Annotated in this window: 51 protein-coding genes (2 of these 51 cut by a window edge); 30 read left to right on the top strand and 21 right to left on the bottom strand. The window is 62.7% G+C overall.

What is annotated here, in order from left to right; translation table 11 throughout:
* Nucleotides 1-184 carry the start of an SDR family oxidoreductase gene (locus QMK33_RS10455; protein ID WP_283564533.1) on the bottom strand. It extends 560 nt beyond the left edge of the window, so the window shows 184 of its 744 coding nt (coding positions 1-184); its start codon is at nt 182-184; the stop codon falls past the left edge of the window.
* Between the two features lie 74 nt (nt 185-258).
* On the opposite strand from QMK33_RS10455, the gene QMK33_RS10450 reads away from it, so the two are divergent.
* On the top strand, nt 259-795 hold the full coding sequence (locus QMK33_RS10450) for a GNAT family N-acetyltransferase (protein WP_283564532.1): 537 nt from the start codon (nt 259-261) through the stop codon (nt 793-795).
* A 52-nt stretch (nt 796-847) separates the two neighbouring features.
* Here QMK33_RS10450 and QMK33_RS10445 read toward each other — a convergent pair whose 3' ends face one another.
* Nucleotides 848-1468, bottom strand: coding sequence for a thioredoxin family protein (locus tag QMK33_RS10445; protein ID WP_283564531.1), 621 nt, complete (start codon nt 1466-1468; stop codon nt 848-850).
* A gap of 80 nt (nt 1469-1548) precedes the next feature.
* Here QMK33_RS10445 and QMK33_RS10440 point away from each other — a divergent pair, with 80 nt between their 5' ends.
* From QMK33_RS10440 to QMK33_RS10400, 9 genes are all read left to right on the top strand, one after another.
* Entirely contained in the window at nt 1549-1911 is a 363-nt protein-coding gene (locus QMK33_RS10440) for a hypothetical protein (RefSeq protein WP_283564530.1), read from the top strand.
* A 63-nt stretch (nt 1912-1974) separates the two neighbouring features.
* Nucleotides 1975-2928, top strand: coding sequence for an MBL fold metallo-hydrolase (locus QMK33_RS10435; RefSeq protein ID WP_283564529.1), 954 nt, complete (start codon nt 1975-1977; stop codon nt 2926-2928).
* Between the two features lie 87 nt (nt 2929-3015).
* On the top strand, nt 3016-3468 hold the full coding sequence (locus QMK33_RS10430; RefSeq protein ID WP_283564528.1) for a hypothetical protein: 453 nt from the start codon (nt 3016-3018) through the stop codon (nt 3466-3468).
* Nucleotides 3469-3585: 117 nt separating this feature from the next.
* A complete protein-coding gene (locus tag QMK33_RS10425) occupies nt 3586-4320 on the top strand; it encodes a YebC/PmpR family DNA-binding transcriptional regulator (RefSeq protein ID WP_283564527.1) in 735 nt (244 codons plus the stop codon).
* Nucleotides 4321-4443: 123 nt separating this feature from the next.
* On the top strand, nt 4444-5805 hold the full coding sequence (locus QMK33_RS10420) for a M28 family metallopeptidase (RefSeq protein WP_283564526.1): 1362 nt from the start codon (nt 4444-4446) through the stop codon (nt 5803-5805).
* Nucleotides 5806-6371: 566 nt separating this feature from the next.
* Nucleotides 6372-6803, top strand: a complete 432-nt coding sequence (locus QMK33_RS10415) for a DUF1810 domain-containing protein (protein ID WP_283564525.1) — start codon at nt 6372-6374, stop codon at nt 6801-6803.
* 81 nt (nt 6804-6884) lie between these two features.
* Nucleotides 6885-7655, top strand: coding sequence for a slipin family protein (locus QMK33_RS10410; RefSeq protein ID WP_283564524.1), 771 nt, complete (start codon nt 6885-6887; stop codon nt 7653-7655).
* Nucleotides 7656-7759: 104 nt separating this feature from the next.
* A complete protein-coding gene (locus tag QMK33_RS10405; protein WP_283564523.1) occupies nt 7760-9232 on the top strand; it encodes an SDR family oxidoreductase in 1473 nt (490 codons plus the stop codon).
* 260 nt (nt 9233-9492) lie between these two features.
* Nucleotides 9493-9711 (top strand): hypothetical protein, encoded by a 219-nt coding sequence (locus tag QMK33_RS10400; protein WP_283564522.1) that lies wholly within the window; start codon nt 9493-9495, stop codon nt 9709-9711.
* Here QMK33_RS10400 and QMK33_RS10395 read toward each other — a convergent pair.
* Nucleotides 9688-9915, bottom strand: coding sequence for a hypothetical protein (locus QMK33_RS10395; protein WP_283564521.1), 228 nt, complete (start codon nt 9913-9915; stop codon nt 9688-9690). The genes QMK33_RS10400 and QMK33_RS10395 overlap by 24 nt on opposite strands.
* Nucleotides 9916-10102: 187 nt before the next feature.
* Nucleotides 10103-10741, bottom strand: a complete 639-nt coding sequence (locus QMK33_RS10390) for a hypothetical protein (RefSeq protein ID WP_283564520.1) — start codon at nt 10739-10741, stop codon at nt 10103-10105.
* Between the two features lie 725 nt (nt 10742-11466).
* On the opposite strand from QMK33_RS10390, the gene QMK33_RS10385 reads away from it, so the two are divergent.
* The 3 genes from QMK33_RS10385 (at nt 11467) to QMK33_RS10375 (ending at nt 16526) form a co-directional block, all read left to right on the top strand.
* On the top strand, nt 11467-13974 hold the full coding sequence (locus tag QMK33_RS10385; protein WP_283564519.1) for an outer membrane beta-barrel protein: 2508 nt from the start codon (nt 11467-11469) through the stop codon (nt 13972-13974).
* A gap of 89 nt (nt 13975-14063) precedes the next feature.
* A complete protein-coding gene (locus tag QMK33_RS10380; protein WP_283564518.1) occupies nt 14064-14900 on the top strand; it encodes a hypothetical protein in 837 nt (278 codons plus the stop codon).
* A 285-nt stretch (nt 14901-15185) separates the two neighbouring features.
* Complete coding sequence (locus tag QMK33_RS10375) at nt 15186-16526, top strand: serine hydrolase domain-containing protein (protein ID WP_283564517.1); 1341 nt, start codon at nt 15186-15188, stop codon at nt 16524-16526.
* Nucleotides 16527-16597: 71 nt separating this feature from the next.
* Here QMK33_RS10375 and QMK33_RS10370 read toward each other — a convergent pair whose 3' ends face one another.
* The gene (locus QMK33_RS10370; RefSeq protein WP_283564516.1) at nt 16598-17464 is read right to left on the bottom strand and encodes a transporter; all 867 of its coding nucleotides are present in this window, start codon (nt 17462-17464) and stop codon (nt 16598-16600) included.
* A gap of 250 nt (nt 17465-17714) precedes the next feature.
* On the opposite strand from QMK33_RS10370, the gene QMK33_RS10365 reads away from it, so the two are divergent.
* Nucleotides 17715-17879 carry a hypothetical protein gene (locus tag QMK33_RS10365; protein WP_283564515.1) on the top strand — a complete coding sequence of 55 codons (165 nt, stop codon included), beginning with the start codon at nt 17715-17717 and terminating at the stop codon, nt 17877-17879.
* Nucleotides 17880-17924: 45 nt separating this feature from the next.
* The gene (hisS, locus tag QMK33_RS10360) at nt 17925-19376 is read left to right on the top strand and encodes a histidine--tRNA ligase (RefSeq protein WP_283564514.1); all 1452 of its coding nucleotides are present in this window, start codon (nt 17925-17927) and stop codon (nt 19374-19376) included.
* 289 nt (nt 19377-19665) lie between these two features.
* Here hisS and QMK33_RS10355 read toward each other — a convergent pair whose 3' ends face one another.
* The gene (locus QMK33_RS10355) at nt 19666-19884 is read right to left on the bottom strand and encodes a hypothetical protein (RefSeq protein WP_283564513.1); all 219 of its coding nucleotides are present in this window, start codon (nt 19882-19884) and stop codon (nt 19666-19668) included.
* A 100-nt stretch (nt 19885-19984) separates the two neighbouring features.
* Between QMK33_RS10355 and QMK33_RS10350 the strand changes: the two genes are divergently transcribed.
* The 6 genes from QMK33_RS10350 to QMK33_RS10325 all read left to right on the top strand — a co-directional run bounded on the left by QMK33_RS10350 (nt 19985) and on the right by QMK33_RS10325 (nt 28640).
* A complete protein-coding gene (locus tag QMK33_RS10350) occupies nt 19985-21238 on the top strand; it encodes a M1 family aminopeptidase (protein WP_283564512.1) in 1254 nt (417 codons plus the stop codon).
* Nucleotides 21239-21374: 136 nt separating this feature from the next.
* On the top strand, nt 21375-22865 hold the full coding sequence (locus QMK33_RS10345) for an HAL/PAL/TAL family ammonia-lyase (RefSeq protein ID WP_283564511.1): 1491 nt from the start codon (nt 21375-21377) through the stop codon (nt 22863-22865).
* Between the two features lie 117 nt (nt 22866-22982).
* Nucleotides 22983-24989, top strand: a complete 2007-nt coding sequence (locus tag QMK33_RS10340) for a T9SS type B sorting domain-containing protein (protein WP_283564510.1) — start codon at nt 22983-22985, stop codon at nt 24987-24989.
* Between the two features lie 178 nt (nt 24990-25167).
* On the top strand, nt 25168-26889 hold the full coding sequence (locus tag QMK33_RS10335) for a phosphoglucose isomerase-related protein (RefSeq protein WP_283564509.1): 1722 nt from the start codon (nt 25168-25170) through the stop codon (nt 26887-26889).
* Between the two features lie 289 nt (nt 26890-27178).
* Complete coding sequence (locus tag QMK33_RS10330; RefSeq protein ID WP_283564508.1) at nt 27179-27517, top strand: YbaB/EbfC family nucleoid-associated protein; 339 nt, start codon at nt 27179-27181, stop codon at nt 27515-27517.
* Between the two features lie 109 nt (nt 27518-27626).
* Nucleotides 27627-28640 (top strand): glycosyltransferase family 2 protein, encoded by a 1014-nt coding sequence (locus QMK33_RS10325; protein ID WP_349361726.1) that lies wholly within the window; start codon nt 27627-27629, stop codon nt 28638-28640.
* A 92-nt stretch (nt 28641-28732) separates the two neighbouring features.
* Here QMK33_RS10325 and QMK33_RS10320 read toward each other — a convergent pair whose 3' ends face one another.
* Nucleotides 28733-28951, bottom strand: a complete 219-nt coding sequence (locus tag QMK33_RS10320; protein ID WP_283564507.1) for a PspC domain-containing protein — start codon at nt 28949-28951, stop codon at nt 28733-28735.
* Nucleotides 28952-29094: 143 nt separating this feature from the next.
* Here QMK33_RS10320 and QMK33_RS10315 point away from each other — a divergent pair, with 143 nt between their 5' ends.
* The 3 genes from QMK33_RS10315 (at nt 29095) to QMK33_RS10305 (ending at nt 33054) form a co-directional block, all read left to right on the top strand.
* A complete protein-coding gene (locus QMK33_RS10315) occupies nt 29095-30909 on the top strand; it encodes a tetratricopeptide repeat protein (RefSeq protein ID WP_283564506.1) in 1815 nt (604 codons plus the stop codon).
* Between the two features lie 69 nt (nt 30910-30978).
* Nucleotides 30979-31827 (top strand): metallophosphoesterase, encoded by an 849-nt coding sequence (locus QMK33_RS10310; protein WP_283564505.1) that lies wholly within the window; start codon nt 30979-30981, stop codon nt 31825-31827.
* Between the two features lie 243 nt (nt 31828-32070).
* A complete protein-coding gene (locus QMK33_RS10305) occupies nt 32071-33054 on the top strand; it encodes a pyruvate dehydrogenase complex E1 component subunit beta (protein ID WP_283564504.1) in 984 nt (327 codons plus the stop codon).
* A 136-nt stretch (nt 33055-33190) separates the two neighbouring features.
* Here the strand turns inward: QMK33_RS10305 and QMK33_RS10300 are convergent, their stop codons facing one another.
* The 5 genes from QMK33_RS10300 to QMK33_RS10280 all read right to left on the bottom strand — a co-directional run bounded on the left by QMK33_RS10300 (nt 33191) and on the right by QMK33_RS10280 (nt 37924).
* Nucleotides 33191-33688, bottom strand: a complete 498-nt coding sequence (locus QMK33_RS10300) for a phasin family protein (RefSeq protein WP_283564503.1) — start codon at nt 33686-33688, stop codon at nt 33191-33193.
* Nucleotides 33689-33844: 156 nt separating this feature from the next.
* Nucleotides 33845-35020, bottom strand: coding sequence for a lysophospholipid acyltransferase family protein (locus tag QMK33_RS10295; protein WP_283564502.1), 1176 nt, complete (start codon nt 35018-35020; stop codon nt 33845-33847).
* Nucleotides 35021-35121: 101 nt separating this feature from the next.
* Nucleotides 35122-36429 (bottom strand): aspartyl protease family protein, encoded by a 1308-nt coding sequence (locus QMK33_RS10290; protein WP_283564501.1) that lies wholly within the window; start codon nt 36427-36429, stop codon nt 35122-35124.
* A gap of 124 nt (nt 36430-36553) precedes the next feature.
* Nucleotides 36554-37621 (bottom strand): o-succinylbenzoate synthase, encoded by a 1068-nt coding sequence (gene menC, locus QMK33_RS10285; RefSeq protein WP_283564500.1) that lies wholly within the window; start codon nt 37619-37621, stop codon nt 36554-36556.
* A 27-nt stretch (nt 37622-37648) separates the two neighbouring features.
* Complete coding sequence (locus QMK33_RS10280) at nt 37649-37924, bottom strand: KGG domain-containing protein (protein WP_283564499.1); 276 nt, start codon at nt 37922-37924, stop codon at nt 37649-37651.
* 230 nt (nt 37925-38154) lie between these two features.
* On the opposite strand from QMK33_RS10280, the gene egtB reads away from it, so the two are divergent.
* Nucleotides 38155-39501, top strand: a complete 1347-nt coding sequence (egtB, locus tag QMK33_RS10275) for an ergothioneine biosynthesis protein EgtB (RefSeq protein WP_283564498.1) — start codon at nt 38155-38157, stop codon at nt 39499-39501.
* Nucleotides 39502-39645: 144 nt separating this feature from the next.
* Here egtB and QMK33_RS10270 read toward each other — a convergent pair whose 3' ends face one another.
* Together QMK33_RS10270 and argS are read right to left on the bottom strand one after the other, a co-directional pair.
* The gene (locus QMK33_RS10270) at nt 39646-40227 is read right to left on the bottom strand and encodes an LOG family protein (RefSeq protein ID WP_283564497.1); all 582 of its coding nucleotides are present in this window, start codon (nt 40225-40227) and stop codon (nt 39646-39648) included.
* Nucleotides 40228-40376: 149 nt separating this feature from the next.
* A complete protein-coding gene (gene argS, locus QMK33_RS10265) occupies nt 40377-42170 on the bottom strand; it encodes an arginine--tRNA ligase (protein WP_283564496.1) in 1794 nt (597 codons plus the stop codon).
* Between the two features lie 425 nt (nt 42171-42595).
* On the opposite strand from argS, the gene QMK33_RS10260 reads away from it, so the two are divergent.
* Complete coding sequence (locus tag QMK33_RS10260; RefSeq protein ID WP_283564495.1) at nt 42596-46615, top strand: T9SS type A sorting domain-containing protein; 4020 nt, start codon at nt 42596-42598, stop codon at nt 46613-46615.
* A gap of 140 nt (nt 46616-46755) precedes the next feature.
* Here QMK33_RS10260 and rocF read toward each other — a convergent pair whose 3' ends face one another.
* Complete coding sequence (gene rocF, locus QMK33_RS10255) at nt 46756-47727, bottom strand: arginase (protein WP_283564494.1); 972 nt, start codon at nt 47725-47727, stop codon at nt 46756-46758.
* Nucleotides 47728-48100: 373 nt separating this feature from the next.
* Between rocF and QMK33_RS10250 the strand changes: the two genes are divergently transcribed.
* From QMK33_RS10250 to QMK33_RS10235, 4 genes are all read left to right on the top strand, one after another.
* A complete protein-coding gene (locus QMK33_RS10250) occupies nt 48101-49522 on the top strand; it encodes a type III PLP-dependent enzyme domain-containing protein (RefSeq protein WP_283564493.1) in 1422 nt (473 codons plus the stop codon).
* A gap of 133 nt (nt 49523-49655) precedes the next feature.
* On the top strand, nt 49656-49802 hold the full coding sequence (locus QMK33_RS10245; protein WP_283564492.1) for a hypothetical protein: 147 nt from the start codon (nt 49656-49658) through the stop codon (nt 49800-49802).
* Between the two features lie 235 nt (nt 49803-50037).
* The gene (locus QMK33_RS10240) at nt 50038-51360 is read left to right on the top strand and encodes an OmpA family protein (protein ID WP_283564491.1); all 1323 of its coding nucleotides are present in this window, start codon (nt 50038-50040) and stop codon (nt 51358-51360) included.
* Between the two features lie 125 nt (nt 51361-51485).
* On the top strand, nt 51486-52094 hold the full coding sequence (locus tag QMK33_RS10235; protein WP_283564490.1) for a DUF4304 domain-containing protein: 609 nt from the start codon (nt 51486-51488) through the stop codon (nt 52092-52094).
* Nucleotides 52095-52097: 3 nt separating this feature from the next.
* On the opposite strand, the gene QMK33_RS10230 is transcribed toward QMK33_RS10235, so the two are convergent.
* The 6 genes from QMK33_RS10230 to QMK33_RS10205 form a co-directional block, all read right to left on the bottom strand.
* Nucleotides 52098-54500 carry a transglycosylase domain-containing protein gene (locus tag QMK33_RS10230; RefSeq protein ID WP_283564489.1) on the bottom strand — a complete coding sequence of 801 codons (2403 nt, stop codon included), beginning with the start codon at nt 54498-54500 and terminating at the stop codon, nt 52098-52100.
* Between the two features lie 52 nt (nt 54501-54552).
* Nucleotides 54553-54990, bottom strand: coding sequence for a hypothetical protein (locus tag QMK33_RS10225; RefSeq protein WP_283564488.1), 438 nt, complete (start codon nt 54988-54990; stop codon nt 54553-54555).
* Between the two features lie 33 nt (nt 54991-55023).
* Nucleotides 55024-55413 (bottom strand): hypothetical protein, encoded by a 390-nt coding sequence (locus QMK33_RS10220; RefSeq protein ID WP_283564487.1) that lies wholly within the window; start codon nt 55411-55413, stop codon nt 55024-55026.
* Between the two features lie 423 nt (nt 55414-55836).
* On the bottom strand, nt 55837-56637 hold the full coding sequence (locus QMK33_RS10215) for a ferritin family protein (protein ID WP_283564486.1): 801 nt from the start codon (nt 56635-56637) through the stop codon (nt 55837-55839).
* 12 nt (nt 56638-56649) lie between these two features.
* Nucleotides 56650-57150: a hypothetical protein gene (locus tag QMK33_RS10210; RefSeq protein ID WP_283564485.1), complete on the bottom strand. Its 501-nt coding sequence runs from the start codon at nt 57148-57150 to the stop codon at nt 56650-56652.
* 101 nt (nt 57151-57251) lie between these two features.
* Nucleotides 57252-57305, bottom strand: the end of a protein-coding gene (locus tag QMK33_RS10205; protein WP_283564484.1) for a hypothetical protein. The gene runs 351 nt beyond the window's last position; only the last 54 of its 405 coding nucleotides appear in the window; its start codon lies off the right edge, out of view; it ends in the stop codon at nt 57252-57254.

Here is a 57305-nt window from a genome sequence, read left to right as displayed (position 1 = left end):
CCAGGGCCAGGTCGCAGGCGTAGTAGTGTAGGCCAGGCACTTGCTGCTGAGCTGCTTGCAGCTTATCGACCCGCCGCCCGCAAATGACAACCTGGCTGCCCGCCGCCGCAAAGCGCTTGGCCAGCGCCAGGCCAATGCCAGTGGCCCCACCCGTGAGCAAAATGGTGTTTTGGGAAAGATTCATGGGGAAAAGAAAGGAGAAAGGACTGCGCAAACCCGGCCGCAAGTGGGCCACCGCGAGCCGGTTATCTTTGCCAGGTGGAGAATAAACTAACCTACCGCATCGGGCCAGCCACCCCGGCCGACGTGCCTACCCTGGCCGATGTCATCAACCGGGCCTACCGCAGCGAGGCCGCCCACGCTGGCTGGACCACCGAGGGCCACCTGCTCGAAGGCCCCCGCATCGACGAAGCCACGCTGCACGAACTGCTGACCGCCCCCCACGCCACCCTGCTCAAGGCCGAAACGGCCGCTGGCTACCTAGCCGGCTGCGTGTACGTTGAGCAACAGAACAAGTCTTTGTACTTCAGCATGTTGGCAGTAGCCCCCCAGGCGCAGGCGCACGGCCTGGGCCGGCAGCTACTCGGGGCCGTAGAGGCGTACGCCCAGCGCGAACGATGCAACCACATCAAAATGAGCGTATTGGCGGGGCGCGCTGAGCTACTGGCCTGGTACGAGCGCCGGGGCTACCAGCGCACCGGCGTAAGCGAGCCGTTTCCGGATACTACGCGCTTTGGCCGCCCCCGCCAGCTCTTGACGTTGCTGACGCTGGAAAAGGCATTGAGCAGCAAATAGTTATTGCCCTCCATGGGGCACCCCACCCCCTCCAGAAGGTAACAACTATTTGCTAATCAAGCTGTTGTAATAACGCCAACAGCTCGTGCTGAGTGGCCTGGGTGCGGTCGTGCGCGTACCAGGCGTGCAGCTCGCGAATGAAGTCGTCGTGGGCCATGCCTTCGGCTTTCAGCTTGATTATGAGGGCCTGAGCTTCGGCGGGGCGGGGCCCCCAGTGGGTAACTTCGGTGAGGGTGTCGGCGCGCAATACTACCAGCTTGGGGATGCTGCGGCTGCCGTTGGTGTGGTAGCGGTCGGCGAGGTCGAGGTTATCGTCGCGCAGCAGGTAGGCGGTGCGCAGGTGGCCGGCGCTGGCCTGGGCCAGGGCCTCGAACACGGGCACTTGCTGGGCGGCGTCGCCGCACCAGCCTTCGGTGATAATCAGCCAGATGTAGTTTTGGCGCAGGCCCGTGGCGGCGGCTACCAGCTCGGGCAGGAGCTTCACGGTTTTGTCGAGGCGGCTCATGCGCTGCACGTTGAGCACGGTGTAGTCGGTGAGCTCCGCCGACTGCTCGGGGCCGGTGGTGCGGCCCTGGGCCAGCGCCTCGTCGATGAGCTGGCGATAACTAGCGTAGGAGTAGGCGGTGGCCAAGCGCTCGGGGCTGATGACCGGCGCAGAAGAAGTAGGGGACATGAGAAATTGGCTAGCGGAAACGTAGGTAGTAACAACAAAGCAGGGCAGTTGGCGGCGGGCATAGGGTCTAGCTTTGCGGCATGTCCAAACTCCTGCTGCCTGCTGTACTGCTACTGGCCCTAGCCGGTTGCCAGTCGGCCACCGCCCCTGCCACTGCCACCGATGCCACGCTGGCTGAGGCCACCGCCCCCGCGGCCGCTACCGACCCGGCTGCCACCCCAGGCGCGGCCACCGCCGAGGCGGCCCGCGCCGCCGTGGGCCGCTTCGTGCAAGCGCTGCCCAACGCCGCCCGCTACGTGCCCGACTCGGCCAGCGTGGCGGACGTGGGCACGCATTGGCAGGTGCTGGTGCCCCGCACCGACTGGGCCCAGCGAATGCCCAGCAAGGCGGCTTTTGAGGTAGATAAGGCTACCGGCGCGGTCACGACCCGGCCCGTGAAATAGGGGCCGCCGCACCCCGGGGCGCCGCGCAGCCGTATGCTACCGGTAAACTTCCTCCCCTATTCGATGAACCAAGTAGCGGCCGGCGTATTTCAGTTGCGCATCAAGCGTTTTGTAAACGTGTATTTTATCGAAACCGGCACCCCCGACGAGTGGGTGCTGCTCGACACGGGCCTGCCGGGCTCAGAGCAAGAAATTCGGGCGGCGGCCGAACAATTGTTTGGGCCAGGGGCCAAGCCGCAGTGCATCCTCCTCACCCACGGCCACCTCGACCACATGGGCGCGGCCCTGGCGCTGGCCACTGCCTGGGGCGTGCCCGTGGTGGTGCACCCGCTCGAAATGCCGTACGTGACGCAGCAGGCGCTGTACCCGCCCAGCGACCCCACCGTGGGCGGCTCGCTGGCGTTCATGAGCCGGTTTTTTCCTACCCAACTACCTAATCTAAAGGATGTTGTGGAGGCACTGCCGCTCGGCGATGAGCACCCACCCTACCTGGCGCAGTGGCGCTGGCTGCACGTGCCGGGCCACGCGCCGGGCCAGATTGCCCTGTTTCGGGAGGCCGACCACACGCTGCTCGCCGGTGATGCCTTTGCCACTACCAACCACGAGTCGCTGCCGGCCGTGCTGCTGGGGATTCCGAAAATCAGCGTGGCCGGCCCGCCCTTCAACTATGACTGGGCGCAGTGCCGGGCCTCGGTGCAGGCACTGGCGGCCCTGGAGCCCCGCCACATTGGCTGCGGCCACGGCCCGGTAATGACCGGCCTGCAAGCCATGCTTGACCTGCAACACCTCGCCAACGACTACCCGCTGCCCGCCCAGGGCCGCTACCTGCACGAGCCCGCCCGCACCGACGCCAGCGGCGTAGAACACCTGCCGCCACCCGTGGAGGACAAATTGCCCAAGCAAGCCGCCGCCATTGGCGTGGGCCTGCTACTGGCCGGCGCGGGCTGGCTGCTGGTGGGTGGCCGCCGCAAAAAACGCAAAAAAGCCAAGCCCCAGCGCCCCGGACACTACGCCTAGCGCTCGGCGCTATTTTTGCCGGTGGGGCGGGTGGGCGAGGCTGCTACGGCGCTTACCCACCCGCCCCACCGCTTTTTTGGCTTGCCCATGACGACTCGCTACTTACTGGCCACCTTGCTGTTAGCCGCGCCGGCTGCGCCCCTGCCGGCGGCGTTTTACGCCACCTATACCTACACGGCCTACACCGTGCACGACCTCACCACCGGCGAGCCGCCCACCCGCGTGCCCGGCGTGGGCGGCACCCTGGCCCTGCACGCCGACGGCACCTACGACAAGCGCCTGCGCCTGCTGCTGGGCGACAGCGGCCCACGCTTTTTTACGCAGCACGGCCAGTTTACGACCGTGGGCGACAGCATTATTTTCCGCTTCACCGACCCCAAGGGCAGCGACGTGCAGCGCGGCACGTTTCGCTACGCGCCCAAAACGCGCCGGCTCGTTATCACCCTTGCTGGCTACCCGCCCGGCAACAAGGGCGTGTATGAGCTGGTGGCCACCGCGCCGCCCACCGCGCCGCCCACCGCGCCGCCCACTGGGCGCTAGCGCCGGCCGGGTTGCCACCCCCCGGTCGGGCGTAGTAACTTGCGCCCGCATTCAACTCCTCTTCCCCACCCGGCCCCCGAGTTGATAATTGATAACTGTTAACTGATAATTGAAAAGATGGGACGCGCATTTGAATTCCGGAAAGGCCGCAAAATGAAGCGCTGGGACCGGATGTCGAAAGACTTTACCCGCATCGGCAAGGAAATCGTGATGGCCGTGAAAGAAGGCGGCCCCAACCCCGACTCCAATGCCCGCCTGCGCACCGCCATCCAAAACGGCAAGGGCGTAAACATGCCTAAGGACCGCGTGGAAGCCGCAATCAAGCGCGCCAGCAGCCGCGAGGAAAAAGACTACCAAGAGGTTGTGTATGAGGGCTATGGCCCCCACGGCGTGGCCATTGTGGTCGAAACCGCCACCGACAACCCCACCCGCACCGTGAGCAACGTGCGCCTGTATTTCAACCGCAACAGCGGCGCGCTGGGCACGGCCGGCAGCAGCGACTACACCTTCACCCGCAAGGGCGTGTTCAAGCTGGCCGCCGAAGGGCTGGACCGCGACGAGCTGGAGCTGGAGCTGATTGACGTGGGCGCCGAGGACGTGTACGAAACCACCGAGGAGGACGAGCACAGCCACGAGCACAAGTACATGGTTATCGAGACGGCTTTTACCGATTTTGGCCAGATGCAGAAAGCACTGGATACCAAGGGCGTAAACATCGTGAGCGCCACCCTGCAACGCGTGCCCAACACCACGGTTTCGCTCAACGACGAGCAGGCTGAGGAAGTAGAAAAGCTGATTGACAAGCTCGAGGAGGACGAGGACGTGCAGGCCGTGTACCACACGATGGGGTAAAGTAGCGCGGACTTTTAGTCCGCGAGCCAATACGTTTTGCACGCGCGGACTAAAAGTCCGCGCTACCGCAAACGCCGCTCGTCTTGCCGACGGGCGGCGTTTTGTCGTTTCTTGCGATTCCTTATGAAAATTCTCCGTCTCCTTCCCTGCCTGCTGCCCTTCGCGGCGCTGGCCCAGCCCTCCAACCCGCAGCCCACGCCCGACCCCGCCATTCAGCGCCTCGTGAGCCAGGTATCGGCCAAAATGCTGGAGGCCGACGTGCGCAAGCTCGTCAGCTACGGCACCCGCCACACCCTGAGCGACACCCAAAGCAAGAAGCGCGGCATCGGCGCGGCGCGGCAGTACGTGTTCGACGAGTTTAAGAAGTACAGCAAGGCCGGCGGCGGCCGCATGACCGTGGAGATGGATACGTTCACGCTCAAGGCTGATGGCAAGCGCGTTGACAAAACCACCCTCATGGCCAACGTGCTGGCCACCATCCCCGGCACCGACCCCACCGACACGCGCATTTACCTGATGAGCGGCCACATCGACTCGCGGGTGACCGACGTGATGAACCGCACCGCCGACGCGCCCGGCGCCAACGACGACGCCAGCGGCGTGGCCGCCGTGATGGAAGTGGCCCGCGTGCTGGCCGGCCAGAAGTTTCCGTGCACCATCAAGCTGGTGGCCGTGCAGGGCGAAGAGCAGGGCCTGCTGGGCGCGACCCACCTGGCCGAGCGCGCCAAAAAAGAGGGCTGGAACTTGGTGGCCATGCTCAACAACGACATCGTGGGCAACTCCAAAGGCCACGACCCCGAAATCACCGATTCGCTGCACCTGCGCGTGTTCAGCGAGGGCGTGCCGGCCAACGAAACGCCCGAGCAGGCGCGCACCCGCCGCCAGCTCAGCAGTGAGAACGACGCGCCCAGCCGCCAGCTGGCCCGCTACGCCCAAAACGCTGCCCGCCAGTACGTGAGTGCCGGCGGCTACGCGGTGCTACTGGAGTACCGGCCCGACCGCTTCCTGCGCGGCGGCGACCACACGCCCTTCAACCAGCAGGGCTACGCGGCCGTGCGCTTCACCGAAACCAACGAAAATTTCAACCACCAGCACCAGGACCTGCGCACCGAAAACGGCACTGTTTTCGGCGACCTGCCCGAGTTTATGGACTACCGCTACCTGCGCCGCACCACCCAGGTAAACCTGGCTACCCTCGCCAGCCTGGCCCTGGCCCCCGCCGCCCCGCTCAAGGTGGAGGTGCTCACCGCCCAGCTCACCAACCGCACCGAGCTGCGCTGGCAGGCCCCGCAGGGCGGCCCAGCCCCGGCCGGCTACGTGGTGCTGGTGCGCGAAACCAGCGCCCCGCAGTGGCAGCAGCGCTTCCCCATCAACGGCCTCACCGCCAACCTCAACCTCAGCAAGGACAACTACATTTTCGGCGTGGTGAGCGTGGATGCGCAAGGGCACGAGAGCGTGGCCGTGCTGCCAGTGGTGGGGCGATAGGTTAAAAAAGATTAAATATTTTCTACTGAAATGCTTTAATACTGATAGTCAAACGGCTGGGACACTGAAAACAAAGTGCTGCTTTATTTTCAGTGTCCCAGCCGTTTGACTAAGTGGAAAGTTGTGTTAGAGGTAGACTACTTTTGAGTCAACGCACGGGAAACACCTCGCCAACGCGGTTGCCTATAAACGGCGAACCCCCGGCTGCTGGTAGCAACCGAGGGTTCAAGAAGTGGGTGTGCTAACACCTTACTTCTCATTCAAATAGATAAGGTTCGTGCGAAAACGGAAGTCAAAATCAAGCTTGACATCCGCATACCGCCTGAGATAGCTAAATGGCTGTTTTGGTTTCTGATGAGCGGTGGTGCTGTAACGGCAGCCGCCCATTGGGTTAGGTAGGGGAAGGGGGTAGACCGTAAGGCTTACCCCCCTTGTTTTTTGTTGACCTGAAATTTCTACAAATCCAGAACATTCAACGCAAATGCGGCACCGTAAGTTTGACAGTACCGCCCAACTTGTACTCACATCGGCCTGCACAACTTAATAGAACAGTCAGACAGTATATTATGGCTCAGGATACCAGCCTCCAACGCTTCCTCGACGCCCAGGCCACGGCCTACCCGCAAGCGCTGACCGAAATGGAGGCCGGCCGCAAGCGCAGCCACTGGATGTGGTTTATTTTTCCCCAAATTCAGGGTCTGGGGTTTAGCTCAACTTCCCAGTATTACGCCATCCGCGACCGGGCCGAGGCGGTGGCCTACGCGGAGCACCCGGTGCTGGGCGGGCGGCTGATGGAGATAAGTACGGCGCTACTAGGGTTGGCCGGCAGCGACGCCAACCGCATTTTTGGCGACCCCGACGACTTGAAGCTAAAATCATCCATGACGCTGTTTGCGGCCTTGCCCAGCGCTAGTCCTGTTTTTGAGGCGGTGCTGGCGAAGTTTTTCCAGGGCGGGCGCGATGCCAAAACGCTGCGGCTACTGGGGCCGCAGCCCTGAGCCAGCACGGGCGGCGCGGCAAACTGTAATATTCTCACGCCGGGCGCGATACATTCGCCAAACCTTTAACCCCCTGCCTCCATGCTGTACCTCCCGTTTATTGTCGTTGTTGTGGTGCTGCTGGCCCTGAGCCTGCGCATTGCCCAGGAATACGAGCGCGCCATTGTGTTTCGGCTGGGGCGCTACACGGGCACGCGGGGGCCGGGGCTGTACTGGCTGGTACCGTTTATCGAGCGCCAGCAAACCATTGATATGCGCACCAAAACGGTGGAGCTGGAGCAGCAGGAAACCATCACCAAGGACAGCGTAACCATCAAGGTGAATGCCGTGCTGTGGTTCAGGGTCATTAACCCGGCCGATGCCGTGATTAAGGTGGCCAATTTCAACCAGGCTGTATACCAGCTTTCGGTAACGGCGCTGCGCAATATTATTGGCCAAAACCAGCTCGATGAAGTGCTGCGCGAGCGCGCCCACATCAACGGCGCGCTGCTGCAAATAGTGGATGCCGCCACCGAGGCCTGGGGCGTGAAGATTGAGCTGGTCGAAATCAAGGATGTGGAAATTCCCGAATCCATGCAGCGCGCAATGGCCCGCGAGGCCGAGGCCATTCGCGAAAAGCGCGCCCGCATCATCAAGGCCGAGGCCGAGCTGGAGGCCAGCCTGAAGCTCACGCAGGGCGCGCTCGAAATGGAGAAAAGCCCCATTGCCCTGGAGCTGCGCCGCATGCAGATGCTCTCGGAAATCGGCATCGACAACAATACCACCACCGTGGTGCTCATCCCCTCCGAATTTACGCAGGCGGCCAAGAGCTTTTCGCAAATGGTGCAGCAGCAGGGCGAAAAGCCGGCCTAAACCTGGCGGCCTGAACCCGGTGGGCGGAGCCGCCGGCGAACAAGTGCGTCAGTCCTACGTTCTTACGTGGGCGCGGCGGTGGCCGCGTTTTGCCGCCCCTTGCCATGAAAATATTGCTCACCGGAGCCACCGGCTACATTGGCCAACGCCTGCTGCCCGTGCTCACCGCCGCGGGCCACGAGGTAACCTGCCTGGTGCGCGACGCCCGCCGCTTTGCCCTGCCCGACACGCTGCCCGAAGCCCAGCGCCCGCAGGTGCACGTGGCGCAGGCCGACCTACTGCGGCCCGATTCGCTGGCCGGCCTGCCCCTCGACATCGACGCCGCCTACTACCTGGTGCACTCGATGAGCGGGCATGGCGAAGACTTTTTTCAGCTGGAACAGGCTTCGGCCCAGAATTTTACCACTTACCTCGACCGCACCACGACCCGGCAGGTCATCTACCTCTCGGGCATCGCCAACGACCACGACCTGAGCGTGCACCTGCGCTCGCGCGAGGCGGTGGAGGCGGTGCTGGGCCGCGCGCGTACGGCCCGGCTCACGGTGCTGCGGGCCAGCATTATTATTGGGTCGGGGTCGGCATCGTTCGAGATTATCCGCGACATTGTGGAGAAGCTGCCCGTGATGGTGACGCCGCGCTGGCTCAACTCGCGCTGCCAGCCGCTGGGCGTGCGCGACGTGATGTTTTACCTCACGGCCGTGCTCGGCAACCCTGCCTGCCTGGGCCAAAGCTTCGACCTGGGTGGGCCCGACGTGCTGACCTACAAGGAGATGCTGCTCGGCCTGGCTGCCCAGCGCGGCTACAAGCGCTGGATAGTAACGGTACCCGTGCTCACGCCGCGGCTGTCGTCGTGGTGGCTGTACCTGGTCACCAGCACGTCGTTTTCACTGGCCCAAAGCCTGGTCGAAAGCCTCAAGAACGACACCGTAGTGGACCCCGCGCGTAGCATCGCCCGCGTGGTGCCGCACACCTGCATGAGCTACCGCGAGGCGCTGGCGCTGGCCTTCCGGCGCATCGAGCAAAACGAGGTGGTGAGCAGTTGGAGCGACGCCATGAGCAGCGGCACCCTGCGCCAAGACTACATGAACGCCATCCAGATTCCCAAAAACGGGATGTTTTTTGACCGGCAGCGACGCAGCTTTACCCGGCCGGTGGCCGAGGTGCTGGAGAATATCTGGCGCATCGGGGGCGAGCGCGGCTGGTACAAAACCGACTGGCTCTGGCGCATCCGGGGGCTGATGGACAAGCTGGTGGGCGGCGTGGGCCTGCGCCGGGGCCGCCGCTCGCCCAACCACCTGCGGGCCGGCGACCCGCTCGATTTCTGGCGCGTGCTGGTGGCCGACCGCGCCACCAAGCGCCTGCTGCTGTACGCCGAAATGAAGCTGCCCGGCGAGGCCTGGCTCCAGTTTCGCATCGTGGACAACCCCGACGGCACCCACGCCCTGGAGCAGCTGGCCGCCTACCGCCCCCAGGGCCTGGCGGGCCGGCTATACTGGTATGCGGTGCTACCGTTTCACGGCATTATTTTCAAAGGCATGGTGCAGAATTTGCTCGAATACCCAGCCACAAATACTTAATAATCAATCACTTATATTTTATTACCGTACCGTAGCTCGTAGCGCTACCGGGCGCACTACGGAGCCGGCCCGCGCAGCAGCACAAGCACAACAAAAGCGTAATTCCTACCAAACCAATGCGTTATAAGCCAGCAATGGCTTTGTGAAAATCCTTTTCAGCACCCCTGTTTTATGCTTCGGTGCGGGGCACTGGCCACGCCTGCGACAGCCACGTGCCACTGCTCTAGTCTAGGGGCGGCATCGCGCCGGGCGTCAGCTTCGTGCCACACACCATCATCGACAATGCCCCCACGGCGGCCATGCTGGTGCACAGCAAGTTGCCCCGCGCCCGCACCGGCCAGCCCATTGTGGAGGGGCTGAGCCCCGCCGGGGCCGCCGGCCGGCCGGGGCTGCCGGAACTAGGACGGCATGTTTTTTTAAAGCATAAATTATTAATAGTCAATATGATACTCTTGCTACTCACCAAAATGCGAGGCTAGTATTTTATCGTAGAGGCGCTCCATGCTTCCCGCATGGTATTCGTCCTTTAACGAGATAAGCCCCAGGAGCCGTAGCGGGTCTGACGCAATAAAAATCTCACCGTCTTTGCTAGCTTCCCAGTCAAAGCCTTCAGCATTCTCAAGTAGCTGAATCGCATAGCCCAGCTTACCGATGGTTGAAAGTGCGGGATTGTAGGTATTCATTGAGTCAGTTAGCTTCATACGGGTCGTGGCGGCCGGGCAGGCTCAAGGGCGTGGGGAAGACGTGCTGGGCGATAAGCTGACGGCCGCGCGGGCTCCCTAACGCCGACCAGCGCGGGGCGTGGTTTCAGGTGCCTTAGCGGCCGCTGGCAAAAGGGTTTTTTATGATAACTAGTTGGTTATCATATATTTATAAGCCATTCAGGCTAATGCTATTCACCCAGGCCGAATCGGCGTACGCGGCGGTGGGCATGGCGGCGCTTAGTAGTACCGGGCGGCTTTCTGGCGTGGGCTGGTAACGAAAAGTCACCGGGTACGAGCGCGTAAACGTTTCTTTGGTCAGTACCGGGGTGCTGTCGATTTTGCCGGGGCCAAACGCGCGGCGCAGTTCCCCCAGCCGCAGCAGCCGGTCGGGGTTGGGCCGCGACCTATCCAAAGCCGGGTGGGACCCCGGCGGCCGAAACGGCATCCAAACAAACACGAAGTCCAGGGTTTTATCGGGCATTAAGGTGCTCTCTACCAAGCAGCCAGGCAGGCTTAGGTAGAAATGGCTGGTGGCGCTGAAGTGGAGCAGCGAATCGGCGTAGCGGGGCGCATCGGCCGCCCTGAACTGGGTGCCTTGCGCCAGCTCATCCGCAAAGTGGCGCGTTACGCGCAGCACCGTTGGTACCAGCTTAGCTGGCAGGCCCCCAGGGGCGGGGGCCGATTCTGTTGCGGGCGCGCCGTGGCAGCCAGCCAGCAGCAGCCAGCCTCCCACTACCCAGCGGCCAGCTAGCGGGTACTTGCGCAGCAACGGGGAATCCGCCCGGAGGCTAGTTACTTGATTCATAGTCTATTGCATTATAAAAAGCCAGTCTTACCCGGCGTGCTGCTGAATTTTGCGGAGATACCGAAGCCTGTGGCCTTGGAACGGGCAAATAACGGTGGCAGGTGCCACTACGCAGCCCACCGGCGCAGTGGCGGAGCCTAACAAAGCTTGACTACGGCCATTTCATTTCTCCCTGGGCAACTCTTGGGGCGCGGCGCACATCTGCTGGCCGGGTGCCCCGCACTGGCGGGGCGCAACGACGCAATTTGGTAATGCAGCAAGGTGGGGGCCGGTGTAACGTTTGGGCCAGCGCCAGGTACTCGCAGTGAATCAGGGGCTTGAAAGGCTGCCTGGCCGACCTTATTCAAAAAAAGTTTCAACTTAAAATGCCTTTCTGAGCGCTGAAAACGCAGATTATGAAAAATAATTGAAACAGTACTATGCGAAACAAAGTACCTGTTGTAAGTTTGTTCTATCAAAAGCCAAGTACCACCTCACTACCCACAACCTGGCCGCGCCTAGCTGCGGCGCGCCGGGGGTAGCTGCTGGCCGCCAACCGGGCGGCTGGTTCGCCCCGGCCTAGCGGCCGGGTCTTTCGACCAGCCCGCTGGTCAGCCCACTTTTTCGCCCCGGTGCACCTGCCTGCCCTTGCACCGGGCACCGACTCCTCTCCCCCACCGGAACTGCGGCCGGCTGGGAACGGAATCGCCATGCCTAAACCGAACGCTTCTTTTCGCGCCACCGCCATGCATTACTCTCTGAACATCAACTCGCTACCCGTTGCCGCCAGCATTGGCCTGCTCTTGACGCTGCCCCTGGCCGGCCGCGCCCAAACGGGCCCGGCGGCTACGCTTACCAGCCGCGCCACCGTCAGCGGCACCGCCGTAGATGGCGGCGCCAAGGCCGAACCGCTGGCCTTTGCCACGGTGCTGCTGCGCCGCACCGGGGCCGGCGACACCAGCCTGGTAGCCAGCGGCCAAACCACGCTGGCCGGCACGTTTGAGCTGCCCCAGGTACCGGCCGGTGCCTACCGGCTGCGGGTGCTGGCGCTGGGCTACCAGCCGCTGCTGCGCGCCGTGCAAGTGCCCGTGAGCCAGGCAGTTGTGGCCCTGGGTAATTTAAAGCTGCGGCCGGCCACCCAGCAGCTGGGCGAGGTGACCGTGACGGGCCAGAAGGCCGTGGTGCAGCAGGAGCTGGGCAAAACGATTATCAACGTGGAGAAGGACCTGAGCAGCGTGGGCGGCACGGCCGTGAACGTGCTCGAAAACGTGCCCTCGGTGGCCGTAGATGCCAGTGGCACCGTGAGCCTGCGCGGCTCCAGCAACCTTACCATTCTTATTGATGGCAAGCCCGCCGGCACCAGCAACGGCGGGCCGGGGCCGCGGCTAGACCAGATTCCGGCCTCGCAAATATCCCAGATAGAGGTGATGACCAACCCCTCGGCCAAGTACGATGCCAGCGGGGCGGGCGTCATCAACATCATCACCAAAAAGAACAAGAAGGAGGGCTGGAACGGCCAGGCCGCCCTGGTAGTGGGCTCCCGCGAGAAATACGCCCCCAGCCTCAGCCTGAGCCGGCACCACCATAAGGCCACCTGGAACCTGGGCTACGACGGCCGCGACCAGACCTACCGCAGCCGCAGCACCAGCGCCCAAACCGCCCAGCTGCCCGACGGCGGCGCGCTGTTTACGACACAGGCGGGCCAGGGCAGCCAGCGCAACCAGAACCACGACTTCAGCCTGGGCCTGACCTACGACCTGAACCCGGAGCAGACCCTGAGCCTGAACGTGAACCCGCAGTACCAGCGCGAGCGCGAAACCATCAATCAGACCCTGACCCAGCAGCCGGCGGGCGCGCCTGCCCCCGTGGTGCAGCAGGGTCGGCAAACGTCCGACGTGCAGGTGAAAGTGCTGGAAACCTCAGCCGATTACCGCCGCACCTGGGAGGCGCACCAGGGCCGCGAGCTAACCGCCAGCGGCGGGGCGGTGCTCATTGATGCCACCGTGCCGGTGGCCCAGGCGCTGAGTGGCTCGGGGCTGGGTGGCTTCCGGCAAGACCAGGCGGTGCAGGCCCAGATTTATTTTGGGCAGATTGACTATACCCTGCCCAGCGCCGACAGCAAGGGCAAGCTCGAAACCGGCCTCAAAATGCAGGCCAGCCACAACACCGGCAGCACCACGCTGCTGGCACCCACCGCCGACAGCAACGGGGAGTATCGGCGCGACCCGAACCGCTCGTTTGACTACCAATTCAACCAGGTGCTGCCGGCCGCCTACGCTACGTATGCGCGGCAGCTGGCCCACGGCTGGAGCGCGCAGGGCGGGGTGCGCAGCGAGGCCACGTTTATCAACGGCAGCCTCACTGATGGCCGGGCCAGCGTTAACCGGCAGTACCTCAGCTTTTTCCCTTCGGCTACCGTGGCGAAGGAGCTAGCCAAGGAGCCCGGCCAGAGCCGCCTGCAATTCAGCTACGCCCGGCGGCTGAACCGGCCCGATTTTATGCAGCAATTGCCCTTGCAGCTCTACCAGGACCCGCGCGCGTACCGCCAGGGCAACCCCGGCCTGCTGCCCGAATTCAGCCATAACATCGAGCTGGGCCACCAGCTGAATTTGAAGAACGGGGCCAGCATCACGAGCACCGTGTTTGCGCGCTTCACGCAGCAGGCCATCCAGCGCCTGCGCTTCGTGGATACCCTGGCCACGCGCACGGCCGGCGTGGGGGTGGTCACGGCCGAAACGTTCCGCAACCTGGGCAACACCACCAGCCTGGGCCTCGAAATGACCTGGGCCCAACCCCTCACCAAGTGGTGGCGCGTGTCGGCCAGCGGCTCCCTCTACCGCTCCCAGATTGCCGCCAACGCGGCCAACGCGGCCAACCGCGCGGCCCTGGCCGGCACCGCCCGCCTGGCCAACAGCTTCACGCCCCGCAAGGGCCTCGATGTGCAACTAACTGGCAACGTGCGCTCTACGGTACTCACCGCCCAGGGCCGCCAGCTGCCCACCGGCGGCCTCGACCTGGCCCTGCGCCAGCGCCTGTTCAGCGAGCGCGCCGCCCTCACGCTGCGCGTATCCGACCTGCTCAACACCCAGGTGCGCCGCACCGAGCTGGCCACGCCCGAGCTGCAAACCTCGCTCTACAACAAGTATGAAACGCGCGTGGCCTGGCTGGGCTTCACCTGGTACATCGGGGCCACCAAGGCCAAGGAAGGCCGCATCGACAATGCCCCGAGCGGCGGCGGCGGCTTCGGCGGCTAGGTTTTCGATGAATAACGGAGCAAACCATACCGTGCTGCTTGCTCCTTGCTAAGTACCCTTTGCTTTTTTCACTCTTTTCTCCCAATCGCATGAAAACTGTTGCTTTGTTGCTCGCCGTGGCCCTGTCGCCCCTCGCCGTTTTTGCCCAAGCAAGTGCGCCATCTGCTCCTTATGCTCAGGTCGTTAGCTACCGTGCGGCGGCGCTGGCACCGGCCTACTACACCCGCAGTGTGGCCGGCGGGGGTAGCATCACCTACTTCGGCGCGGTGTGCTCGCACGATGCCACCGATGCCCAGTTTGCCCAGCTGCGGCAGGCGTTTGCCGCTTGCCAGCCCACGGTCGTTTTTTACGAGCACCCCGATTGTGGCGTTGATAGCACTGAGGCGGCCACCATCGCGCAGTTTGGCGACGCCGGCTACGCCCGCTACCTGGCTCGGCAGCACCGCGTAGCCACCGCCCGCCTCGACGACCCACTGGCCGAGTATGCCTACCTGCAAGCCCACATTGCCCCCGAGCGCCTCAAACTGTACTACCTGCTGCGCGAAACCCAGCGCTACCAGGTGCGCACCAACGCTTCGGCAGCCCAGACCAGGCAAGCCATGCGGCAGCTGCTGGCCAATAGCGCGCAGTTTTTGCCCGGCACGGCGCAAGTTATTCGCAACGAGGCCGAGCTGGCCGCTACCTACCGCCAGTATTTCGCCAGCAGCCCCAAGTGGTGGCAGGCCCCGGCCGACTGGTTTGCGCCCCAAGCCGCAGCCAGCTCCCCCCACGCCCTGTTGCGCGAGCTGAGCACGGCCGTGCTGGCCTACCGCGAGCAGCAGGTGTATAGCAAGGTGCTGGCCCGCGCCCAGGCCGGTGCGCGGGTGCTGGTAGTGATGAGCCGCGCCGACCTACCCGCCACGCCCCCCACCCTGGCCCGCAACTAACGGCGCACACGCACCGCCTGGCTGGTCGTGCCCCGGTTCGCCGGCGCAATTATCCTAAAACCTTGATAAACAACACTTAGCTTACAACAACCCGAGATACAGCATCCTGTTTGCACTCGCTGCCTGGCGCGAAACCTTATAGGGCAGCGGGCGCGGGCGGGGTGTTGTGTTTTGAGTGTTCAGGAATAGACAAAATTTAGTACTTAACTGGTAATGAATTTGCGCAGCTGGAGATTTACTTACCGTTCCATTCTTTCACCCTTTCCTGCGCACGCCCAACTCGTTATGTTGCACCGTTCTACCCTCGCCCTCGCTGCCCTGCTGGGTATCGGTACCCTCACCACCTCGGCCCAAACCCTGAATACCGCCAAGCTCGACAGCCTGCTCAACTCGCTGGCAGCCAACAACAAGCTGATGGGCAGCCTGGCCCTGGCGCACGAGGGCAAGGTGGTATACAGCCACGCCTTTGGCGCGGCCCGGGTCACTGGCACCACCCAAACCCCAGCCACGGCCGCCACCCGCTACCGCATCGGCTCCATCACGAAGGTGTTCACGGGCGTGCTCATTTTTCAGCTTATCGAGGAGAAAAAGCTAACGCTGGATACCAAGCTGGCAACCTTCTTCCCGCAGATTCCGAATGCGGCTACCATCACCATCGACCAACTGCTGAGCCACCACAGCGGCATCCACAACTTTACCAACGACCCGGCTTTTGGGGGCTACATGACCCAGCCCAAAACCCAGGCCGAGATGCTGGCCATTATGGCCCAGCCGGCTCCCGACTTTGCCCCCGGCACTAAGGGCGCGTACAGCAACTCCAACTTCGTGCTGCTGGGCTACATCGTGGAGAAGCTTACCAAAATGCCCTACGCCCAGGCCTTGCAAAAGCGCATCGTGGCCCGGGCCGGCCTGAAGGCCACCTACTACGGCGGCAAAATAGCGGCCCAAAAACAGGAGGCTCACTCCTACAAGCCCACGCCCACCGGCTGGCAGCCCGACGCGGAAAGCGACATGAGCATCCCCGGCGGCGCGGGGGCCATCGTAGCCACGCCCACCGACCTCACCCGCTTTATGGAGGCGCTATTTGGTGGTAAGCTGCTTGCGGCCAGCAGCCTGGCAGCCATGCAGGAAGTGCGCGACGGCTACGGCCGGGCCTTGTTTGTGGCGCCCTTCAACGAGAAAACTATGTACTGGCACAACGGCGGCATCGACAGCTTTCGGGCCACGGCCAACTACCTGCCCGCCGATAAGCTGGCCGTGGCCCTGTGCAGCAACGGCGGCACCTACCCCATCAACGACGTGGCGGCGGCGGCCCTCACCATTTACTTCAACAAGCCCTACCAGCTGCCCAACTTTGCGGCCACCGGCTACGTGCCCGCCCCCGCCGACCTCTACCGCTACGCCGGCACCTACGCCAGCCCGCAGCTACCCCTTAAAATCACGATGACCAGAGCCGGCAACAGTCTGCAATCGCAGGCTGCCGGCCAGAGCGCGTTTCCGCTGGAGCCAGTGGGCGCCGGCGTGTTCAAGTTTGAGCAGGCGGGTATTGTGGTCGAGTTTGCCGCCGACAAGCCAACATTTACGCTCAAGCAAGGTGGTGGTAGCTACGTGTTTACGAAAGAGTAATGTGGGGTAAGCTTTAGCTTGCCGCCAGCACGCGCAGCCTACAACGGCAAGCTAAAGCTTACCCTACATTATCACCTCCTGAAAGTCAGGCCCAGAAAATACTCCCTATCCACGGAGTGCGTCACGGGCAGGTGGGCTCCGAAGTCAACTTGCAGGTTATCAGTTACATCGAACTGCGGGCCCACGTTAATGGAGCTGCGCCACGAGGCCTGGCGCACGTCCCAGTAGCCCACCAGCTCCACAAAGGCCTGCACTAGCTTATTAAACTGATAATCAGTGGTTAGCGTGGGCGTGAGCTGCAAGTAGTGCTGGCTTTGCTCGCGGTCGAAGAAGTAGTTGGCGGCCACCTGCCCGCCCGCGCTCCAGGCTTTGGTAAACTGGTACACCACGGGCAGGGCCAGGCCGGGCTCGTAGCCACCGTCGCCCACCGCGCCGCCGCTGGGCAGCTGCACGTAGCCAATGAGGCCCAGGGCCCAGCGGCTGTTGTCGTCGCCCACCAGGGTGTGCTTCAGGCGCAGCGTTACGTCGCCGATGCCGCGCGTGCGCTGGTCCTGGCTGGGGTCGGTATCGTCGGTGTTATACGAGTAGGTGTACGAGTCGAGGGCCACCTGAAAATCGGTGCGGTTGGTGAGGCCGATTTTAGCCAGGAAGTGGTTGGCGTACCAGTCGTGGCCGTGGGCCGGGCCCTCGCGGCGCATCAGCAGGCGCAGCGCGTCGGTTTCGTACTGAAAGTGGCCGGCATCTACCGAGTACGGGCTTTCGGTGATGCCGGGGCGGTCGGGCACCAGGGGGCGCATGTACTTGCGCGGCGTGGGGTTAAACAGGTTAAACTGCTCTTTATCAATAGCAACAGTGTCATTGAGAGGTGCTTGCGCGGCGGCGGGCCGGGCGCAGGCCAGCGCCAGCGCCAGTGCCAGAGAATAATAGAAAAAACGCATGAGCAAATGGAATAAGCGGAGGCCCGCATACGCAAAGACTGCGCCGATGGCCATGCCCGCGGCGCAATTGCCCATTGGCAAGCAAACGGGTACCGGGATACCCCCGGCGGCGGGCCTTTCGCCCGCAAGGCCCTTCTTCATCAGTTGCTCATGCAGCTTCTTTCCTTGTCTGCGTCTTATTCCTGGCCCGCATCAGCCGGCGCGGCGCGGTTGCTCACGGCCTGCGGCAACAAACCCGACGGCACGCCCGATGGCACAGCCCCCCGCCAGAGCCGAAGCCGGCCGCCGCCAAGCCGCCGCTGCCGACAGCGCCCGCCGCTCCCACAGCGCCATTGGCATGCCCAAGGGCACCGGGGTAAACGCCGTAGCCAGCGGAACCCGGGCGGGCACGCCGGCGGCCAGCATGCCGCGGTAGCCAGCCGCCCCGGTGCCCGGGCCACCACCTTACCTTTGTGCCGACATGGAAAAACCCAGCATTCCGCAAGGCACCCGCGATTTTGGCCCCGCCCAGGTGGCGCGCCGCCAGCACATTTTCAACGTTATCCGCCGCACGTTCGAAACGTTTGGCTACGCCCCGCTCGAAACCCCGACGCTCGAAAACCTGTCGGTGCTCACTGGCAAGTACGGCGACGAGGGCGACCAGCTACTCTTTAAAGTCCTCAACTCGGGCAACTTCCTGGTGAAGGAGCGCCGCGGCGAAATCACGCCCCTCGTCACGGCCGAAGACCTCGACGCCGGCCCCAAAGCCGTGCTGCCCAAAATTGCCGAGAAGGGCCTGCGCTACGACCTCACCGTGCCCTTTGCCCGCTACGTGGCCATGAACCGCGGCACGCTCACCTTCCCCTTCCGGCGCTACCAGATGCAGCCCGTGTGGCGCGCCGACAAGCCCCAGCGCGGCCGCTACCGCGAGTTTTACCAGTGCGATGCCGATGTGGTGGGCACCAATTCGCTGCTCTGCGAGGCCGAGATTGTGCTTATGATGGCGCAGGTGCTCAACGGCTTGGGCCTGGAAGATTTCACCATCAAAATCAACCACCGCGGGGTGCTGCGCAACATTTACCAGGCGCTGGGCGGCGAGGGCAAGGAAACCGACCTGTTCGTGGCCATCGACAAGCTCGACAAAATAGGGCCCGATGGCGTGCGTAAGGAGCTGCTGGCCAAAGGCTTCCAGGATGCGACCATCGACACGCTGTTTGCCCTGCTGGGCGTGCAGGGCGACTACCCCGAAAAGCTGGAGCGCCTGATGGTGGGCTTCGTAACGGCCGGCGTGGAGCCCGACGGCCTGCGCCCCACGGCCGCCAGCAACGACGAAGATGCGGATGCCGCCTACTACCGCGGCCTCAACGAGCTGGCCGAGGTGCGCGACCTGCTGCAAGCCAGCGGTTTCCGGCAGTTTGACCGGCTGGAGTTTGACCCCACCCTGGCCCGCGGCCTGAGCTACTACACGGGCTGCATTTTTGAGGTCAAAATCAACAACGTGGCCATGGGCAGCGTGAGCGGCGGCGGCCGCTACGACAACCTCACCGGCGCGTTTGGCCTGCCCGGCGTGAGCGGCGTGGGCTTCTCGTTTGGCGTCGACCGCCTCTACGACTGCCTCGAAAGCCTGGCGCTATTCACCGAAACCGGCGAAACGCCCACCCGCGTGCTGCTCACCCACTTCGATGTGGCCAGCGGCCGCGCCGCCCTGCCCCTGCTGGCCGAGCTGCGCGCCGCCGGCATCCCGGCCGAGCTCTACCCCGATGCCAGCAAGCTGCAAAAGCAGTTCAAGTACGCCGATGCCAAGGGCATTCCGCTGGTGCTGGTACTGGGCCCCGAGGAGCTGGCCGCTGGCGTGGCGAAGATTAAAATAATGAAAACCGGCGAGGAGAAAACGCTGGCAATCAGTGAAGTAGTGAGCGCGCTCACGGTGTAAGCCTCTCCCAAAAATGCACTGACCAGTCAGGGGTCGGTGCTTTTTTTGGTAGGCCTGCTGGTGGTTGCTATAGGTGCCGGGCCCGGTGCGCGCCCTCGCTCCTAGAGGCTCACCAAGGGGCCGCCCGCGCCCGCCCACCGCTACACGCACGCCATTGATAGCTAAGCCGTTAGCGGGTAGCTGCGCTGGCAACGGGTAGCTTTTACTACCACCAGCGCGGCCCTTGGTGCTGCGCGAAAACGAATGGAGCTGGCGCAACAAGTAGAAGAACCTGAGCCAGCTGGCATCGCTACCCCGCACACAGGCCACGGGCTGCTGCCATAATGCGGGCGCGCTCGTGGGCGGCGGGCAGGTCGGCGGGGCCGGTAGCGGCGGTAGTATCCAGGGTGGAGGGCAGGGTACCGAAGCGGCAGAAAAAGGACAGGCTTTGATACCCGTTTGGCGGGTTCCGCTTGCGGGCTACCTGCCGGCGGGCGGGCGGGCGGGTCCAGGTTTCGGGGTGGGCCATTACGCCCATTATTTTCACGCATAGCTCCGGGCTGGTTGGCGCGGGCGCCGCTTGGGTAGTCGCGCAGGCATCGTGCACGACTGCGCTTACTTTGTGGCCGATGCTCTCTCTTCCAAAATACAGCTGGCTGCTCGTGCTCTTCCTCTGGGGCGGCACCTTCGCTAGCCTGGCCACGCCCATTGTGCACATCCGCTTGCGGGTAGAGCCGGGTACTCATTCCTTCACCTGCCACTACCAATTCACGCTGCCCGCCTCAGATACAACCTCCGTGGTACGGCTAAACCTGAACCACGCGCTCAACTTGCAGCGCGTGCACAGTACCGGGGCGTTGCAGCAGCGGGTCAGCACCGTTACGTACGTGGGCGATACGGTGCACCAGGTACAGGTGCGCTACGGCCCGCACCGGCGGCGGCGGCAAATTGAGCTCGTTTACTCGGGCACGATGGCCAAGGGGGAATTCACGGACCAAGTAGCCGTTTTTAGTGGCCACGGCAATTGGCTGCCCTTCCGGCCCTACGCCGAATATGAGCTGGTGGCGTACGAGCTGGTGGTGCAGGCCCCCGCCGCCTACCAGGTGCGCAGCACCACTGCGGCCGTGCGGCAGCGGCCCGGCGAGTGGGTGTTTCACGGCACCACCAGCCACATTGAGCCCACTGCTTTCGTGGCGCAGCACTTTTACCAAGCCACGTCGGCCACGGCCCCGCCCATCGCGCTGGTGAAGGCGGGCGCGCCCCTGGCCCGGCCCGATACGGTACTGCTGCACCGGGCCGAGGCCATTGTGGCGTTTTATAACCGCACCATCGGCCGGCAAGCGCCCGTGGGGCGGTTCACCATTCTCCTGCCCGGCACCAACAGCGGGGCCTACGGCCTGCTCGACGATGCCACCGTTATTACCTACTCCACTTTCGACGTCACCAGCCAGGAAGACTTGCTGATTCTGGCCCACGAGATAAGCCATAAGTGGTGGGCCTACGGCTCGTTTCACGATGAGAACGGCTGGCTCAGCGAAGCCTTTGCCACCTATTCCAGCCTCTTGTACCTGCAAGCCAGCGGCGACGAAGCCGGGTACCGGGCTGAGCTGGCCCGCCTGGCGGCCTCGGCGGCCGGCACGCCCCCACTCTGGGGGTTCGACCGCTACCAGCACCCGTTTGCTATGTACCGGCGGGTTATCTACAACAAGGGCACCGGTATTCTGGCCGCTTTGCACCAGCACGTTGGTACTGAGCAGTTTATGACCATCTTGGCCCAAACAGCCGCGCAGCAGACGAGCACGACCACGGGCTTTCTCGCCACGGTAGCGCAAGTGGCGGGCCCAGGAGCCCACGCGTGGCTGCTGGCCGAGCTAAAGCGCTAACAGCACGATGAGTACGGTCAGTGTGCTGTTTTAAGGCAGTAGCGCAGCTTTTGCAGCTGGCACGCCCTGTGCAGCCCAAAGCCCCCAACCGGCCGGGTAGCCAACACCGTAGCCCGGCGGGCTACTTTTGCGGCCTATGCCCCTCCTCTCCCCCGCCCACGCGCTTACCCTGCCCGAGCTGGCCGCTGCCTTGCAAAGCCGCGATGCGCTCACGCTGCCCACCGAGGCCGTGGCCCGTATGCAGGCCTGCTACGACTACCTGCACCACCGCCTGGCCGCCGCGCCCGACCAGCTCCTTGCTGACATCAACACGGGCCTTAACCCCCCACATAATACTGTTATTCAGCAAGATGAGCAAGCTCAGCTGCAAGTAAACCTGCTAATGTCGCACGCCTGCGGCACCGGGGCCGAGGTGCCCACTGCCCTTGTGCGCCGCATGCTGCTGCTAAAAGTGCAGGGCCTGAGCTATGGCCACAGCGGCGTGGCCGTGGCCACGGCCAAGCGCCTACTCGACTACTTCAACCGCGACGTGTGGCCCGTGGTGTACGAGCACGGGGGCCCGGCTCCCCTGGCTCACCTGTGCCTGCCGCTGCTGGGCCTGGGCGAAGTCAGCTACCAGGGTTACCGCCTGGCCGCCAGCGACGTCAACAGCCTCTTCGGCTGGGAGCCGCTGCCGTTGCAGGCCCACGAAGCCGCGGCGCTGCTCGGCGGCACCCAGTTTGCGCTGGCCTACGCCACCGAGGCCTTGGAGCGCACTCAGCACCTGCTCAACGCGGCCGACGTAATCGGGGCGCTCTCGACGGCGGCGTTTGGGGGGCACGCGCAGCCATTTGCCGAAAGCTTGCAGCGCCTGCGGCCGCACGCCGGGCAAGCGCTGGTGGCCGCGCGGCTGCACGGGCTGCTGGCTGGCTCCGAACTGCCAGCCCCGAGCGACCGTGAGACCGAACCGGACCCCTACTCCTTCCGGTGCCAGCCGCAGGTGCACGGGGCCAGCCGCGACGCGGTGGCCTACGTGGCCCAAACCATCGAAACCGAGTGCAACTCGGTAACGGACAGCCTCAGCATCTTCCCCGACGAGGACCTTGTTCTGACGGGGGGCAACTTTCACGGGCAGCCCCTGGCGTTGGTGCTCAGCCATTTGTCATTGGCCGTGGCCGAGCTGGGCAGCATCTCGGAGCGCCGTACCGCCCAGCTTGTTTCGGGGCAGCGCGGGCTGCCGGCCGGCCTGGTGGCCGAGCCGGGCCTGCACGCGGGCCTGGCAATGCCGCACCGTACCGCCGCCGGCCTCGTGAGCCAGAACCAGCAGCTGTGCACCCCCGCCAGTGCCGTCAGCTTCGCGGACGGTGGTGGCCCGGCCGACTATGTAAGCATGGCGGCCAACGCCGCCACCCAGGCCCGCCGGGTGGTCGACAACGCGGAGCAAATCCTGGGCATCGAGCTGCTAACTGCCGTGCAGGCGTTGGACCTGCGCCGCGCCGCCGAAACGGGCGCGACGGGCCGCAGCCCGGCCCTGGAGGCCGTGGCCGCCGCCTTCCGCGAGGTGGTTACCTTCGTGCCGCGCGACCGGGTACTCTCCCCCGACCTGCACCGCGCCGCCCGCTTCGTGCGGGAGTACGCCTGGCAGTAGGGCCGCCGCCTACCTTGCCGGCAGCCGGGGCAATGCAAGTTGAGCTGCTTCCCACGTTTGCTAAGCTTACTTACGTTTGACTTTTACCGGTTTACCACAGCAAGTCGGAAACTCTGCATGAAATTTTTATCGCTGCCCCTGCTCCTGTGCTGGTTGCTGGCCCTGCTACCGGCGGCCCCGGCCCGGGCGCAGTGCACCATCAGTAGCCCCCCCGCGGGCTGCGCTAACCCCTTCACGGCCACCGATGTGCAGTCGGGCCAGGAAGTGCAGGCCCTCTGCGTGGGCCGGCCGGTGCGGTTCACGCCCGCTTGCGGCCGGGTGGTACCAGCCAACCTGCTTTATTATAATGCGTTGCCCGGCACCAACAGCCAGCCGCCCAACTGTGACCCAGCCCCAGGCAAGCTTCCCAACGACACCTATACGCCCACGGTAGCCGGCACGTTTACCATTCTGGAGCTTAGCAACACTTCGGTGAGCGGGGGTACGGGCACGGTTTACATACGTAATTTTCAGGTAGTTGCGGCCCCCGCGCCGGGCTTCACGCTGGCCAGCTGCCTGAACAACACCGTGGCCCTGACCCTGGCCGCCAGCGGCTACGACCAATATTTTGCCCAGGTCGGCGGCGGTGGCGCGCTCATCGGGCCGCTGGCGGCGGGCAGCACCACTACGCTTCCGGCCGCCGCCGGCAGCAGCATTACTGTTATCGGCCGCTACCTCACCAACAATTTGTGCAGCGGCCAGGCCACCCAAACGGTGCCCGCCCTGGCCGCGCCCCAAACGCCCACGCTCGGCCGCCTCACGGTGCAGGGCGCGCTACCGGGCAGCATTGCGCTCGATATCAGTAACTTACCCGCGGGTTACCTCTACGACGTGCAGCGCGCCGATGCCAGCAGCCCCGGCGGGTTTCGGCGGGTGCAGACTGCCCTGGCGGGCAGCGGCACCCTCACGCTCGCCGGGGCCCCGGCGGGCCAGTACCGCCTGGGCCGGCGCGACGTGTGCCGCACCGATTCGGCGTTTTCGGCGCTGGTGCCTACCATCGCGCTCAGCGCCGCCTCGCTCAACAACGTCAATAACCTGACCTGGCAAACGGCCGGCCCCGTGGCCGGCTACACCGTGCTGCGCGATGGCACCGCGCTGGCCACCCTGCCCGCCACGGCCACCAGCTACGCCGATGCGGCCGTGGCCTGCGGCACTCGCTACGCCTACCGCCTGCAAGCCGCCGGGGCAGGGGGCAGCCATTCGGTATCGGCCACGGTGGCGGTGGCTACCGTGTCGACCCTTGCCCCGCCCGCGCCGCTGCTCAACGCCAGCTTCGACCTGGCTAATCGCTTCACGCTCACGGCCACGCAAGCCAATGGCGTGGCCCTGCCGGCCGGCGGCCAGCTGCTGTACAGCCGCCAGGGCGGGCCGGGCGCGCTCGACTTTGCGGCCGTGCCCACCGCTACCGACACCCTGCGCGACCCCGCCACCCTGGCCGCCCTGCTGGCCGCGCCGCCCTGCTACACCGCCCGCCTGCTCGACGTTTGTGGCAACACCTCGGCCGCCAGCCAGCCCACCTGCCCCAGCCTGCTGGCGGTGGCCGCCGCCGACCCCGATGGCCTCACGGCGCAGCTTAGCTGGTCGGCCTTCCGGGGGCCGGGCAGCCCGGCGGCGGGCGTTAGCTACCGCGTGCTCACCCTGGCCGCCGATGGTACGGTGCTGGCTACCTCGGGCGCGCTCACCGGCCTCACCTACCTCGACCCCGCCCCGCCCACCAACCGCCAGATTCTGCGCTACCGGGTGCAGGCCAGCGGCGCGGGGCTGCCGGCCGGCGCGGTCAGCTACTCCAACGTGGCCAGCCTCACGCGCCGGCCGCTGCTGGTGGTGCCCAACGCCTTCACGCCCAACGGCGACGGTCTCAACGATGTGCTGGAGCTAAAAGGCCGCTACCTAACTGGCTTCATTTTCGTAGTAATCAACCGCGACGGCCAGGAAGTATTCCGGGCCACCGACCGCGGCCAAACCTGGGACGGTACCATTCGGGGCCACGCCCCCATTAGCTCGGCCTACGTGTGGCGGCTCACGCTGCGCGACGAGGCCGGGCAGGATTTCAGCCAGACTGGTACCGTAACTATTTTAAGATAAGACGTTTAAACTAATAGTAATGAACTAGCAGGAACGTCATGCTGAGCGCAGGGCAGCATCTCGCTCGCAACGCTAACCCCAATCGTTCGATGATGCGAGCGCGATGCTGCCCTGCGTTCAGCATGACGTTCTTCTTTACTCAATTATCAACACTCAACCGACCACCAACACCTGCCCCATGCCCGATTCCCAATTTGCCGCTACGTACCACTTAGGTCAGTACCAGCCAGCCATCGACGCCAAAGTTGCCGACCTCAACGCCCACGATTTCACCACCCGCTTCTGGCAGAAAGACGCCACCCTGTGGACTCAGGACGCCGCGGCCCAGCAGAGCATCCGCAGCTTTATGGGCTGGCTCGACACGCCCGAGGTGATGACCAAGGCCGTGGCCGAAATCAAGCAGTTTGTGCACGACGTGAAAGCCGCTGGTTTTCAGCACGTAGTAGTGATGGGCATGGGCGGCAGCACCATGGCCCCCATCGTGTTTCAGCGCTCGTTTGACCAGGCCGCGGGGGGCCTGCCGCTCTCCATTCTCGATACCACCGACCCCGGCGCCGTAGCCGCCCTCGAGGCCACGCTGCCCCTGGCGCACACCCTGTTTGTGGTGGCCAGCAAGTCGGGCACTACGGCCGAGCCGCTGGCCTTCGGCGATTATTTCTACGACAAGGTAAAGGCCATTAAGGGCGACCAGGCGGGCGAGAACTTCGTGGCCATCACCGACCCGGGCTCCAAATTCGTGACCCAGGCCACGGCCGATGGCTTCCGCCACATCTTCTTGAATTTCAGTGAGGTAGGCGGCCGTTTTTCGGCTCTCACCTACTTCGGCCTGGTGCCGGCCGCCCTCTACGGCATCGACATTGAGGCCCTGCTGCACGGCGCAGTGGAGATGATGACGGCCTGCGGCGGGCAGGGCGCGGTAGCCAACAACCCCGGCCTGCTGCTGGGCACGGCCATCGGCTACCTGGCCACCCAGGGCCGCGACAAGCTCACCTTCCTCACCCCCGACACCCTCAGCAGCCTGGGTCTGTGGCTGGAGCAGCTGCTGGCCGAAAGCACTGGTAAAGAGGGCAAAGGCATCCTACCCGTGGCCGGCGAGCCCCTGGGCCGTCCCGACGAGTACGGCACCGACCGCGTGTTTGTGTACGTGGGCTACGACGACTTCCCCGACCAGGCCAACCGCGACAAGCTCAAGGCCCTGGAGGCGGCCGGCCACCCGGTCATCCTCATTCACCTTGGCAAGGCGCTGGATTTGGGCCGCGAGTTCTACCGCTGGGAAATTGCAGTGGCCGTATCAGGCATCATTCTGGCTATCAATCCTTTCGACCAGCCCAACGTGCAGGCCGCCAAAACGGCCACCGACAAGCTGATGAAGGAAGTGACCGAGAAGGGCCAGCTGCCCAGCGCCGGCCAGCCCACCGCCGCCGCCGATGGCATCAGCTACTACAGCCCCGCGGGCGGCACCGATGCGGCCAGCGTGCTACTGCATTTTTTCCAGCAGGCTAAGCCCGGCAACTTTATGACCCTGCAAGCCTACCTGCACGAGTCGGACAAGCTGGACGCCGACCTGGCCGAGTTCCGCCAGCAAGTGCAGGATAAGCTGCGCCTGGCCACTACCTCGGGCTACGGCCCGCGCTTCCTGCACTCGACCGGCCAGTACCACAAGGGCGGCCCCAACGTGGGCCTGTTTGTGCAGTTCACCGCCGACCACCCGCAGGACCTGGCCCTGCCCGGCCGCACCTATACCTTCGGCACCTTTGAGAACGCCCAGGCCCAGGGCGACTTGCAAGCCCTGCGCGACAACGACCGCCGGGCCCTGCACATTCACCTCGGCTCCCACCCCGAGCAGGCCCTTCTCATCGTGCTGGCCGCCCTCAAAACGGCCCTGTCGAAGCTGGGTTAATTATCAATTAATCAGCTAATTACATTTTCCAAAAAGCCCGCCTTGTCTACGCAGGGTGGGCTTCTTTATAGTTACTCAAACAGGGCTTACTCAGAGAGTTAACTCAGCGGGAAAGCTACCTTGCGTAAGTCCTGTCAAATAGGATTTGCCGGCAGCCCACCAGCCTGGGTTTGAACTAAATTTGCCTGCCTGGGTTGCCCCTGGCAGCCGCCCGCCCACTTGGGCCGGGGCCGGCGCAATCCTTTTTCAACCACTTTCCGGCCCGCCGGAAACTACTATTTTTACGACTATGGCATTCGACATGATGGGCATGATGGGTAAAGTGAAGGAGCTGCAAGACAAGATGCAGTCCGCCCAGGCGCAGCTTCAGCACATTACCGCCACCGGCGAGGCGGGCGGCGGCCTGGTAAAAGCCACCGTCAACGGCCACCGCACCCTGGTGAAGCTCGAAATCGACCCCTCGCTGCTCACGCCCGAAGACCGCGAAATGCTGCCCGACCTCGTGATTGCGGCCGTGAACAAGGCCTCGGAAGCCGCCGCCGAGCAGGCGCGCCAAGAGCTTCAGCGCCAGACCAGTGGCCTGATGCCCAACATTCCTGGCCTCGACCTGAGCAACTTTGGCAGCTGAGAATTTGGATTTAGAATTGGGAAGGAGGAAGGAGGAATTACCCCCGGGAAATATTTCGGGAAATTCCTCCTTCCTCCTTCCCAATTCCCAAGCAGGCTCCGCGTCCGATGTGGCCATTGTAATTCTTAACTACAACGGCGAGCACTTTCTGCGGCAGTTTTTGCCCGGTGTGCTGGCCCACGCGGCCGGAGCCCGCGTGGTAGTGGCCGACAATGCCTCTACCGACGACTCGGTGCCGCTGCTGCGCCACGGCTTCCCAGCAGTGGAATTGCTGCTGTTTGACGAAAACCTGGGCTTTTGCGAAGGCTACAACCAAGCGCTGGCCCGGCTGGACTACCCATTTTTTGTGCTGCTCAACTCTGATGTGGACGTGCAGCCCGGCTGGCTGCCGCCCCTGCGCGCGCTGCTGCTAGCCAACCCCCGCATTGCCGCCGTGCAGCCCAAGATACTGGCCCACAGCGACCCCACGCTGTTTGAGCACGCGGGCGGCGGCGGCGGCTACCTCGACCGGCTGGCGTACCCCTTTTGCCGGGGCCGCCTCTTCGACACCCTCGAAACCGACCGCGGCCAGTACGACGACCCGCGCCCCGTGGCCTGGGCCAGCGGGGCCTGCTGCCTGGTGCGGGCCAGCGCCTGGCGCGAGCTGGGTGGCCTGGAGCCCGCCTTTTTTGCCCACATGGAGGAAATCGACTTCTGCTGGCGCGCCCAGAATGCGGGCCACGAAATATGGTACCACGGCGGGGCCCGCGTGCACCACGTGGGCGGCGGCACCCTCCCCAAAGCCAGCCCCCGCAAAACCTACCTCAACTTTCGCAACGGGCTGGCGCTGCTATATAAGAACTCGGCTCCCAGCGAGTTAGCCAGCGCCTTTGCGCTGCGCCTGCTGCTCGACTGGGTAGCGGCCCTGCGCTTTTTGCTGGCTGGCAACTGGCCCGAGGCGCAGGCCGTGGGCCGGGCGCATTGGCACTTTTTCCAGAAGCTGGGCTACTGGCGGCAGCGCCGCCTCCTGACCCGGCCGCGCCTGCTGGTGCGGCAACGTGCCGGCACCTACGCGGGCAGCCTGGTGTGGGCGTATTTTGCGCAGAGTAAGAAAAAATTCTCGCAATTGGGAATTAGAAATTAAAAATGAAGAATTAAAGATGGGCCACTCAATACCTCAATAAGCGAGATTTGAGCGGCCCATCTTTAATTCTTCATTTTTAATTTCTAATTCCACTACAAATCCCAGACGGTGCTGCGCTGCTGGCGCCAGGCGCGGCGGATATTCATCCAGAAAACCCCGGCGAAATATAACACGATGGGCGAGCCAAACGTGAAGAACGAGGCGTAGACGAACGAGAGCCGGATGCTGCGCGTGCTGAAGCCCCAGCGCTGCCCCAGGGCCGAGCACAGCCCAAAAGACTGCGCTTCGATGAAGTCAGTAAAGCGGTTCATAGAGGAGGGTTTAGGCGATGCGGTGCAACTTTGCCGGGCCAAGATACAACTTAACCAGCGGCAAACGTTAGGCTACGTCTTACGTTAAGGCGCGGGCCGGGTTGTTGCCCGGCTTCCGCTAGCTGCCGTCAACTTTTTTCGATTTGCGTTCATACTCAACAAGTAAGCTCCACTGGGCGAGCCTGCTCCTGGCCCTGCTGCTCACCGGCTGCTCACCCCTCCCCAAGATGCTGCAAGTGGCCGAAAACGGCCGCCGCGTTACCGTGGAGCCCGCTCCGCTCACGGCCGTGGGCGAGGCCGTGCCCTTCGAGGCCACCGCCCGCGTGGCGGGCAAGCACCTGCACAAGGGGGCCGTGTACGAGGTACTGCTCACCTACAAATACGACCACGACCTGCGCCTCGACACGGTGGGCCGCCTCTCGTTTGCCTCCAGCGAATTCACCTACGATGACTCGGTGAAGGGCCGGCTGGTGAGCCGCCGACGCTTCACCATTGCCAACACGCCGCAGCGCTCGCCGGGCCAGCTCATGGCCCGCGGCCAGGTGCGCGAGCTAAAACCCCACGGCAAGGTGCTGACCGCCAAAACGGAGACCCTGGTGGCCCGCGGCATTGCCGACCCGGCTCGCCGCGTGGTCATCGAGGATACGCTGCTGGCGCTGCTGCCCGAGTCGGCCAGCAACGTGATGAGCGGCACCCGCACGCTGCCGCTTTTCTTCGACCAGGGCCAGTGGTTTATCCGCTCGCACTTGGGCACCAACATTGCGGCGCTCGAAGACCTCATCGACCAGAACCAGCACACCCAGCGGGTGCTCATCGCGGCCGGCCACTCGCCCGACTCTACCGATGCCCACCAGCCGGCGCTGGCCAGCAAGCGCGTCAAAATGCTGCTTTACTACTACAAGCAGCGCGTGAAAGGTTTTTCGTATCTTAATAGCGTAGAGAACATTAAGTTTGATACTCTGGCTTACCGCAACAGCTGGGAGTTGCTGCTCAACCAGGTGCAGAACTCGGTGCTGAAGCCCGCGCAGCAAGACTCGGTGGTGAGCATCATCAACGACACGCGCGGCACGTTTGCCCAGAAGGAAAAGGCGCTGCACAAGCTCAGCTACTTCGATTATCTGGAGGATTATATCTATCCGGTGCTGCGCTGGGGCACGGTGGCTGTGACCTACACCGCCGCGCCGCGCTACGACTCGGAGGTGTACATTTTGAGCAAGAAAATCCTGGAAAAGGAAGCCGCCCTCGACGTCCTCACGCCCGAGGAGCTGCGCTACTCAGCCACCCTCACGCCCTTGCTGGCCGAGAAGCAGCGCATTTATGAACTGTCTGCCGCCAGCACCGCCCGCTGGGAGGCGTTTTACAACCTGGGCACCGTGCTGGCCCTGCGCGCCGAAAAAGAGTCGAGCCTGAAAGTGCAGCAGAACTACTACCACCGGGCGGCCGTCAACTTCACGCTGGCCGCCCACCGCCACCCCACGGCCGAGCTGTTTTACCGCGCTGCCTCGGCCCACCACCACGCCCAGGAGCGCCTGGAGGCCCTGCAAGACTACGACTACGCCATTAAGCTGGGGGGGCCGCGCGCCATTCTGCGCAAGGTTTTTTCGGATAAGGCGGCCCTCGAAATTCAAGTGGGCCAGCCCGAGCAGGCGCTCACCAGCCTGCGCCTGGCCGGCCCCAGCTACCAGAACTACCTGAACCAGGGCCTGGTGCTGGTACAAAGCGGGGCCTACGACGCGGCCGCCGCCCAGTATCGCCTGGCTCTCGACCTACGCCCCCAGGCCGCCGCCCCGCACTACGGCCTGGCCGTGGCCGCCGCCCGCCGCCACGACCAAGCTACGTTGGCCGCCGAGCTGCGCCAGGCCGTGCAGTTCAACCGCGACCTCGCCACCCAGGCCACCGAAGACCTGGAGTTTCAGAACTACGTGCAGGGCCAGGCGTTTCGGGAAGCGCTGAAGTAAGTTGCCCGGTCGGCCGGCTGCGCCGGCGGACCGGGGCGCGTAACCCCACCCTGAAAACTGCTTTATTTTATGAGAGCTGCCTTATTTGCCGATGTGCACGGCAAGCTGCTACTGCCCTTCAAGCTAGCAGACCTTTACCAGCGGGAAACCGGCCACAAGCTCGACGTTATCTTGCAGTGCGGTGATTTGGGGGCCTACCCCCGGCTGGAAACGCTTGATAAGGCTACGCTGCGCCATGCCGCCCGCGACCGCGATGAGCTGGGCTTTCACGACGACTTTGCAGCCGACAAGCCCGCCATCCGGCATTTTCTGGAGGAGCTGGGCCTGCGCATGCTCTGCGTGCGGGGCAACCACGAAGACCACGACTACCTCGACCAGCTGGAAGCCCAACACCCTGAGGCGCCACTGTTTCCGATTGATGCGTACGAGCGGGTGTGGGTGTGCAAAACCGGCTGGCCGCAGCACTACCGCACCGGGCACGAGGAGCTGACTTTTGTGGGCATCGGGCGCATCGGCGACCGCAAGGGCCGCCGCGACAAGCGCTTTATTCAGGAGTACGAGCAGAAAGCCCTGCGGCGGCTGCACAAAACCAAGCAGCTGTTCGACGTGCTGCTCACCCACGATAAAGACGATGCCAGCCAACGCGGCTACGGCATGGCCGATATTCAGCAACTACTTGACGAAGTGGTGTTTACGTATCATTTTCACGGCCACACGGGCGAGCCCTTTCAACTCACTCCAAACAGCAACGGCCTCACAACGACGGTCAAAATCAAGGAGCTAGAGTTTGGGCCCAGCGGCGTGCTGCCCGCCGGCTGCATGGTGGTGCTTGAAAAGCTAGGCGAGGTGCTCACCTTGAATGTGGTACCTGCCAGCCTCACTAATAAGCTCACCAAGCACAACTGGCACTCGGCCTAGGGCGGCAGGGCTGCTAGCCCAAGCTCAACGCCGCCAAACCATTCGGGGAGCCTTACATAGGAACCCTTTTACTTCTGAGCCAGATAAAAAAGGACAGCGTGCCGAACGCGGCGCAGATAGGGCGAGCCCAGATAAGCTGGGTTTAACCCGCCCGGTGGCAATAACAGGGGGCCGCCGGGCAAATTTCTGGCTTTGTTACCCGCGCCCGTGCCTTAACTTTACCACGTTAACTTATTCTAAGAGATGCGTACCATTCAATTCCGCGAGGCCCTGCGTGAGGCCATGAACGAAGAAATGCGCCGCGACCCCTCCGTTTTTCTGATGGGCGAGGAAGTGGCCGAATACAACGGGGCCTACAAGGTGAGCCAGGGCATGCTCGACGAGTTTGGCCCTGAGCGCGTGATTGATACGCCGATTGCCGAGCTGGGCTTTGCCGGCATCGGGGTGGGCGCGGCCGCCAACGGCCTCAAGCCGATTATCGAGTTTATGACCTTCAACTTCTCGTTGGTGGCCATCGACCAAGTGATTAACTCGGCGGCTAAAATCCACTCGATGTCGGGCGGGCAGTACTCCTGCCCCATCGTGTTTCGCGGGCCCACCGGCAACGCCGGCATGCTGTCGTCGCAGCACTCGCAAAACTTCGAGAACTGGTTTGCTAACTGCCCCGGCCTCAAGGTAGTAGTACCCTCCAACCCCTACGACGCCAAGGGCTTGCTGAAAGCCTCCATCCGCGACCCCGACCCGGTTATTTTCATGGAGTCGGAGCTGATGTACGGCGATAAGGGCGAGGTGCCGGAAGAGGAATACATCCTCGAAATCGGCAAGGCCAACATCGTGCGCGAAGGCAAGGATGTAACGCTGGTGAGCTTCGGCAAAATGATGAAGCTGCTCTACACCGCCGCCGATGAGCTAGCCAAGGAAGGCATCTCGGCCGAGGTAATCGACCTGCGCTCGGTGCGCCCCATCGATTACGATACGCTCATCAACTCGGTGAAGAAAACCAACCGCCTGGTGGTTATCGAAGAGGCCTGGCCGTTGGCTAGCATCTCGGGCGAGCTGGCCTACATGGTGCAGCGCCGCGCCTTCGACTACCTCGACGCGCCGGTTATCCGCATCACCTGCGCCGATGTGCCCCTGCCCTACGCCCCCACCCTCATCGAAGCGTCGCTACCCAACGTGGCCCGCATCCTGAAAGCCGTGAAAGAAGTAACCTACGCCAAGGCGTAGGGTAAGACGGGGTGGTACTCCGTTTGTCGTTGCCCGATTTGCGCTGATGACAAACGGAGTACCACCCCGTTTTACAATCGTAAAAGGCCCCGTTGCATGGTGCAGCGGGGCCTTTTATATTTTCCACAATCATCAGCTAATCAGCATCTTGTGCATTATCCTCGCCAGCTGTTTTAGCAGCGGCCTTCTTAGTAGCGCCGGCTTTGGCGGCGGCCGAATGCTGGGTTTTGCTGGCGGCGTCGCTCACTTTATCGGCGGCCTTCTTAACGGTACCGGCCACTTTGGCGGTGGTGCTGGTGGCGGGCTTTTTGGCGGCGGCGGGCTTGGCAGGAGCAGCTTTGGCGGCGGGCTTCGCGGCGGCGGCTTTGGGCTTGCTGGCGGCGGCCGCTTTCTTGCCGTCCGCGTTGAGGCCTACGCGGCTTTTGAGGTCTTCGGTGAGGCCTTTGAACTGCTTTTCGAGGTCGGCGCGCTTGCTTTCGCTGTTTTTGAGCAGGTCGTCCACTATCTTTTTGCCCTCCTGCTCCGAGAGCTTGCTTTCTTTCACCAGCTTTTCGATGGCGGTTTGCATGGCCTTGTTACCCTGCGAGAGAAAGCCCACGCCGGTGTTGATGAATTTCTTAAACAGGTCGTCCATGAGTGAAAAGAAAGTGAAGGGAGGGGAAGTTGAAGAAGTTGAAACTGACTGCGTTGGCCCGAGCAACTAGTATGCAAGCCGACTACTTGCCGCAAACCTACGCTTGCTGCTCCGCATAACCAGTCCGGGCGCGCAATATAGGTAGCTGGCAGGCTATTATACGTGCTTACTCCGCAGCTTGTGGCCCCGGTAACCCTTGATGGCCAGCGGTATCCAGCCCAGCACCGGAATAAAATAGGCCAGCACCAAGGGGTTGCGCCACAGCAGCTTCCAGAACGTGCCGGGCCGGTCGAGCTGCATGTCGAAGTCGCGCTCGCCGTTGGTGACGTAGCGGCGCTCGAACTCGGCGAAGGCGGCGGGCCAGGCAAAAGGCAGGAAGAACGGGAAGTAGCGGCGGTTTTCCTTCATGCGCTGCCACAGCTCGCGCCACTGGTAGGGGTGCTGGCCGTGGGCTAGCACAGCGGCGTCCATTTCTGCCTGCATCAATTGGCGCACTTGCTCGCTTAGGGCCAGGTACTCTTCGCGGGTCAGCTCGTCGTGCTTTTTAGTGGTGAGGGTGCTGGGTCGGATGCGGGTGCCCATTACGAAGGTGAGCTTGGCGGGCAGGGCCAGGTAAAAAATCCAGGGCTGCACCACCATCAGCAGCAGCAGCAGCGTGATGGGCAAAAACGGGATGCCGATTTTCTTCACCAGTCGGTTTATCCAGTCGAAGCTGTAGGCGTAGGGGTTGAGGTACTCGCCGTTGATACAGTAGAAGGGGATGATGTCGGTGCTGTGCAGCAGGCTCATGCGCAACATGCTGGTAGCCAGGCGCTGAAGCTGGTACTTGCGGTTGAAGCCCTTGCCAATGCCGGCCACGCCCTCGGGGTACAGCATCAGGTTGAGCTCCTGGTAGTACATCATGGTTTCGAAGTTGAGCGTGGTAGCGTCCACGCTGCCGCACTTCTTCCAAAAGTCCTTCACCAGGTAGGGGTTCATCAGCGTGGTGGCCGAGAGCATGGGGGCCGAGAGCGGCCGCGGCAGGTCGCGCAGCGAGCCGGTGCGGCTCAGCAAATGGCGCCACAGGTGCGAGAGCGAAATAATGGCATCCCAGGGGAAGGCCATGCCCGAGTGGTTGGACGCAAAAATGAGGGGCCGGTCGGGATTATTGCGCTGCGGAAAATCATCGAAGCCCACCAGCTCCGTTCTAAACCAAACTCTGTCAAGCAGCTGCAACAAATTCTCGTCCAGCGTCTGCGTAAATTCCTCCCGAAAATAATCGCGGTAGATGTGCTGATTGGCCCGAATATCGGGCGGCGGCAGCGTGGCAGAATCGGTGGCGGCGGCGGGCATAAAGCGGGAATTGAGCGGCCGCGAAAGATAGGGGCAACGTAGGGGGCAAAAAGTACGGAATTCAGGGCTTGAAGCACCTTTTTACCCCGCCGCCGCCCAGCTTATATCTGGCGCTTGAGCTTTACGCTAACGGGGTGCAGCTCGCCATCGGCCCGGCGCAGCACCAGGTACAGCACGCGGCCGTTTTGCGAGTGCAGCATGTGGTTGAGGTCGGTCATGGACAGGAAGGAAGTCGGAATGAAGTTGATACTGACCAGCTCCTCGCCTTCGGCCACGCCGCCGGTAGCGGCCGGCGAGCCGGGCACCACGCGCAGCACCTGGTACTGGCGGTAGTTGGGGCCGGTGGCCAGCAGGTCGAGGCCGCACATATCGTGCTCAAACGGCTCGCTGAGCGCCGTGGTAGGGCGCAGCAGCAGCCGGCTGTGGGGGTAGTCGATAACGGTAGTGAAGCGCTTGAGCACCTCGTAGCCGAGGCTGCCGTGGCGGGCGCGCTCGGTACCCGAGAGGCGGTTGTGCACCTGGCTCGAATCGGGAAAGGAGGTGAGCACCTGGGGCAGGTTGTAGCGCCCCAGCTGCACGGCCGCCACCCGCCCCAGCGAGCCGCTGATGAGCCCCGTGAGGCCCCGCCCCAGGTCGGTGCGCAGGCGCAGCTCGGGCAGCCGCAGGCGCTGGTCGGCAGAGGTTTCGAGGCTGAGGGCGTGGCCGGCCCCAGTATCGAGCAGCAGGCGCAGGGCCAGGGGCGGGACATCGGGGGCCGCATTCAGCTGTTGCACGCCCACCGAGAGGTAGGCCTTGTCGTGGTCGAACACCAGCGGCAGGCTGGCCCAGCGGCGGCCCTTGGGGGCTTTGTAGCGGGCGGGGTCGGCGAGTATTAGCTGGTGCTGGTCGGAGTGAATGATGACCACGAACGAGCGAAACAAAGCGGACCCCATAATGCCGTGGATGGGCATGCCCACGTAGCCCGATAGGTCGAGCACGTCGCTGCTGAGCACCAGCCAGCTCATGCCGGCCGCCTCAGCTCCTGGCAGGGTTACGCGCACGTTGGTGGCCTCGTAGGCGCGCAGGCCGCTATCGGTTCCGCCCACGCCCATCATGCGGTATTCTTCGCCGCGGCTCAAGTGCAGCTGGCTCGCTACCTGGGGGTCGGTAATGAGGCTGGTGCCCACGCCCGTATCGAGCAGAAAATTATACGGCCCTTGCCCATTGAGGCGGGCCGCTACGATAACCAGGTTGCGCTGCGCAAGGTAGGCGAAGCGCGTTTGGTGCCGGCCGCGGTGAGTGAGGGCGAAGGTGGGTGCCGGGCCCACTGCTACCTGCGCACTGGCCGGGCCAAGGCTAGGTAGCCCCACCAGCAACGCTAGTAGCAGCCCGCCCAACCGGCGCCAACCAAACCAGAAGCACGCGCGCATAACACTTAATACAGTTAGCCAGAGAAAAGCTAAATATACAACGAGTTACGGGCGCAGGCAAGGGGTATTTTGGGGAGTTCGCGGGGCGGGGCACCGCCAGCATTGCGGCCTGGCTTTGCCCGGTCTAGGGCTGGTCCCAGTGGCCAGCGGGGTCGTAGTGCAAGGCCCCGGCCTGGATGGTGAGTGGGGCCGCCAGGTTGTTGTGATAGAGCTGGCCGGTGCCCAGGCCTTGGGCAAAGCCAGCCACGTCGTACTCACCCGCGAGCTGGGCCACGGCGTTGAGGCCGATGTTTGATTCCAGGGCCGAGGTTATCCACCAGGCAATGCCGCGGGCCTCAGCCAGGGCTATCCAGCGGCGGGTGGCGGCGTGGCCGCCCAGCAGCGTGGGCTTGAGCACGAGGTAGGGCGGGCGCACGGCATCCAGCAAAGCTTCCTGCCGGGCGGGGTCGGTGAGGCCAATCAGCTCCTCGTCGAGCGCCACCGGAATGGGCGACGCGCGGCACAGCGCCGCCAGCGCCGGCCACTGCCCGGCCGCAAGGGGCTGCTCAATGGAGTGAATACCAAACTCGGCCAGCGCCGCCAGCTTGGCCGGGGCGTCGGCGGGCGCGAAGGCCCCGTTGGCATCCACGCGCAGCAGCAACTGGTCAGGACTAGCTTCGGCTCTTATTTCGGCCAATAAGGCCAGTTCCGTGGCAAAGTCGAGGCTACCGATTTTCACTTTCAGGCAGGCGTAGCCAGCAGCCAGCTTCTGGCGAATCTGCTCACGCATGAAGGCGGCATCGCCCATCCACACCAGGCCATTGATGGGCAGGCTGGCGCGCCCCTGGCTAAAGCTGTTGGCATAGAGCTGGTGCCGCCCCCCACCGGCCAGGTCGAGGGCCGCCGTTTCGAGGGCGAAGCGCAAAGCCGGCAGGGAAGCCGGCACCAGGGCGGCCGCTTCCTCGGCCGTGAGGGACTGCTGCTGAGCTTGATTGAACTGCTGGCAAAATTCCTGCACAACATTCTCAAAGTCAATACTATAATCAGGGCTGAGCCCCGCCAACGGGGCGGCCTCGCCCCAGCCCGTGCTACCAGGCCGTTGCGCATCGCGCAGGGCCAGGTAGTGGGCTACGTGCTCGGTGAGCGCGCCGCGCGAGGTGCGCGCCGGGAAGTTGAAGTGCAGCGCCCGCCGCTGGTACGTAAGAGTAAGCATAGGGGCAAAGGTGCGGCACAAAAGCGCTTACGCGGCGTCGGCAGATGGCTTTCTGGGGCCGCGGCGGCTTATCTGGCCACCTTTGCGGCCGGCCGCGCGGGCCTCCTCCGTCGAGAAACGGTGGCCCCGGCCACTCTCGTGCGAGGCCCGGCCGCCTTCGCTGGCAATGCGGCGCTGCTGCTCGGGCGACATGGCGGCGAAGCCCCGGCGGCTTTTTTCACCCACGCGCCGGGCGGGGCGCTTGGCTGGCTTGGAAGAAGAAGCTGAATCGTGCTGGTTGGAATTGACACCAATCGTAGGCATAATAGAAGAAATTAACGGAAATAGGTAAGGGAAATCTGGTCGCTGCCGGGCAGCTATTGCTATTGGCTCTGGCAAACTGAAACAGGCGGCGGTAAATTCCTTAAATCCAGAATTTTCTTGGCTATTTTAAGGAATCTGCGGCCGCATCCAAATTGCGCGGCCCTGGTGCAACCCTGAGCCCGGTGGCGCGGTTAAGCGGGTGGTTTAGTTGCCTACCTATTCGCGTTTCTATGTCTGCTGCATCCTCTTTACCCTCTGCCGCCTCAGCGGCTACGCTGACGCCCCCCCATTTGCCGGCGCACTACCAGGCCGTGCGGGCGCAGTCGGTGGCGCTGGTGCAGCCGCTGCTGCCCGAAGACACCGTGGTGCAGCCCAACCTCGACGTGAGCCCGCCCAAGTGGCACCTGGCCCACACCACCTGGTTTTGGGAAACGATGCTACTCCAGCCGTTTTTGCCGGGCTACCGAGTGTACAACGACCAGTACGCCTACCTCTTCAATTCCTACTATAACTCGCTGGGCTCCAGGGTAAACCGCGCCGACCGGGGCACGCTCTCGCGCCCGCCCCTGGCCGATGTGTACCGCTACCGCACCTACATAGACGAGCACATGGCCACCCTGCTCGGCCAGCTGGGCGAGCTGCCCGCCGCCGCCACTGAGCTGGTCGAGCTAGGCCTGCACCACGAGCAGCAGCACCAGGAGCTACTGGCCACCGATATCAAGTACATCCTCAGTACCAACCCCTTGGCCCCAGCTTACCTGAGCAGTGAGCAACTGGCAGGTGGCCAGGCGCAGGTGTCGGCCACTGATTTTGCCTCACCTGGCGCGGCAGCGCGACCAGCGGCCTGGCTGCCGGTACCGGGCGGCATCTACTCCGTTGGCCACCAAGCCGAGGGCTTTTCCTTTGACAACGAGCTGCCGGTGCACGAGGTGCTGGTAGCGCCGTTTGAACTGCAAAACCGACTCGTGACCAACGCCGAGTTTCTGCAATTTATGGAGGCGGGCGGCTACCGGCAGTTCCAGTTTTGGCTGGGCGAGGGCTGGGATTTGGTCAACCGCGAGGGCTGGGCGGCCCCACTCTACTGGTCGCAAAACGCGGCGGGCCAGTGGCAGCGCTACGGCCCCACCGGCCTGGAGCCGCTGAACCCGGCCGCGCCGGTATCGCACATCAGCTTCTACGAGGCCGATGCCTACGCCCAGTGGGCCGGGGCGCGCCTGCCCACCGAGGCCGAATGGGAAATTGCCGCCCGCCACTTCAAAGCCACACCCCAAGGGGGCAACTGGCTCGAAACCAATCACTTCGACCCGCAGCCAGTAGCCCCCGACGCCGACCCCACCGCCTGCCACCAGCTGCTGGGCGACTGCTGGGAGTGGACCTATTCGGCCTATCACCCCTACCCCGGCTACCAGCGCGCCGCCGGGGCGCTGGGCGAGTACAACGGCAAGTTTATGCTCAACCAGCTCGTGCTGCGCGGCGGCTCGTGCGCCACGCCCGAGAGCCACATCCGCCTCACCTACCGCAACTTCTTCCACGCCGATAAGCGCTGGCAGTTCACCGGCCTGCGCCTGGCGCGGTAGGTTTTCCTGATAAAAAAAGACCCCTGTGATGCTGAGCTTGCGAAGCATCTTATCACGCCAGAACCAATCGTTCAAATGTGATAGGATGCTTCGCAAGCTCAGCATCACAGGGGTCTTTTGGTTATACCCTTATCAACTAGTTACTTAGCTGTTCTCCGGCGTCAGCCATTTTTCGAGGCGCAGGGGCTGGTAGGCGGCCATGGCATCGAGCAAAGCGGCGGCATTAACGTTTTGCAGCACCTGGCCGCGGTTTTCCTGCCGCAGGAAAGCCTCGCCGCTCATGTGGTCGAGCAGCGCCAGCAGCGAGTCGTAGAAACCCTGGGTGTTGAGCAGGGCCACGGGCTTGCCGTGCAGGCCGAGCTGGCCCCAGGTCAGCACTTCAAACAGCTCTTCGAGGGTACCAAAGCCGCCGGGCATGGCCACGAAGCCATCGGCCAAATCGGCCATGAGCAGCTTGCGCTGGTGCATAGTATCGACCACGTGCAGCTCGGTGCAGCCCTTGTGCGCCAGCTCCTTATCGGCCAAGAAGCCGGGAATGACGCCGATAACCCGGCCGCCTTCGGCCAGCACGGCATCGGCGATGGTGCCCATGAGGCCCACGCAACCGCCGCCGTACACGAGCGTGAGGCCACGGCGGGCCAGCTCGCGGCCCATTTCCTGGGCTTGCTGGGTATAAATTTCCTGGTTGCCGCTGCTAGAGCCGCAGTATACTGCTACGCTTTTCATAAAGGGAAAGTAGCGCGAAGCTTCTGCCTCGCGTGTCGCCGCAACGCGGCGAAGGTGGAAGTGCGCCGTCTGACCAGATTCGGGGACAGGCGGCTACCTACGTGGGTTATTCGCCGCGCTGCGGCGGTGCACGAAGCGGAAGCTTCGCGCTACATGCGCTCGGGCACGTCGATACCGAGCAGGCCGAGGCTAATTTTGATGGTTTCGGCCGTCTTGGCCGAGAGCGCCACGCGGAAGGCTTTTTTCAGCGGGTCGATTTCGGCAAAAATCGGCACTTCGGTGTAGAAGCGGTTGTAGCTCTTAGCCACGTCGTAGGCGTACTGGGCCACCACGGCGGGCGAGAGCGTGCGGGCGGCCTCGGCCACCACGCCCGCGTAGCCGGCCAGCTGCTGAATCAGCTCTTGCTCAGTAGCTTGCAGCTCGGTTAGCTGGCTGAAATCAGTGGTTTCGGCCACGCCCTGGGCCACGGCCTTGCGGCGAATAGACGAGATGCGGGCGTAGCTGTACTGAATAAACGGCCCCGTATCGCCCTCCAGCCGCACCGACTCTTCGGGGTTGAACAACATGCGCTTCTTGGGGTCTACTTTGAGCAGGTAGTACTTGAGCGCGCCCAGGCCCAGCGTGTGGTAGAGCTGGGTTAGCTCTTCGTCGCCCAGGCCTTCGGTTTTGCCCTTTTCAAGGGTGGCGGCCTTAGCGGCTTCCTCCACTTCGAGCACCAGCTCGTCGGCATCGACCACGGTGCCTTCGCGGCTTTTCATCTTGCCTGAAGGCAAATCCACCATGCCGTAACTGAGGTGGTGAATGGCGGCGGCGTAGGGCTTGCCCAGCTTTTTGAGGGTGGCTTGCAGCACCTGCATGTGGTAGTTCTGCTCGTCGGCAATGACGTAGATGCTGCTATCGTAGCCAAAATCCTGGTACTTGAGCTCGGCCGTACCCAGGTCCTGGGTGATGTAGACGCTCGTACCGTCGGCGCGCAGCAGCAGCTTTTCGTCGAGGCCTTCGGCCTGTAAATCAACCCATACCGAGCCGTTTTCCTTTTTGAAGAACACGCCTTTTTGCAGGCCTTCCTCCACGCGCTCCTTGCCCAGCAGGTAGGTGCCCGACTCGTAGTAAAACTTGTCGAAATCGACGCCGATATTCTGGTACGTGGCGTTGAAGCCGTCGTAAACCCAGCCGTTCATGCGGTGCCAGAGGGCCATTACTTCCTCGTCGCCGGCCTCCCAGGCTTGCAGCATCTGCTGCGCTTCGAGCATCAGAGGGGCCTGCTTTTTAGCGATGTCGTTAGCTACGCCTTCGGCCTCCAACTGCTTGATTTCCTCGCGGTAGTGCTTCTCGAAGAGCACGTAGTACTTGCCAGCCAGGTGGTCGCCCTTGAGGCCCGCGCTCTCGGGCGTGGCCCCCGCGCCGTAGCGCTGGTAGGCAATCATCGACTTGCAAATGTGGATGCCGCGGTCGTTCACCAGGTTGGCCTTAGTAACGGTGGCCCCGGTAGCCTTCAGAATCTCGGCCACACTGTAGCCCAGGAAGTTATTGCGCAAGTGGCCCAGGTGCAGGGGCTTGTTGGTGTTGGGCGACGAGTACTCGACCACCACGCGCTGCGGGCCGCCAGTGGGCACGGGCGTGCCGGCCGGGGTAGCCAGCAGCGCGCCAAAAACCTGGAGCCACTCGGCATCGGCGATTTCGAGGTTCAGGAAGCCTTTTACCACGTTGTAGCCGCGCACGGCAGGCACGTGGGCCTTCAGCCACTCGCCCAGGGCCTGGCCGATTTGCTCGGGGCCTTTGCCAAACGCCTTGGTGAGCGGAAACGTGACGAGGGTGAAGCTGCCGGCAAAGTCCTTGCGCGTGGGTTGCAGCACGAGGCTGGCGGCAGGAATATCCTGGTTGAATACGGCCTGCGCGGCGGCTTGCAGGGCAGTTTTTAGGGTTTGTTCTAGCTGTTGCACGCCGGCAAAGGTACGGCAGGCAGGTAGCGCAGGCGCGGTAGCCTTGCGCTGGTTTTGGGCGGCCAACCCCTTCCCCCTCCCCAGCCGGCGCGGGCCCTGCGCCGGCACGGCAACCAGGTAAAACGGGCTTATGGATGCGCTATCTGTGCATTTTCTCCTAAATATTAGGACCTAAGAAAATTCCCCAATAGTACAATTACAAAAATGTGTCAGCTACATGAAACTCCTAGCTTAGCTTTGTGGCATAATCGTATGCTTTATTTTAAAATATTTGACAGTCAGTTCTTTATGTTTTATAAAACATCGTAGAGAAAATTGGATTTGGGAAACATAAATCATAAAATTATTTTTTATACTCTAAAAATACTATTTCATTTTCCATTATTCGCCTGCAACATATTTTTTCCACCAACTAACTCAGTACCATGAATACATGCTTACCCCTCTGCAAAAAAGTAGCGGGTCGTCTCAGTAAGGCCGGCCGCGCGCTAGCGCTGCTGGCAGCCATGGGGCTGCCAACCTTGGCTCCGGCCCAGACGATTATTTTTCCACGGAAAGCCCCTTTTGACGGCATCAATCCTAGCGACTTTACCCTGGGAGGCAATGCGTTCCTGACGGCAACGGGTAATTCGGCAGCCAACGGCACGCCCAGTGGCACTCCTATCGATGCCACCGGCAAGGGCGTTTTGCGCCTGACGAACGCGGTGCTAGAGCAGGCGGGCTACGCCATCGACAATAACACGTTTGCTACGCCCAACGGCTTCAGCATCTCGTTCGAATTCTTCTCTTATGGAACCACTACCGATGAGCCGGCCGACGGATTCACTATTTTTCTGGTAGATGGGGCGGGCACCGAGCCGACCAACGGCTTCAAAATTGGTGGTTTTGGAGGGTCGCTGGGCTATGCCCAGCGCCAGACGAGCCCCACCGTAACTGAGCCAGGCGTTACCAAAGGCTACCTGGGCATCGGCATCGACGAATACGGCAACTTTGGCATTGCCTCGGAAGGCAAAAGCGGCGGCTACCCCGGTCAGACCGCGCTTTTGAAGAATGCCGTAACCCTGCGCGGCCCCTACAACAGCGCCGACCCCACCCGCTACACCGGCTACGCTTACCTGACCGGCAGCAATTCGCTGCCATTCGACTTGGCCGTGGGAACTTCCAAAACCAACAAGGGCAGCCGCATTGTAGAACCCACCGATGCCGGCTACCGCAAGGCGTATATCAACGTTATTCCGGTTGTCACGAACGGCGTTACCACCTATAGAATTACGGTTCGCATCCAGAACGGGCAAAGCGTTGCCACGGCTGTTAACAACTTTACGATTGTGAGCCCGCCTTCTACGCTGCGCGTGGGCTTTGGTGCCTCGACGGGCGGTAGAAATGGCATTCACGAGATTCGGGGCCTGGAAATTGTGAAGGCCCCCATTGCCGTGGATGACAACGCGCAGACCCGGTACAATCAACCCACTACTATTGGCGTCCTCGATAACGACCTGGACGGCGACGGCGCGGCCATTGACCCCGCTACAGTAGACTTGAACCCCAACACGGTACCGCGCGAGGTTTCTTACACGGTAGATGGAAAGGGCACGTTTAGCGTGGATGACAAAGGAGTGGTCACGTTTACACCGTCGGGTACTTTCTCCGGCGTGGTTTCGACTCCTTACACGATTCGGAACTTTAACAGTGACCTTTCTAACCCCGGCACCATTAACGTAACCGTGACTGGGGCTGACGTGCAAACCGTAATGAGCGGCTCGGCCACGGTAAACCCCGGCACGACGACTTCTTACTCGGTAACGACGACCAACAACGGCGTAGAAACAGCCACCAACATCATTCCGACGCTAACGCTGCCGGCTACCGGCGCTACCTACGTTTCGGGCGGCACCCAGAGCGGTAGCACGGTTTCGTTTCCGCAGGTAACGCTCGCAGCCGGGCAATCGGTAACCAACAGTGTTATCATTACCTGGCTCACCGCCGACAGCTACGTGCTAACTTCCAATTATGCCTACCCCAGCGGCGCAGTGGTGCCCGATGCGGTAGCCGCCAACAACTCCTCGACGCTGACCGTGACTGTGCAGGGCTCGGCCAATATTGCGGGCGTGTGCGCCGTGCCGGGCAAGGACGGGCCGATGACGCTAACTGCTACCAGCCAGCCGAATGTGTACTACCCCGGCATAACGGCCGCCAGTGGTAGCAAGACGATTACCGTGGGCACCACGCCGACCGGCAATACCGCTACCCCCATTGCGGCCGGTGATATGCTGCTGATTATGCAGATGCAGGGCGCAACGATGAGCACGGTCAACAATAATACTTATGGAACGGTGAGTGGTACTCCCACGGCCGGCACCTACGAATATGCCGTGGCGGCCAGCTCGGTAGATGGCAGCGGCAATCTGACGCTGGCTGCGAAGCTTACCAGCACCTACACGGCTAACGCTACTGGCAATACTTTCCAAGTCATCCGCATTCCGCAGTACTCCGCCCTCACGCTTTCGGGCACGGTAACAGGCACGGCCTGGGATGGCTCGACGGGTGGTGTACTCGCGCTGGAAGTAGCGGGCGCTACTACTTTTAATACGGGAGCTGGCTTGAATATGGATGGTAAAGGCTTCCGAGGAGGGGCAGCAGTGAAGAACACTAGCAATGGGCCCAATACTGATTACGTATCTACAGCTTCAGCCTCTCATTCTTCAAAAGGAGAAAGCATAGGTGGTTCTCCTTTTCAGGTTTATAGCAACAGTGTAGCTAGTAGTGGTGGGCCTCAAACCTATCAGGATTATGCTGGTGGCAGCTATGCTCGTGGCCAGGCTACTACGGGAGGCGGAGGTGGCAACCGTGTTGGAGGCTATGCCCCAGGCGGCGGGGGTGGTGCTAATGGTGGCACTGGCGGGCAAGGGCAGGGTGATGGGAATGGCACAAATGTTACCACCTCTTTAGGTGGAGATGGGGGTGTTGCTACATCATCCGTCACACCAGCATCCCTCTACCTAGGTGGTGGTGGTGGTGCTGGCGTAAATAATACAAACACCTTCTTGCCATCAGGTGGGGGTACGGGTGGAGGCATTATCATCCTCCGCACCGGGACCGCTAGCGGCACTGCTACTGTTTCAGCAAGCGGCTTTTCTGGCCAAGCCATTATAACCGGTGGCGGTGGCGGCGGCGGCGCTGGCGGCACAGTGGTGCTAAAAGCTGCCAGCCTAACCACGTTAACTGCAAATGCCAGTGGTGGTGATGGTGGCGATAGCAACAGCAATGGCAACGGCGGCGGCGGCGGCGGCGGCGCAGTATTCAGCAGTAGTGCTTTAAAGAGTACGGCTGTTGTTACGGCTGGTGCCAATGGTACGGGTGCAACCGAAGGCATTAGGAACGCAAACACCACCATCGGCGGCGACTGCTTACCAACCCTCACCACTGCCTTGCGCACCACGCTTCCCAACGTGACGCGGTCGAGTACTATGCAGACTGCCTACGTATACACCGTTTCTAATACCGGCGGCGGTATCACCGGCCTAATCGCTTCGCCCGACTTGGCGAAAGTGGGTGGCACTGGCCTATTTACCTACGCCAGCATGTCGTCGTCGGCCGTAATTCAGGCCGCCGACGGTACTAGTAAGACTCTGGTGGCGGGTACCGACTACACTGTGACCGGCACCAACAAGCCCACCTTTACCCTGACGCCTACCCTAGTAGTGCCCTCGGGGGCTAGCGTGGTGTTTACATTCGCAGCCAACATCGCTGCTACGGCGGTAACTGGCACGGCCTACGGCTCCAACGCGGCGACCAGCTACCTCAATCCACAGCGCACATCCCTGGCCACCACCACTGCCGCCCCCGCTTACACCAGCACCGGCACCAGTGCCGATGCGGTAACCATCGTGGCCCCGCTGCCCGTGCAGCTCACTAAATTCGTGGCTACGACTAGCGGCTCCGATGCCGTTCTGAGCTGGGCTACTGCCACGGAAGTGAACAACCACCACTTCGAGGTAGAGCGCTCGCTGGATGCCACGCACTTCACGAGCATCGCTACGGTGGCGGGCCGGGGCACCACCATGCAGGCCGCCAGCTACCAGTATACCGATGCCGGAGCCAGCGCCCGCACCACGGGCGTGCTCTACTACCGCCTGCGGCAGGTAGACACGGATGGCCAGTCGGCCCTGAGCCCGGTGCAGGCAGTGCGCTTCCGGCACTCGGCTGGCACGTTGGTAACCGTATTCCCGAACCCAACCACGGGCATGGCTACGCTTGACCTCAGCAGCCTGCCAGCTGGCACCTACACCGTGCAGATACTCGAAGCTACGGGCCGCTTGGTACGGCAATACACCTGCCCGGCCGGGTTGCAGCCGCTGGCGGTAGAAAGCTTACCCACCGGCACTTACTTCGTGAAGGTACAAGGTGCAGATACCGTCGCCGTGCTGCCTCTCATCCGGCAATAGCCAGTGGCACCGGACAAAAAAACTCCTGGCCTCGGCCGGGAGTTTTTTTTTGCCCGGTGCCGAGGTAGTGTGCACGCTGCGAGGCCGCGCGTTGAGCAATACGCAACGACCCACGCGCGGGCTCGCAGCGTGCACGCTACCTACCGGGCTACCGCTTCGAGCTGCAAGCGGCGCTCGATGGCGGCGGTGGCTTTTTCCAGGATGTTGAAGGCGTTTTTGGCCATCGTGTTTTCGTGGTCGAGCGTGGGGTTGATTTCAACCATTTCGAAGCACACTACCCGGTCGTTTTCGAGCAAGTCCTGGCACAGGTTTTCAGCTTCCGACAGGTACAGGCCCTTCTCTACCGGCGTGCCGGTGCCCTTGCTGAATTCCGAATCGAGGCTGTCCACGTCGAAAGAAATGTAGAGGATGTCGCAGGTGCTCAGGTACTCGTGAATCTCGCGGGTGAGCTGGCGCGAGCCTTTGGCCTGAATCTCATCCAGCTTTATCCACTTGATACCCAAGCGCTCAATCACGGCTTTTTCTTCCTCCTCGGTGTCGCGCACGGCCACGTACACCAGGTGCTCGGGGCGCAGCTTGGGGCCAGGCTCGGCCAGGTTTTGGAGGCGGCGCCAGAAAAACTCGGTGTCGGCGTCGGGCTGGTTGCGCTGGCAGGGCCGGTTGTCTTCGCCCAAGGCGGCGGCCAGCGGCATGCCGTGCACGTTGCCGCTGGGCGTGGTGTAGGGCGAGTGAATATCGGCGTGCGCGTCTATCCAAATGACACCCAGCGTTTTATGCGGATACGCCGCCTTAATGCCGGCAATGGTGGCATTGGCGCTGCTGTGGTCGCCGGCCAGCACCAGCGGAAACTCGCCGAAGCGCAGCGTCTGTTCCACGGCGTTGGCAATGCCCTTTTGCACGGTGTAAATGGCGTCGATGTGCTTGGCGTGCGCAAAATGGTTTTTGTCGAACAGCACGTGGTTGAGGTCCTGCGTGACCACGGCGTTGTAGCGCCGGAAATAGTCGGAGCCCTTGTTGAGGCAGGCCACGCGCAGGGCGTCGGGGCCCATGCTGGCGCCGCGGGTGCCGGCCCCTAGCTCGGAGCGGACTTCAATCAATTTAATGCGTTTCATGGGGTGGGAAATTAGGGAGTGGACATAAGTGGGCTGCATCGTGACGCGAGCCCCTTTAGTGGCCCGCGCGCGCTGCCTTGCGGCGCGGAGCGCCGTAGCCATGTCGCTAATTCCTTCACCGAAACCCGATGCAGGGAGCCGCTCGTTTGCGGCCCCGGGCGGTACTTTTGAGCCGCCCGCCGTAAAGGTCGGAAAAAATCGTTCGTTTTTGAAAATCGCCCGTCATTGCGAGCACAACGCAGTGGAGCGTGGCAATCTTTCCTGGTCGTCTTCGGTATCTAGTTAGTAACCCGACCGTGAAGGAAAGATTGCCGCGCTCCACTGCGTTGCGCTCGCGATGACGGGCGATTATAACACCCAGCTACTAACTTAAATGGATACCTACCAGGACCTCATTACCCAAACTTTCGATTTTCCGAACGCCGATTTTCAGGTGCGCGACAACGAGCTGTTTTTCCACGACATCGACCTGATGGCGCTGGTTAAAAAGCACGGTACCCCGCTGCGGCTCACTTACCTGCCCAAAATCAGCTCCCAGATTCAGCGGGCCAAAAAGTGGTTTGCCGACGGCATTGCCGAAACCGGCTACACCGGCTCGTATTCCTACGCCTACTGCACCAAGTCGTCGCACTTCCGCTTCGTGCTCGACGAAGCGCTCAAGAACGACGTGCACCTCGAAACCTCGTCGTGGTTCGACATCAGCATCATCCGCTCGCTGTACGGGCAGGGCAAGCTCAACAAGGATAAGTACATCATTTGCAACGGGTTCAAGAACGACGAGTACAAGCGCGACATCACGGCGCTGCTCAACGACGGCTTTGCCAACTGCCTGCCCATTCTCGATTCGCCCAACGAAATTGACTACTACGCAGCCCACGTCAATGCCGAAACCAAGGTGAAAATGGGCCTGCGCCTGGCCTCCGACGAGGAGCCGCGGTTCCAGTTCTACACCTCGCGCCTGGGCGTGCGCTACGCCGATGCGGTGCCCATCTACGAGCAAAAAATCAAGGACGACCCGCGCTTTGAGCTCACTATGCTGCATTATTTCATCAGCACGGGCATCAAGGACACATCGTACTACTGGTCGGAACTGTCGCGCTTCATTCACAAGTACTGCGAGCTGCGCAAAATCTGCCCCACGCTGCAAACTATCGACATTGGCGGCGGCCTGCCCATCCAAACCAGCATTCAGCTGGAGTACGACTACCCGTACATGATTGCCGAGATTATGCGCACCATCCAGCGCATTTGCGCCGAGGAGGGCGTGCCGGAGCCCAATATTTTCACCGAGTTCGGCATTTTTACGGTGGGCGAAAGCGGGGCCACGATTTACTCCATTCTCGACGAGAAGTTGCAGAACGACAAGGAGTTGTGGTACATGATTGATGGCTCGTTCATCACCAACCTGCCCGATACCTGGGCCCTCAACCAGCGCTTCATCATGCTGGCCCTCAACGGCTGGAGCCGCCCCTACCACAAAATTCAGCTCGGCGGCCTCACCTGCGACTCGCAGGACTACTACAACTCGGAAAAGCACATCTACCAGACGTTCTTGCCGCAGCTGCAAACCCCTCGCAACCAGCCAGTTACGGACGAGCCCATCTACGTGGGCTTCTTCCACACCGGCGCCTACCAGGAAAGCCTGAGCGGCTACGGCGGCATCAAGCACTGCCTCATTCCGGCCCCCAAGCACGTTATTCTCGACCGCACCGCCGACGGCACGCTCACCGACACCGTGTTTGCGCCCAAGCAGGAGGCCGCCAGCATGCTGAAAATACTGGGCTACAGCGAATAATAACGCGCGTTCGTAGAAGGCTGGCAGGGTAATGAAGCACTATTCTCAGAAACCCGGCCGCCCCGTAACCAGCTATGTGTCACCGGCTCTTATCTTTGAAGCCTAACCGCGCCTCCTTAAATCTTACCGTTTTATGAAAAAGCTCCTTCTCCTCGCCATTGGGGCCGCCACCCTCGGCCTCGGCGCCTGCAACAAGCAGACGTGCCCCGCCTACACCTCGACCAAGCAGGCCGCTACGCCCCTCTCGGCCAGCACGGCCACGGCCATCGAGCGCCAGTAGGTTTCGAGCCGGCTTTTTATCGGGAGCGCCCGGTCTGCACTTGCGTGCGGGCCGGGCGCTTTTGGCGTTGGGGCAAACTGGCGGCGCAGCCCGCGGCGGCACCGCGCCGGGCTTGCCCGGCCGGCCGCCGGATGATTTTTGCAAGCTTTCTAAAAATTGTTATTGCTCATTTTTCAGTGCATTGGCTTTCAATATCTTAGTAAGAATAAAACCTAACGTTTTACTTATTTCGCGTATGAAAACCAATTTAGCAGAGACTGTTAAGTTCTGCTTTACCGAATCAGTAATCAGCCAGCTGGCCAATACGTTAGGTGAATCTGACGAGCGGGTGAAGACCGGGCTGGCCCATGCCGTGCCGCTGGTGCTCAACGCCATTTTGCAACAGGCTGAGCAAGAGCAGAATCCGGCCGCGCTGCTGCAACGCGCCCGCGAAGTGGATGCCACCAATGCCCCCGCGCAGTTTACCAACCTGGCCGATGCCAGTTGGTATGAGCAGGGCGGCATTATCCTGGTCGAGCTGCTGGGCAGCACCTACGGCCCTACCAAGAGCCAAATAGCCCACGAATCGGGCCTGCTGCCGCCCGATGCCGAGCGGCTGCTGCAACTCGCGGCCACCAGCGTGTTTGGGGTGGTGGGGCGTTTTGCCGCCGAGAATAGCCTGACGCCCAGCACGTTCATCCAGTGGCTGCGCTGGCAGAAAGCGGATATCAGCGCGGCCATGCTGCCCACGCTGAAACCGCTGAATACCGCGGCCCCGGCCGCGCGGCCCCTGGCCACGGTGGCCCCGCGTACGCTGGCCCCTACCCCACCGCGCGCGCTCCCGGCCCTCGACCGGCCCATGGCCCTGGGCGTAGCGCCCGACGCGGCCCCGGCCGGTAGCCCCGCCCTGCGCTGGCAGTGGGGACTACTGCTGCTGCTGGCCGTGGGCATGGGGTACTTTTTTGGGTACGGCCGGCAGCGGCCAGCGCCGGAGGCAGCCTTGGCCCCAGCCGCGTGGCCGGGCCCCACGGCCGCTGCGGCCAAAGCCCCGGCGAGCGCCGCCGCGGGCCGCTACGACCAAAACCGCGATACGTACATCTACGACACGGGGCAGCCCACCGTGCTGACCCTGGCCGATGGCAAAACCCAGAAAGTGGGGGCCAACTCGACCGAAAACCGCTTGTACACCTTTCTAGCCACGCCCACGGTGCTGGTAGACTCGGTGAACCGCACCAAGGGCTGGATTAATTTTGACCGCGTGTACTTCGAAACCGGCCAGGCCACCCTCACGCCCGAGTCGGCGCAGCAACTGCAAAACGTGGCCGATATTATCAAGACCTTCCCAAAGGCGATGGTCAAAATCGGGGGCTACACCGATAGCTCCGGGGTGGCCGCACACAATTATAAGCTCAGCGAAGAGCGCGCCAAAACGGCCATGTTCACGCTGAGCACCATGGGCCTGCCCGCGCAGAATATCCAGTTCAAAGGCTATGGCCCTCAGCACTTTATTGTGTCCAATAACACGCCCCAGGGCCGGGCGCTCAATCGCCGCATCAGCATTCGGGTGGTTAAAAAGTAGCGGGTAGTTGCGCCGCGCAACTACTTGGCGCAAGCGCCTGGTCTGCATTTTTGCGGGCCGGGCGCTTTGGTTATGCGCCCGGCCCCACTCCCATGCTACCTGACCTTACCTCGGACTTCAACGAATTGGTAAAAGACATTTTGTGGCCCGCGTTTAAAAAGCTGGGCTACAAGAAGTCGGGCAATAACTTTCGCTACGTTGATGCGGATGGCTGGGGCAAAATAGTGCAATTTGAAAAGGCTTCGTACAACTCAGCAACGGAACTGTCCTTCGTCATCAACGTCGGCCTCTACCTGCTGGATTACGACTATTATTTGTGCGGCGAAACGTCGGGGAAAAGGTTTACAGAGCCCGCCTGCGTAGTGCGCAAGCGAATTAGTACGCTCACCGGCAACTCCCCTACTGGGTGGTTTGTGCTTACGAGCATTTCAGATAAATATTTATTGTTCAGCCAGTTGCAAACAAAATTCACTCAGCAAATCTACCCCTATCTAGCGGCCGTAAAAGATAAAAAAGCTATTTACGCCATCCTACTGGCCGGCCATCGCGCCGATTTCCCATCCGTGCAAATTGAAACGCTTTATCGGGCGGGCTATCAAGAAGCGGCGCGCGAGCTATTCAGCAGTGAGTTTGCATATTCAAGCACCAACAAATACTACCACGCCACCTTGCTTAAGCTGGCGGCGCGGTTGGGCTTGCCCGCCGCGTTGTGGACCGCTGAGGGGCCGCAGTAGCTATTAGCGCACGCTGTCCTTACTGCCCCGGTTTAGCTGGTCCAGCAGGTTATCGGCCGAGATTGTGTCGACGGCCTCGGCGCGGCGGCGCGGCTCGTACTCGGTGTAGCACACGTACTTGCGGTTGATTTTGGTGGGCGGCTTGGGGAAGGGGCCGTAGTCGTAGCCCAGGCTTTTATCCTTGTAGATGCTCTCCATGTAGCGGCCGAAAATGGGCAGCGCCATGCGGCCGCCCTCGCCCTGCTGCGAGCGGAAAAAGTGGATACTGCGGTCTTCGCCGCCCACCCACACGCCCGAAACCAGGTCTTTGGTGAGGCCCATGTACCAGCCGTCGGAGTAGTTGGAGGTGGTGCCGGTTTTGCCGCCAATCTGGTTGTTTTTGCGCCACAGGTCTTGAAAATCCCAGAGACCCTGCGAGGTGCCGCCGGGCTCCTCCATGCCGCCGCGCAGCATGTAGGTCATCAGCCAGGCCGTTTCGGGCGAGATGGCACGCTTCTGCACGGGGTCAAACTGCTGAATGACGTTGCCGTTGCGGTCCTCGATGCGCGTAATCAGGCGCGGCTCGGAGCGGAAGCCGTTGTTCATAAACGTGGAGTAGGCGTCCACCATCTCGTACACGCTCACGTCGCCGGCCGAGCCCAGGCCGATGCTGGGCACCGCCAGCAACGGGCTGGTAATGCCCACTTTATGCGCGTATTCGGCTACCCGGCCCCAGCCCACTTTCTCGGTCAGCTGGGCCGTTACGGAGTTTACCGAGCGGGCCATGGCCGAGCGCAGCGTCATGTTGGTGCCCGTGTATTCGCGGGTCACGTTGTCGGGCTGCCACTGCATGGGCTTGCCGTTTTCGACGTAGTTAATCGTCACGCGCTGGTCGCGGATGCGGTCGCAGGGCGAGTAGCCGTTGGCGAGGGCCGTGAGGTACACGAAGGGCTTGAACGTGGAGCCCGCCTGGCGCTTGCCCTGCTTCACGTGGTCGTACTGAAAAAAGCGGTAGTCGAGCCCGCCCACCCAGGCCTTGATGGAGCCCGTGAAGGGGTCCATGGTCATCATGCCGGCTTGCAAAAAGTGCTTGTAGTAGGCCAGCGAATCGAGCGGCGACATCACCAGGGTGGTATCGCCATCGTCTTTTTTCCAGGTAAATACCTTCATCGGGCGCTTGGCGTGCAGGGCTGAGTCGAGGCGGGCGGGCTGGCCCTGGTAGCGGGCGGCGAGGCTCTTGTAGCTCTCGGTGCGCCGCATCTGGTTTTCGATGAAGTTGGGGATTTCGTTGCCGTCCTCGTCCACCCAGGGGTTCTGGTTGCGGTTGCGCCAGAAATTATCGAACTGCTGCTGCAACGCCTTCATGCGCTGGTGCACGGCCTGCTCGGCGTGGTCCTGCATGCGCGAGTCGATGCTGGTGTAGATGCGCAGGCCGTCGCGGTACATGTCGTAGCCGTGGGCCTCGCACCAATGATTCACGGCCTGGCCGATGGCCCCGCGGAAATACGTATCGGGCCCGTCGATATGCTTTTCTACCTGGTAATCAAGCACAATGGGCTCGGCTTGCAGCGCGGCTACCTCGGCGGGCTTGAGCGCGCCGGCCTGGCCCAGGCGCTGGAGCACCACGTTGCGGCGGCGGCGCGAGGCCGCCGGGTGAAACTTCGGGTTGAAGGCGGTGGGGTTATTGAGCAGCCCCACCAGCGTGGCCGCCTGCACGGCCGTGAGGCTATCGGGCGAGGTGCTGAAAAACGTTTTGGCCGCCACCTTAATGCCGAAGGCGTTGGAGCCGTACTCGACGGTATTGAGGTACATGCGCAGGATTTCGCGCTTGGTGTAGCGGCGCTCCAGTTCCACAGCCGTTATCCACTCCTTGGTTTTGGCCACCACCGTGCCCACGCCGGGTATGTGGCTGAGGGCACCCCGGTTTTCGGCCCGGCGGGTTTTGTATAAATTCTTGGCCAGCTGCTGGCTGATGGTGGAACCGCCGCGCTTATCGCCGCGCAGGCCGTAGTAGACGGAGGCCGCCAGCGAGGGCGCATCAATGCCCGAGTGGTCGTAGTAGCGGGCGTCTTCGGTGGCTACCAGGGCCTTCACCAGCCAGGGCGACATCTGGCTGAGGCGCACCGGCGAACGGTTTTCGCGGAAGTAACGGCCAATGAGCACGCCATCGGAGGTGAACAGCTGCGAGGCCTGCTCCACCTTGGGGTTTTCGAGCTCTTCGAGGCTCGGCGACTTACCAAACAGGAACAGGAAGTTACTACGCACCAGTAGCGGGTAAGCCAGGAAAAAGCCGATACCGATGAAGAAGAGCGTCCAGGCTACGCGCACCAGGCGGCGGGTGCCGCGGCCGGGCCGCTTGCGGGCGGCCGCGCCGGGGCGGCCAGGCGGGGAATTGGGAGCAGCAAGCGGCAGTTTTTCGTCGGCCATGAACGGCAGGTACAGAAGCGGGGAACGGCAAAGATACCTGCCAGGCCCAACGCTACGCCGCCCGCAACAGTGCCCGGCGCAATCCGCGCCGGGCGCGGTAGCGCCGGTAGCCGATTTCGAGCAGCGCAGCCAGCGTAAAGGTGAGCCCCAGGCCGTAGCTCCACTTCACGTAGCGCAGCTGCCGGGCCGTGGGCGCATCGTAGGCCTGGAAGTAGAGGCTCAGGCCCCACAGCTCATCAATGAGCGTGAAACCCCACACCAGCGCGGCCCCCCGCTGCCCCACGCGGCCCAGCACCAGCACCCAGCGAAAGGCGTAGAGCACCAGCCCCGGCACCGCCGCCAGCGCCAGCACGGGCTGGGCCAGCAGCAGCGGCACGCCCAGCAGCACAATGGTGAGGGTTTCTTTGGCGAGCTGCGCGGCGGCCAGCCCCCGGCCCAATGGCGAGAGCAGCTTGGGCTTGGGCAAGGACGAGGTAGTGGGTCGGGTCATAGCGTAACGCGTTGGCGATAGCCAAGTTAGGCGCTAGCGCCGCAGCACCAGGCCCTTAGCTCGACACTGCCAGGTGAGGCCAATGATTATCAGTCCTTTAAGCGAATCGAGCAGCAGGTTATCGGGCCGCCCGAAGGCCACGTAAATGCCAATGCCGATGCCTACCCACCACAGCCCCAGCAGGTAGCACAGCCCCGCGTAGCCGGGCCGCCCCTGCTGCACCCGCGCAAAAGCCAGCCCCGCCACCAGCGTCACAAACAGCAGAAACCACCCCGTGAGGTAGCCCAGAAACGCCGTGTCGGGCCCGTATTTCACACCAAACTTGGCCAGCGTGAAAGCCGGGGCGAAGAAAGCGCCGCCGGTGAGAATCAATTCCAGCACGGTGGCAACGGCAAGCACGAGGAGCAGCAGGGTTCGGGGCATGGCGCAAGATATAACAGGACTTACGACCGGCTACTGTCACGCTTTCTATTGGGCAGTCAATACCTAACGCCACTTCAAAAGCGCCAGAACTCACTGTTGGAGGACCCATCATCCAGCAGGATAGCCAGGTAAATCAGGCTAAACAGAATATGCCGACCCACACAAATGCACAACAATAGTCCCTGGCCCACTTGCCCCGCTGTGCTATTGGCTTTGGCAGCGCCAATGGGCAGCGACGTCTAAAAAACCAACCGGTATTCACAAACAGCAGCCACAGCCAAGGCACTACTATGCTAGACCCTGGCAACCAGGTAATTAGCCAGCTCATTGGAAAAAGCAGCAGCATCAACGGTAGTAGGCCGGGCAGCAGCAATATGCGCAAAGAGACATCGCCGACTGACTGCACTGGCGCTACAACGCGCCTCATTGGGCGGCGCGCAGCTGCTGGCTGGGCCACTGCCACGCCCCTACCGGGCCCACCGGCACCGCCGGCCCCACTGGCTGCCCGCCGCGCACGGCAATGAGGCCATCGGCGCGCTGCATGCGCTCGGTGCGGGCATACTCGGCCGCAATAGCCGCGCAGAAGCTGAACAGGCCGTAGCCGCCGGCTTTGAGGGCGCTGCGGCTGGTGGCGTAGGCGGCCAGGGCCGCGCCGGCCATGAGGCCCCGGTAGACCTGGCGGCGCAGCCAGCCACCCGCGCCGCCCCGCGCCGCCGCCAGGTGCCGCAGCGCGAAGCACTGAAAATTGAGGTGCATCTCCTCGTCCAGCATAATGCGCCGGCATATTTGCTGAAGCAGCCCCGAATACGTGGCGCTGAACAGCGCCCGGTAGTACACGGCGGCCACCACCTCGGCCACCAGCAGCACCCGCAGCGTGTGCTCCAGGCCCAGCACGCGGCGCAGGCCCCGAAACACGCTGTCGAGCCAGTGGCCGCGCAGGCGCGCAATGCCCTGCTGGTCGAGAAACCGCCCCAGCACCGCTGCGTGGGTCTGCTCTTCCTTGATAAACAGGCGCATAGCGGCCGTGTACTCGTCGTCGCCCAGCTGCTTGGCGCGGGCGTAGAGGTAGTGCCCCTCCGAGCTTTCGCCCCGCTGAAAGGTTTGGAGCGAGGCCCGCACGGCGCGCAGCTCGCTGGCCGTGAGCTGGTGCGGGTCGTCCCAGGCGAGGTCGGCATAATGGCCCTGGTTGGCCTGGAAGTAGGTTTTGAAATCGGTGAAAGTCATGATTTTAGGCTCTTAAGTCAATGGCGGGATGAATTGGCGCAGGCTGGCGAGGTCTTGCGAAGCGTAATCGGTTAAATTCCAGTGCACTAGGCAGGGCGCGCGGCGCCCACTTTGGTAATGCCGCCACAGCGCGGGCCACCGCTCGGGGGTGAGCACCAGCAGCAGTGACAGCGCCAGGCTGGCCAGCGACCAGTCACCGTTGCCCAGCATAAATGCTTTCAGGTTTAACTCCTCGTCGGGCGTCATGGCGTAGCCCAGCAGCACGTGTTTGAGGTCGTGGTTTTCGTAGCCCGGAATGAGTTGCAGGCGGTGCGCGGCCAGCAGGTCGGCCACGGCCCGGCCCACCGTGCCCACGGGTAGGCCCTGCAAAAACGCTTGCTGCGCCCGCGGGCTAGCCGTGCCATAGCGGAAGCAGAACGCCGGGATGAGCATCCAGCTGAACAGGCGTTCGATAAGCTGGCGCACCAGCCGCTGGTAGCCATTCGGCGGCGCGGGAATGATAAAGGGCGACATAGCGGGCGAAAAATTAGCCTAAGCGACTTAGGGTTAAGCAGTTTGTTTGGTAGCTCAGAAAGGATAGTTGGCTTAGCAGCCAGTATTAGCGGGGCTGCGCATCACCCAAAGAATGGCTCACCTGAAGTGGATGGCTCAACCGAGCCGGCGCGCAG

Origin of the sequence: Hymenobacter sp. H14-R3, assembly GCF_030063445.1 — a bacterium.
GTDB lineage: Bacteria > Bacteroidota > Bacteroidia > Cytophagales > Hymenobacteraceae > Hymenobacter.
This window is presented reverse-complemented; position numbering and strand designations above follow the sequence as displayed.

Bases quoted from the DNA above. Each gene is read 5' to 3' on its own strand.
- QMK33_RS10370 (WP_283564516.1), bottom strand. From the start codon at position 17,464: ATGCGTTTTTTCTATTATTCTCTGGCACTGGCGCTGGCGCTGGCCTGC.
- QMK33_RS10385 (WP_283564519.1), top strand. From the start codon at position 11,467: ATGCATTACTCTCTGAACATCAACTCGCTACCCGTTGCCGCCAGCATT.
- QMK33_RS10250 (WP_283564493.1), top strand. From the start codon at position 48,101: ATGGATACCTACCAGGACCTCATTACCCAAACTTTCGATTTTCCGAAC.
- QMK33_RS10310 (WP_283564505.1), top strand. From the start codon at position 30,979: ATGAGAGCTGCCTTATTTGCCGATGTGCACGGCAAGCTGCTACTGCCC.
- QMK33_RS10375 (WP_283564517.1), top strand. From the start codon at position 15,186: ATGTTGCACCGTTCTACCCTCGCCCTCGCTGCCCTGCTGGGTATCGGT.
- QMK33_RS10380 (WP_283564518.1), top strand. From the start codon at position 14,064: ATGAAAACTGTTGCTTTGTTGCTCGCCGTGGCCCTGTCGCCCCTCGCC.
- QMK33_RS10395 (WP_283564521.1), bottom strand. From the start codon at position 9,915: ATGAATACCTACAATCCCGCACTTTCAACCATCGGTAAGCTGGGCTAT.
- hisS (WP_283564514.1), top strand. From the start codon at position 17,925: ATGGAAAAACCCAGCATTCCGCAAGGCACCCGCGATTTTGGCCCCGCC.
- QMK33_RS10420 (WP_283564526.1), top strand. From the start codon at position 4,444: ATGAAAATTCTCCGTCTCCTTCCCTGCCTGCTGCCCTTCGCGGCGCTG.
- QMK33_RS10240 (WP_283564491.1), top strand. From the start codon at position 50,038: ATGAAAACCAATTTAGCAGAGACTGTTAAGTTCTGCTTTACCGAATCA.
- QMK33_RS10410 (WP_283564524.1), top strand. From the start codon at position 6,885: ATGCTGTACCTCCCGTTTATTGTCGTTGTTGTGGTGCTGCTGGCCCTG.
- QMK33_RS10210 (WP_283564485.1), bottom strand. From the start codon at position 57,150: ATGTCGCCCTTTATCATTCCCGCGCCGCCGAATGGCTACCAGCGGCTG.
- QMK33_RS10300 (WP_283564503.1), bottom strand. From the start codon at position 33,688: ATGGACGACCTGTTTAAGAAATTCATCAACACCGGCGTGGGCTTTCTC.
- QMK33_RS10350 (WP_283564512.1), top strand. From the start codon at position 19,985: ATGCTCTCTCTTCCAAAATACAGCTGGCTGCTCGTGCTCTTCCTCTGG.
- QMK33_RS10220 (WP_283564487.1), bottom strand. From the start codon at position 55,413: ATGCCCCGAACCCTGCTGCTCCTCGTGCTTGCCGTTGCCACCGTGCTG.
- QMK33_RS10245 (WP_283564492.1), top strand. From the start codon at position 49,656: ATGAAAAAGCTCCTTCTCCTCGCCATTGGGGCCGCCACCCTCGGCCTC.
- QMK33_RS10260 (WP_283564495.1), top strand. From the start codon at position 42,596: ATGAATACATGCTTACCCCTCTGCAAAAAAGTAGCGGGTCGTCTCAGT.
- QMK33_RS10405 (WP_283564523.1), top strand. From the start codon at position 7,760: ATGAAAATATTGCTCACCGGAGCCACCGGCTACATTGGCCAACGCCTG.
- QMK33_RS10440 (WP_283564530.1), top strand. From the start codon at position 1,549: ATGTCCAAACTCCTGCTGCCTGCTGTACTGCTACTGGCCCTAGCCGGT.
- QMK33_RS10270 (WP_283564497.1), bottom strand. From the start codon at position 40,227: ATGAAAAGCGTAGCAGTATACTGCGGCTCTAGCAGCGGCAACCAGGAA.
- QMK33_RS10415 (WP_283564525.1), top strand. From the start codon at position 6,372: ATGGCTCAGGATACCAGCCTCCAACGCTTCCTCGACGCCCAGGCCACG.
- QMK33_RS10280 (WP_283564499.1), bottom strand. From the start codon at position 37,924: ATGCCTACGATTGGTGTCAATTCCAACCAGCACGATTCAGCTTCTTCT.
- QMK33_RS10320 (WP_283564507.1), bottom strand. From the start codon at position 28,951: ATGAACCGCTTTACTGACTTCATCGAAGCGCAGTCTTTTGGGCTGTGC.
- QMK33_RS10425 (WP_283564527.1), top strand. From the start codon at position 3,586: ATGGGACGCGCATTTGAATTCCGGAAAGGCCGCAAAATGAAGCGCTGG.
- QMK33_RS10230 (WP_283564489.1), bottom strand. From the start codon at position 54,500: ATGGCCGACGAAAAACTGCCGCTTGCTGCTCCCAATTCCCCGCCTGGC.
- QMK33_RS10445 (WP_283564531.1), bottom strand. From the start codon at position 1,468: ATGTCCCCTACTTCTTCTGCGCCGGTCATCAGCCCCGAGCGCTTGGCC.
- QMK33_RS10340 (WP_283564510.1), top strand. From the start codon at position 22,983: ATGAAATTTTTATCGCTGCCCCTGCTCCTGTGCTGGTTGCTGGCCCTG.
- QMK33_RS10290 (WP_283564501.1), bottom strand. From the start codon at position 36,429: ATGCGCGCGTGCTTCTGGTTTGGTTGGCGCCGGTTGGGCGGGCTGCTA.
- egtB (WP_283564498.1), top strand. From the start codon at position 38,155: ATGTCTGCTGCATCCTCTTTACCCTCTGCCGCCTCAGCGGCTACGCTG.
- QMK33_RS10215 (WP_283564486.1), bottom strand. From the start codon at position 56,637: ATGACTTTCACCGATTTCAAAACCTACTTCCAGGCCAACCAGGGCCAT.
- QMK33_RS10435 (WP_283564529.1), top strand. From the start codon at position 1,975: ATGAACCAAGTAGCGGCCGGCGTATTTCAGTTGCGCATCAAGCGTTTT.
- menC (WP_283564500.1), bottom strand. From the start codon at position 37,621: ATGCTTACTCTTACGTACCAGCGGCGGGCGCTGCACTTCAACTTCCCG.
- QMK33_RS10365 (WP_283564515.1), top strand. From the start codon at position 17,715: ATGGCACAGCCCCCCGCCAGAGCCGAAGCCGGCCGCCGCCAAGCCGCC.
- QMK33_RS10390 (WP_283564520.1), bottom strand. From the start codon at position 10,741: ATGAATCAAGTAACTAGCCTCCGGGCGGATTCCCCGTTGCTGCGCAAG.
- QMK33_RS10305 (WP_283564504.1), top strand. From the start codon at position 32,071: ATGCGTACCATTCAATTCCGCGAGGCCCTGCGTGAGGCCATGAACGAA.
- QMK33_RS10430 (WP_283564528.1), top strand. From the start codon at position 3,016: ATGACGACTCGCTACTTACTGGCCACCTTGCTGTTAGCCGCGCCGGCT.
- QMK33_RS10295 (WP_283564502.1), bottom strand. From the start codon at position 35,020: ATGCCCGCCGCCGCCACCGATTCTGCCACGCTGCCGCCGCCCGATATT.
- QMK33_RS10345 (WP_283564511.1), top strand. From the start codon at position 21,375: ATGCCCCTCCTCTCCCCCGCCCACGCGCTTACCCTGCCCGAGCTGGCC.
- rocF (WP_283564494.1), bottom strand. From the start codon at position 47,727: ATGAAACGCATTAAATTGATTGAAGTCCGCTCCGAGCTAGGGGCCGGC.
- QMK33_RS10225 (WP_283564488.1), bottom strand. From the start codon at position 54,990: ATGACCCGACCCACTACCTCGTCCTTGCCCAAGCCCAAGCTGCTCTCG.
- QMK33_RS10335 (WP_283564509.1), top strand. From the start codon at position 25,168: ATGCCCGATTCCCAATTTGCCGCTACGTACCACTTAGGTCAGTACCAG.
- QMK33_RS10330 (WP_283564508.1), top strand. From the start codon at position 27,179: ATGGCATTCGACATGATGGGCATGATGGGTAAAGTGAAGGAGCTGCAA.
- QMK33_RS10355 (WP_283564513.1), bottom strand. From the start codon at position 19,884: ATGGCCCACCCCGAAACCTGGACCCGCCCGCCCGCCCGCCGGCAGGTA.